Origin of the sequence: Bradyrhizobium sp., assembly GCF_004799405.1 — a bacterium.
Lineage (GTDB): Bacteria > Pseudomonadota > Alphaproteobacteria > Rhizobiales > Xanthobacteraceae > Bradyrhizobium.
This window is the reverse complement of the sequence record NZ_SSMW01000143.1, coordinates 1-57,671: the sequence shown is the minus strand read 5'-3', so window position 1 is coordinate 57,671 and position 57,671 is coordinate 1. Positions and strand designations below refer to the sequence as shown.

At 63.5% G+C, this 57,671-nt stretch carries 50 protein-coding genes and 1 pseudogene (1 of these 51 running past the window's edge); 22 read left to right on the top strand and 29 right to left on the bottom strand.

From position 1 onward, the window contains the following. Window positions 1-734, bottom strand: partial view of an amidohydrolase family protein gene (locus E7813_RS22710; RefSeq protein WP_291577515.1) — the 5' portion only. The gene continues 151 nt to the left of window position 1, outside the view; 734 of the gene's 885 nt are visible here — the first part of the coding sequence; its start codon is at window positions 732-734; its stop codon lies off the left edge, out of view. Window positions 735-750: 16 nt separating this feature from the next. Then, window positions 751-1,719, bottom strand: coding sequence for a tripartite tricarboxylate transporter substrate binding protein (locus tag E7813_RS22705; RefSeq protein WP_291577514.1), 969 nt, complete (start codon window positions 1,717-1,719; stop codon window positions 751-753). A gap of 192 nt (window positions 1,720-1,911) precedes the next feature. Here E7813_RS22705 and E7813_RS22700 point away from each other — a divergent pair, with 192 nt between their 5' ends. Then, window positions 1,912-2,454, top strand: coding sequence for a thiamine pyrophosphate-binding protein (locus tag E7813_RS22700; protein WP_291577513.1), 543 nt, complete (start codon window positions 1,912-1,914; stop codon window positions 2,452-2,454). Window positions 2,455-2,462: 8 nt separating this feature from the next. Next, the gene (locus E7813_RS22695) at window positions 2,463-3,071 is read left to right on the top strand and encodes a thiamine pyrophosphate-dependent enzyme (RefSeq protein ID WP_291577512.1); all 609 of its coding nucleotides are present in this window, start codon (window positions 2,463-2,465) and stop codon (window positions 3,069-3,071) included. Window positions 3,072-3,122: 51 nt separating this feature from the next. Here the strand turns inward: E7813_RS22695 and E7813_RS22690 are convergent, their stop codons facing one another. Continuing rightward, window positions 3,123-3,473 carry a cupin domain-containing protein gene (locus tag E7813_RS22690; RefSeq protein WP_291577511.1) on the bottom strand — a complete coding sequence of 117 codons (351 nt, stop codon included), beginning with the start codon at window positions 3,471-3,473 and terminating at the stop codon, window positions 3,123-3,125. Between the two features lie 175 nt (window positions 3,474-3,648). Further along, the gene (locus tag E7813_RS22685; RefSeq protein WP_291577510.1) at window positions 3,649-5,778 is read right to left on the bottom strand and encodes an acetate--CoA ligase family protein; all 2,130 of its coding nucleotides are present in this window, start codon (window positions 5,776-5,778) and stop codon (window positions 3,649-3,651) included. A gap of 285 nt (window positions 5,779-6,063) precedes the next feature. Between E7813_RS22685 and E7813_RS22680 the strand changes: the two genes are divergently transcribed. From E7813_RS22680 to E7813_RS22640, 9 genes are all read left to right on the top strand, one after another. Next, window positions 6,064-6,756, top strand: a complete 693-nt coding sequence (locus tag E7813_RS22680; RefSeq protein WP_291577509.1) for a GntR family transcriptional regulator — start codon at window positions 6,064-6,066, stop codon at window positions 6,754-6,756. A gap of 95 nt (window positions 6,757-6,851) precedes the next feature. Then, window positions 6,852-8,588 carry an oxalyl-CoA decarboxylase gene (gene oxc / locus E7813_RS22675; RefSeq protein ID WP_291577508.1) on the top strand — a complete coding sequence of 579 codons (1,737 nt, stop codon included), beginning with the start codon at window positions 6,852-6,854 and terminating at the stop codon, window positions 8,586-8,588. 157 nt (window positions 8,589-8,745) lie between these two features. Beyond that, window positions 8,746-10,023 carry a formyl-CoA transferase gene (frc, locus tag E7813_RS22670; protein WP_291577507.1) on the top strand — a complete coding sequence of 426 codons (1,278 nt, stop codon included), beginning with the start codon at window positions 8,746-8,748 and terminating at the stop codon, window positions 10,021-10,023. 219 nt (window positions 10,024-10,242) lie between these two features. Continuing rightward, window positions 10,243-10,380 carry a hypothetical protein gene (locus tag E7813_RS22665; protein ID WP_291577506.1) on the top strand — a complete coding sequence of 46 codons (138 nt, stop codon included), beginning with the start codon at window positions 10,243-10,245 and terminating at the stop codon, window positions 10,378-10,380. Between the two features lie 263 nt (window positions 10,381-10,643). After that, complete coding sequence (gene oxlT, locus E7813_RS22660) at window positions 10,644-11,957, top strand: oxalate/formate MFS antiporter (protein WP_291577505.1); 1,314 nt, start codon at window positions 10,644-10,646, stop codon at window positions 11,955-11,957. Window positions 11,958-12,141: 184 nt separating this feature from the next. After that, on the top strand, window positions 12,142-12,567 hold the full coding sequence (locus tag E7813_RS22655; protein ID WP_291577504.1) for a CBS domain-containing protein: 426 nt from the start codon (window positions 12,142-12,144) through the stop codon (window positions 12,565-12,567). A gap of 164 nt (window positions 12,568-12,731) precedes the next feature. Further along, window positions 12,732-13,727: a nitronate monooxygenase family protein gene (locus E7813_RS22650; protein WP_291577503.1), complete on the top strand. Its 996-nt coding sequence runs from the start codon at window positions 12,732-12,734 to the stop codon at window positions 13,725-13,727. Between the two features lie 38 nt (window positions 13,728-13,765). Beyond that, entirely contained in the window at window positions 13,766-14,734 is a 969-nt protein-coding gene (locus tag E7813_RS22645) for a zinc-binding dehydrogenase (protein ID WP_291577502.1), read from the top strand. A 3-nt stretch (window positions 14,735-14,737) separates the two neighbouring features. Beyond that, complete coding sequence (locus E7813_RS22640; protein WP_291577501.1) at window positions 14,738-15,466, top strand: transporter substrate-binding domain-containing protein; 729 nt, start codon at window positions 14,738-14,740, stop codon at window positions 15,464-15,466. 74 nt (window positions 15,467-15,540) lie between these two features. On the opposite strand, the gene E7813_RS22635 is transcribed toward E7813_RS22640, so the two are convergent. Continuing rightward, on the bottom strand, window positions 15,541-17,322 hold the full coding sequence (locus E7813_RS22635; RefSeq protein ID WP_291577500.1) for an adenylate/guanylate cyclase domain-containing protein: 1,782 nt from the start codon (window positions 17,320-17,322) through the stop codon (window positions 15,541-15,543). Between the two features lie 159 nt (window positions 17,323-17,481). Here E7813_RS22635 and E7813_RS22630 point away from each other — a divergent pair, with 159 nt between their 5' ends. The 3 genes from E7813_RS22630 to E7813_RS22620 all read left to right on the top strand — a co-directional run bounded on the left by E7813_RS22630 (window position 17,482) and on the right by E7813_RS22620 (window position 22,294). Continuing rightward, window positions 17,482-18,861 carry a cation-efflux pump gene (locus tag E7813_RS22630; RefSeq protein WP_291577499.1) on the top strand — a complete coding sequence of 460 codons (1,380 nt, stop codon included), beginning with the start codon at window positions 17,482-17,484 and terminating at the stop codon, window positions 18,859-18,861. A 328-nt stretch (window positions 18,862-19,189) separates the two neighbouring features. Next, window positions 19,190-21,502, top strand: a complete 2,313-nt coding sequence (locus E7813_RS22625) for an ATP-binding protein (protein WP_291577498.1) — start codon at window positions 19,190-19,192, stop codon at window positions 21,500-21,502. 165 nt (window positions 21,503-21,667) lie between these two features. Then, window positions 21,668-22,294, top strand: a complete 627-nt coding sequence (locus tag E7813_RS22620) for an MSMEG_1061 family FMN-dependent PPOX-type flavoprotein (RefSeq protein WP_291577497.1) — start codon at window positions 21,668-21,670, stop codon at window positions 22,292-22,294. 71 nt (window positions 22,295-22,365) lie between these two features. On the opposite strand, the gene E7813_RS22615 is transcribed toward E7813_RS22620, so the two are convergent. The 14 genes and pseudogenes from E7813_RS22615 to E7813_RS22550 all read right to left on the bottom strand — a co-directional run bounded on the left by E7813_RS22615 (window position 22,366) and on the right by E7813_RS22550 (window position 39,634). Next, entirely contained in the window at window positions 22,366-23,289 is a 924-nt protein-coding gene (locus E7813_RS22615) for a 2-dehydropantoate 2-reductase (RefSeq protein ID WP_291577496.1), read from the bottom strand. Between the two features lie 84 nt (window positions 23,290-23,373). Next, window positions 23,374-26,337, bottom strand: a complete 2,964-nt coding sequence (locus E7813_RS22610) for a bifunctional [glutamine synthetase] adenylyltransferase/[glutamine synthetase]-adenylyl-L-tyrosine phosphorylase (RefSeq protein ID WP_291577495.1) — start codon at window positions 26,335-26,337, stop codon at window positions 23,374-23,376. Further along, entirely contained in the window at window positions 26,334-27,806 is a 1,473-nt protein-coding gene (locus E7813_RS22605; protein ID WP_291577494.1) for an ATP-binding protein, read from the bottom strand. Before E7813_RS22605 ends, E7813_RS22610 begins: the two co-directional genes overlap by 4 nt. Beyond that, window positions 27,790-28,470 carry a response regulator transcription factor gene (locus E7813_RS22600; RefSeq protein ID WP_291577533.1) on the bottom strand — a complete coding sequence of 227 codons (681 nt, stop codon included), beginning with the start codon at window positions 28,468-28,470 and terminating at the stop codon, window positions 27,790-27,792. Before E7813_RS22600 ends, E7813_RS22605 begins: the two co-directional genes overlap by 17 nt. A gap of 278 nt (window positions 28,471-28,748) precedes the next feature. Continuing rightward, a complete protein-coding gene (locus E7813_RS22595) occupies window positions 28,749-30,341 on the bottom strand; it encodes a Do family serine endopeptidase (protein ID WP_291577493.1) in 1,593 nt (530 codons plus the stop codon). A 163-nt stretch (window positions 30,342-30,504) separates the two neighbouring features. Then, complete coding sequence (locus tag E7813_RS22590; protein WP_291577491.1) at window positions 30,505-31,005, bottom strand: cytochrome c-type biogenesis protein; 501 nt, start codon at window positions 31,003-31,005, stop codon at window positions 30,505-30,507. Window positions 31,006-31,009: 4 nt separating this feature from the next. Then, a complete protein-coding gene (locus E7813_RS22585; RefSeq protein ID WP_291577490.1) occupies window positions 31,010-32,989 on the bottom strand; it encodes a heme lyase CcmF/NrfE family subunit in 1,980 nt (659 codons plus the stop codon). Window positions 32,990-33,030: 41 nt separating this feature from the next. Further along, window positions 33,031-33,474, bottom strand: a pseudogene (gene ccmE, locus E7813_RS22580) (cytochrome c maturation protein CcmE); the annotation flags it as partial. Window positions 33,475-33,532: 58 nt separating this feature from the next. Beyond that, window positions 33,533-34,636, bottom strand: coding sequence for a c-type cytochrome biogenesis protein CcmI (gene ccmI / locus E7813_RS22575; protein ID WP_291577488.1), 1,104 nt, complete (start codon window positions 34,634-34,636; stop codon window positions 33,533-33,535). Between the two features lie 123 nt (window positions 34,637-34,759). Beyond that, the gene (locus tag E7813_RS22570; protein ID WP_291577487.1) at window positions 34,760-36,163 is read right to left on the bottom strand and encodes a hypothetical protein; all 1,404 of its coding nucleotides are present in this window, start codon (window positions 36,161-36,163) and stop codon (window positions 34,760-34,762) included. 117 nt (window positions 36,164-36,280) lie between these two features. Further along, entirely contained in the window at window positions 36,281-37,657 is a 1,377-nt protein-coding gene (locus tag E7813_RS22565) for a sensor histidine kinase (protein ID WP_291577486.1), read from the bottom strand. Window positions 37,658-37,775: 118 nt separating this feature from the next. Continuing rightward, window positions 37,776-38,447, bottom strand: a complete 672-nt coding sequence (locus E7813_RS22560; RefSeq protein WP_291577485.1) for a response regulator transcription factor — start codon at window positions 38,445-38,447, stop codon at window positions 37,776-37,778. Between the two features lie 251 nt (window positions 38,448-38,698). Next, a complete protein-coding gene (locus E7813_RS22555; RefSeq protein ID WP_291577484.1) occupies window positions 38,699-39,370 on the bottom strand; it encodes a metallophosphoesterase in 672 nt (223 codons plus the stop codon). A 111-nt stretch (window positions 39,371-39,481) separates the two neighbouring features. Then, window positions 39,482-39,634, bottom strand: coding sequence for a hypothetical protein (locus tag E7813_RS22550; RefSeq protein ID WP_291577483.1), 153 nt, complete (start codon window positions 39,632-39,634; stop codon window positions 39,482-39,484). Between the two features lie 293 nt (window positions 39,635-39,927). Between E7813_RS22550 and E7813_RS22545 the strand changes: the two genes are divergently transcribed. Then, the gene (locus tag E7813_RS22545; RefSeq protein WP_291577482.1) at window positions 39,928-40,893 is read left to right on the top strand and encodes a Ku protein; all 966 of its coding nucleotides are present in this window, start codon (window positions 39,928-39,930) and stop codon (window positions 40,891-40,893) included. Between the two features lie 66 nt (window positions 40,894-40,959). Next, complete coding sequence (locus E7813_RS22540) at window positions 40,960-41,196, top strand: hypothetical protein (RefSeq protein WP_291577481.1); 237 nt, start codon at window positions 40,960-40,962, stop codon at window positions 41,194-41,196. 49 nt (window positions 41,197-41,245) lie between these two features. Here E7813_RS22540 and E7813_RS22535 read toward each other — a convergent pair whose 3' ends face one another. Then, a complete protein-coding gene (locus tag E7813_RS22535; RefSeq protein ID WP_291577480.1) occupies window positions 41,246-41,410 on the bottom strand; it encodes a Flp family type IVb pilin in 165 nt (54 codons plus the stop codon). A gap of 353 nt (window positions 41,411-41,763) precedes the next feature. Here E7813_RS22535 and E7813_RS22530 point away from each other — a divergent pair, with 353 nt between their 5' ends. Beyond that, entirely contained in the window at window positions 41,764-43,398 is a 1,635-nt protein-coding gene (locus E7813_RS22530; protein ID WP_291577479.1) for a thiamine pyrophosphate-requiring protein, read from the top strand. A 33-nt stretch (window positions 43,399-43,431) separates the two neighbouring features. Here the strand turns inward: E7813_RS22530 and E7813_RS22525 are convergent, their stop codons facing one another. The 3 genes from E7813_RS22525 to E7813_RS22515 all read right to left on the bottom strand — a co-directional run bounded on the left by E7813_RS22525 (window position 43,432) and on the right by E7813_RS22515 (window position 45,994). Beyond that, entirely contained in the window at window positions 43,432-43,653 is a 222-nt protein-coding gene (locus E7813_RS22525; RefSeq protein WP_291577478.1) for a hypothetical protein, read from the bottom strand. Between the two features lie 97 nt (window positions 43,654-43,750). After that, window positions 43,751-45,328 (bottom strand): MDR family MFS transporter, encoded by a 1,578-nt coding sequence (locus E7813_RS22520; RefSeq protein WP_291577477.1) that lies wholly within the window; start codon window positions 45,326-45,328, stop codon window positions 43,751-43,753. Window positions 45,329-45,484: 156 nt separating this feature from the next. Next, a complete protein-coding gene (locus tag E7813_RS22515) occupies window positions 45,485-45,994 on the bottom strand; it encodes a YcgN family cysteine cluster protein (protein ID WP_291577476.1) in 510 nt (169 codons plus the stop codon). A gap of 289 nt (window positions 45,995-46,283) precedes the next feature. On the opposite strand from E7813_RS22515, the gene E7813_RS22510 reads away from it, so the two are divergent. From E7813_RS22510 to E7813_RS22500, 3 genes are read left to right on the top strand one after another with little or no spacing between them, the layout of a single operon-like run. Beyond that, a complete protein-coding gene (locus E7813_RS22510) occupies window positions 46,284-48,566 on the top strand; it encodes a PBP1A family penicillin-binding protein (protein ID WP_291577475.1) in 2,283 nt (760 codons plus the stop codon). 2 nt (window positions 48,567-48,568) lie between these two features. Then, window positions 48,569-49,147: a DUF1214 domain-containing protein gene (locus E7813_RS22505; RefSeq protein ID WP_291577474.1), complete on the top strand. Its 579-nt coding sequence runs from the start codon at window positions 48,569-48,571 to the stop codon at window positions 49,145-49,147. Then, window positions 49,144-49,740, top strand: a complete 597-nt coding sequence (locus E7813_RS22500; RefSeq protein WP_291577473.1) for a DUF1254 domain-containing protein — start codon at window positions 49,144-49,146, stop codon at window positions 49,738-49,740. Before E7813_RS22505 ends, E7813_RS22500 begins: the two co-directional genes overlap by 4 nt. A gap of 47 nt (window positions 49,741-49,787) precedes the next feature. Here the strand turns inward: E7813_RS22500 and E7813_RS22495 are convergent, their stop codons facing one another. The 3 genes from E7813_RS22495 to E7813_RS22485 all read right to left on the bottom strand — a co-directional run bounded on the left by E7813_RS22495 (window position 49,788) and on the right by E7813_RS22485 (window position 51,719). Continuing rightward, window positions 49,788-50,654 (bottom strand): hypothetical protein, encoded by an 867-nt coding sequence (locus E7813_RS22495; RefSeq protein WP_363331210.1) that lies wholly within the window; start codon window positions 50,652-50,654, stop codon window positions 49,788-49,790. A gap of 73 nt (window positions 50,655-50,727) precedes the next feature. Beyond that, a complete protein-coding gene (locus E7813_RS22490; protein ID WP_291577472.1) occupies window positions 50,728-51,504 on the bottom strand; it encodes a hypothetical protein in 777 nt (258 codons plus the stop codon). A 14-nt stretch (window positions 51,505-51,518) separates the two neighbouring features. Continuing rightward, window positions 51,519-51,719 carry a hypothetical protein gene (locus E7813_RS22485; protein ID WP_291577471.1) on the bottom strand — a complete coding sequence of 67 codons (201 nt, stop codon included), beginning with the start codon at window positions 51,717-51,719 and terminating at the stop codon, window positions 51,519-51,521. A gap of 220 nt (window positions 51,720-51,939) precedes the next feature. Here E7813_RS22485 and E7813_RS22480 point away from each other — a divergent pair, with 220 nt between their 5' ends. Then, window positions 51,940-52,914 carry a DUF2336 domain-containing protein gene (locus E7813_RS22480; protein WP_291577530.1) on the top strand — a complete coding sequence of 325 codons (975 nt, stop codon included), beginning with the start codon at window positions 51,940-51,942 and terminating at the stop codon, window positions 52,912-52,914. On the opposite strand, the gene E7813_RS22475 is transcribed toward E7813_RS22480, so the two are convergent. Further along, entirely contained in the window at window positions 52,911-53,255 is a 345-nt protein-coding gene (locus tag E7813_RS22475) for a DUF1491 family protein (RefSeq protein WP_291577470.1), read from the bottom strand. The genes E7813_RS22480 and E7813_RS22475 overlap by 4 nt on opposite strands. 154 nt (window positions 53,256-53,409) lie before the next feature. On the opposite strand from E7813_RS22475, the gene E7813_RS22470 reads away from it, so the two are divergent. Beyond that, window positions 53,410-54,867, top strand: a complete 1,458-nt coding sequence (locus E7813_RS22470) for an MmgE/PrpD family protein (protein ID WP_291577469.1) — start codon at window positions 53,410-53,412, stop codon at window positions 54,865-54,867. A 42-nt stretch (window positions 54,868-54,909) separates the two neighbouring features. Here E7813_RS22470 and E7813_RS22465 read toward each other — a convergent pair whose 3' ends face one another. Together E7813_RS22465 and E7813_RS22460 are read right to left on the bottom strand one after the other, a co-directional pair. Then, the gene (locus E7813_RS22465) at window positions 54,910-55,566 is read right to left on the bottom strand and encodes a peptidoglycan-binding protein (protein WP_291577468.1); all 657 of its coding nucleotides are present in this window, start codon (window positions 55,564-55,566) and stop codon (window positions 54,910-54,912) included. Further along, entirely contained in the window at window positions 55,559-57,406 is a 1,848-nt protein-coding gene (locus tag E7813_RS22460) for an ATP-binding protein (protein WP_291577467.1), read from the bottom strand. Before E7813_RS22460 ends, E7813_RS22465 begins: the two co-directional genes overlap by 8 nt. Window positions 57,407-57,671 lie beyond the last annotated feature (265 nt).

Genomic DNA, 57,671 nt, shown 5'->3' with positions numbered 1-57,671 from the left:
CATACCAGGCGTTCCGGATTGGCCTTCACCAGTGCCGCATGAAACGGCTGCGCATCGGGATAATCCGGCGCATTGCGGCTGATGCGGTGGGCGCCTGACAGCTTGGCCCAGCACCAGCCGTCGGCGACCGCGCGCAGCAGGCTATGGAAACCTTCCGTGCCGGTGCCGGCGCGCGCATCGGTCCGGCCCATGTGATCGATCACCACCGGCAGGCCCAGCGATTTCAAGGCCGAAACAGTCTCAGGCAAATCCTTGACGTCGATCCAGAGTTGAAGATGCCAGCCGAGTTCGGCCATCACCGGCGCCAGCGCCTGGGCCGCCGACAGCGGCACACCGCCGCGATAGTGCAATTGCCCGTCGCGGAAGAAATGATTGAACCGCAGTCCACGGACGCCGAGGCTGTTCCATTCGCGCAGTTCAGCCGGCGCGATGTCGGCTTCCGCGACCGCGACACCACGCAGCCGGTCGGGCCTGCGCGCAAGCGCATCCAGCATCGCCGAATTATCGCGGCCTTGGGCGCTGCCCTGCACCAGCACGCCGCGCGCAAAGCCGATGGCATCTAACATCGCGAGATAAGTGTCGAGCGGCGCGTCCGGCGGCGTATAGCTGCGGTCGTCGGCGTACGGAAACCGGTTCGCCGGTCCGAACACATGGGCATGGGTGTCGCAGGCATCAGGCGGCGGCGGCACTTTGGGCCGGCTGACGGCGCGCGGCGGCAGACAGGCGGGGATCATCGGCGCATCCACCGCATCACTCGGCCTTGATGCCGGCGGCCTTGATGATCGGGCCCCACTTCTCGTAATCGGCGTGGATCTTGGCTTCGAATTGCTGCGCCGTGCTGCCGATCGGCGTGGCACCGAGCTTGGTCAGGCGCGCCTTGACGTCGTCGGTGTTCAAGGCCGCGACAAAATCGTGCGAGAGTTTGGCAACCACGTCTGATGGCAGCCCGGCCGGCCCGAGCAGGCCCCACCAAACTTCAGTGTCGTAGCCGGGGACGGTTTCGGACATGCTGGGCACGTTGGGCAGGAACGACGCCCGCGACGCCGTGGTGACGGCAAGCGCCCGCAGCGCGCCGGCCTCCAATTGTCCGACCGATTCCGGCCCGTTGTTGAACGACATCGGAATCTGCCCGCCCAGGAGATCGTTGATCGCGGGCGCGCCGCCCTTGTAGGGAATGGCGTTGATATCGATCCCGGCGAGGCTCTTCAAAAGTTCGCCGGCCAGATGCGTCGATGTCCCGGTACCGGCATGGGCGAAGGAAAGACTGCCCGGCTTGGCCTTTGCCGCCGCGATCAGGTCGGCCAGCGTCCGGTACGGAGAATCGGCGCGCACCAGCAAGATATTTGGCGACGAGGCCAACAGCGAAATCGGCGTGAAATCCTTGAAGGTGTCGTAGGGCAGCTTGGGGTACAGAAACGAATTGGTCGGATGACCGCTGGCGACGACGATCAGCGTGTATCCGTCCGGCGGCGAGGTGACGAGCGCCTGCGAGGCGATGACGCCGCCCGCACCGGGCCGGTTCTCGACCACGACGGCCTGGCCCCACTGCCGCGAGACCACATCGCCCAGCGTACGCGTCAGGATATCCACCGCGCCACCGGCGGCATACGGCACGAAAATGTGCACGGGCCTCGACGGAAACGGCGACTGCGCGGACGCCATGCCGCCGGCGATGGACATCGCCGCTGCCGCGGCAAAAATCCGGAACCATTGGCCCATGGCGTCTCTCCCGATATTTTTTCGACTTATCGCACGTCCGCATACCGCCTGCACCACCGTCGGGCGCAAGTCACGGCTACGTCCCGGGCATGTTGACAATCCCGCCGATCACGTCAAGTTTCGGCGCGTCGACAAGACCGCCGGCGGTCACGCGGCGAATGAAATCGCCGCGAAGTTAACGGGAGGAATTCGATGGCGGCTGCCGCGGCACAAACCTCAGCTCAAGCCTGGCATGACGTGGCGCTGCAAGGGCTCAAGCGCAACGACATCCGGCTGGTGCCCTATGTTCCCGACCGCGTGTTGACGACCCTGATCAAGAACCTTCACGCCGATCCGTTCTTCACCACCTTCCCCACCGCGCGCGAGGAAGAAGCCGTCGGCATCGTCTCCGGCGCGTGGATGGCCGGCCTGCGCGGCGCGGTGCTGATGCAGACTTCAGGCTTTGCCACCCTGGCGAACGTGCTGGCCTCGCTGGCGATCCCCTACCAGATTCCGCTGATCATGCTGGTGTCGGAACGCGGCACGCTCGGCGAATTCAATTATGGGCAATCGCTGGTGTGCCGCACCATGCGGCCGGTGCTGAACTCGCTGGCGATGGAACATCACACCTGCACCCGGCTCGATGAGTTCGAGTTCATCGTCGACCGCTCGATCAAGCAGGCGATCACGACGCAGGCGCCGGTGGCGCTGATCCTGTCGCCGCTGTTGACCGCCAACAGAACTATCGAGAAGTGAGCCAGCCCATGAGCACCAACACCCCCGCCCGCAACACCAAGGTGATGAACCGGTTCGATCTCACTTCGAGGCTGGTTGCGAAGCTCAAGCATGAAGAAGCCGTGGTCGGGGGCATCGGCAATACCAATTTCGACCTGTGGGCGGCCGGCCATCGGCCGCAGAATTTCTACATGCTGGGCAGCATGGGCCTCGCCTTCCCGATTGCGCTCGGCGTCGCACTGGCGCAGCCGAAGCGCCGGGTTTTCGCGCTCGAAGGCGACGGCTCGCTGCTGATGCAAATGGGTTGTCTTTCGACCATCGCGACGCAGGCGCCGAAAAACCTCACCATGATCGTGATGGACAACGGCGTCTACCAGATCACCGGCGCGCAACCGACGCCGGCCGCAGCTGTGGCCGACATCGTCGCCATCGCGCAAGGCTCAGGTCTCGCCAACAGCGCCTGGGCGGCGGACGAAGAGGACTTCGAGCGTCTGGTCGATCAATCCCTGACATCCACGGTGCCGACGCTGATCGCCGTGCGCATCGACGACAAGCCGGGAACCGGACAAACCCGCCGGGATCCCGTGCAAATCAGGGAACGCTTTATGCTCGGCCTTGGCGTGCGCCAGGCGTTATGAACTCTCGCCGTCCCTTGACCCGCGACCGTACGTCGTTCGGACGGCGCGCCGCTAACGCGGCAGCAGCGGAACATAGTCGTACTCACCCACGCCCTGCAGAACGAGGAATGTGAGTGACGTCGCACCGCTGTTGGTCACGAGATGCGGTCTTTTGGGCCTGACGGCGTAAACCTCTCCGGGCTTGAGATGCACGTCTTCCTTGGGGTCCATGAGGAACAGCCTCATCTCCCCTTCCAAAATATAAAACGTGTCGGAGACGTTGGTATGGGTGTGCCACGGCACCTTCTGGGTCGGCGACAGCTGCAACTCCGAAATACGAAAGCCAGGCCGCGCGGCGTGCTGGGCACGACGCTCGACTTCGTAGAGGTGGCTGGCGTCCTTAAGCGGCAGCGGCTCTTTCATGTCGGTCTCCCTCAAGCGGCGAACCCAGGCTCGAAGTAAATCCCACATCGTCACACATCGCAATGGGCGCGCGTCTGCCTGCTACGGTGCATGAGCCCGCATGTAGCGCGATCGCGTCGCACAGAAGAACGCGCCGCAACGATGCGCACCTGACGCGTCGGCTATTCCAGTCCTCTTACAACAGCCCCGCCCCGCGCGCCCACTTGTACTTCGCCCCCAGCACCGCGACCGGAATTTCGGTCGAATAGGCGTAGGCGACGATGCCGTTCTGGTAGAGATAGTCGGCGGCTTCCTCGACCTCGATGTCGCCGGCCAATGAGGCCACGATCGGCTTTTCGATGCCCTTGGCCTTCATCGCGTTCTTCACTTCGACCATGTTCTTCGCAAACACCATCGGCGGCGTCACGATGGTGTGCCAGTAGCCGAGGATCAGCGAATGGATGCGCGGGTCTTCGAGGCCGAGCTTGACGGTGTTGACGTAGGTGATCGGCGGCTCGCCGCCGGTGATATCGACCGGATTGCCGGCCGCACCGAACGGCGGGATGAATTTGCGGAAGGCCGCATCGAGGTCGGGCGGGATCGTCATCAAGGACAGTTTGTTGTCGATGCAGGCATCCGACAGCAGCACGCCGGAGCCGCCGGCGCCGGTGATGATGACGACGTTCTCGCCCTTCGGCGTCGGCAACACCGGAATGCCGCGGGCAAACTCCAGCATGTCACGCAACGAACGCGCCCGGATCACGCCGGACTGGTTGAATACGTCCTCGTAAATCTTGTCGTTGCCGGCAAGCGCGCCGGTGTGGGAGCTGGCGGCCTTGGCGCCGGCGGAGGTGCGCCCTGCCTTGAGCACCACGATCGGCTTTTTCTTCGAGACCCGCTTGGCGACTTCGGCGAAGGCACGGCCGTCTTTCAGGTCCTCGCAATGTTGCGCGATGATCTGGGTGTTGTCGTCCTGCTCGAAGAAGGTCAACAGATCGTCCTCGTCGATGTCGGACTTGTTGCCGAGCCCGACGATGGCGGAGACGCCCATCTTGGCGGAGCGCGAAAAGCCGATGATCGCCATGCCGATGCCGCCGGATTGCGACGACAGCGCCGCCGAGCCCTTGACGTCATAGGCGGTGCAGAACGTCGCGCACAGATTGGCATGGGTATAATAGAAGCCGTAGATGTTCGGCCCCATCAGGCGGATGCCGTATTTCTGGCCGATCGCCTGGATTTCCTCCTGGCCCTTGATGTTGCCGGTTTCGGCATAGCCCGACGGAATCAGGATCGCGCCGACGACTTTCTTCTCGCCGCATTCGATCAGCGCCGCGGCCACGAAGTTGGCGGGAATGGCGAACACGGCGATGTCGACCTCGCCGGGCACGTCCTTGACCGACTTGTAGACCTTCTTGCCCATGATCTCGTCGGCCTTGGGATGGATCGGGTAGATCTCGCCCTTGTAGCCGCCGTTGATGAGATTCTTCATCACCGAGTTGCCGATCTTGCCGGTCTCGGCGGACGCGCCGATCACCGCCACCGACTTCGGCTTCATGATGCGGTTCATTTGGCGCACGATGTCATCGTGGTTGGGACGCGGGCGCGGCGGCTTTGGATCGAAGTCGACGACGATGCGCACGTCGGCGGCGATCGCGCTGTCCTTGGTCGCAAACACCGGATTGAGATCCATCTCGGCGATCTCGGGGAAATCGGTGATCAGCTTCGAGACGTTGACGATGATGCCGGCGATGGCGTCGCGATTGGCCGGATCGCTGCCGCGCACGCCTTTGAGCATCTCATGGGCCTGGATGCCGTCCAGCATCGAGAGCGCATCCTGCTTGGTGGCAGGCGCCAGCCGGAACGTGATGTCTTTCAAAACCTCGACCAGCACGCCGCCGAGGCCGAAGGCCACCAGCTTGCCGAACGAGCCGTCGGTGACGGCGCCGACGATGACCTCCTGCCCGCCCAGCAGCATCTGCTGGACCTGGATGCCCTCGATCTTGGCATCGGATTTGTATTTCCTGGCATTGGCCAGGATGGTCGCGTAATTCTTCTCGACATCGGCCGCGGTCTTGACGCCAACCATCACGCCGCCGGCTTCGGTCTTGTGAAGAATATCCGGCGAGACGATCTTCATCACCACCGGAAAGCCCATATCGGTGGCGATCTTCGCCGCTTCACCGGCGGACTTGGCCACGCCCTCCTTCGGAACCGGGATGCCGTAGGCGTCGCACACCAGCTTGCCTTCCGGCGCGGTCAGGCTTGTGCGTCTATCCGCCTTGACGGCATCGAGTATTTTGCGGACCGCATCTTTGGGATTCGACATTGGCTTCCTCCTTGACGTCCATTTTTCTTGAAAATTGCCGGCCGCATGCGCGCCCGCACAGGGCATTGTTCTTCCGATCGGGATCGCTTCCGTGATGGCATTTGGTATGCCAGAAATCACGTTGTCAAGGCAAGCCATGCATTGGAAGTGCCGAAAAACAGGCCAACTTGACATTCTGGCATTTGGTATGCCAAAAATTGTGCAGAAATTCTTCTGGTAGAAAGACGTCTCCCACCGAGGAGATCTGTCGTGCCTATTCGGAAACAAACCAAGGCGCCGCCGACTATGGCTGAGGCAGAAATTGCGATCGTCCGGATTGCGCCCGAGACCAGCTTCAAGAACAAGGCCTACGAGGCCTTGAAGGAAGCCATCCTCAAGATGGACATCTATGCGACGCCCGAGCAGGTCATGCTCGACGAGCGCGCTTTGTCCGAGCGCCTCGGCGTCAGCCGCACCCCGATCCGCGAAGCCATCGCGATGCTGGAGCAGGACGGTTTCGTCAAGACCGTGCCACGCCGCGGCATTGTCGTGGTCCGGCGCACCAAGAACGAGATCGTCGACATGATCCGCGCCTGGGCAGCACTCGAAAGCATGGCCGCGCGTCTGATCACCACCACCGCGCGCAAAAAGGACATCTCGGCGCTGCGTGATTTTTTCAGGAATTTCGGCAAGGACCGTCTGCCGCAGGATCACATCGAGGAATATTCCAAGGCCAATATCGCTTTCCATCAGGCGCTGATTTCGCTCTCGGAGTCGCCGGTGCTGGTCGATATGACCAACGATATCCTGCTGCACGTTCGCGGCTACCGGCAGTTGACGATCGGCCGCGTCGACCGCACCGCAACCTCACTGCCCGAGCATATGGCGATCATCGACGCGCTCGAAGAGCGTGACACTGAACTCGCCGAAAAGCGCGCCCGCGACCACACCCTCGGCCTTGCCGCTTATGTCGAGGCGCACGGCCAGGAACTGTTTTAGCGGACTGTTTTAGAACCACGGCCTTGCAATCCGGACGACGACTTAAAGCGACGGCGGACTCGTCCGCATCAAGAAACGATCAGGGAGAAATCGGAATGTCCGCAATAGTACAGAGCATCGACGCCAACAAAGCCGAAGCCGAGCGCGAGCAGACCGATGGCTTCAATCTCATCATCGATGCGCTCAAACTCAACGGCCTCACCACCATCTATGGCGTGCCCGGCATTCCGATCACGGACTTCGGCCGCATGGCGCAGGCCGCGGGCATTCGCGTGCTCTCGTTCCGCCATGAGCAGAACGCCGGCTACGCGGCCTCGATCGCGGGCTTCCTGACCAAGAAGCCCGGCATCTGCCTCACGGTGTCGGCTCCCGGATTCCTCAACGGCCTCACGGCGCTGGCGCACGCGACGACCAACTGCTTTCCGATGATCCTGATCTCCGGCTCCTCCGAGCGCGAGATCGTCGACCTGCAGCAGGGCGACTACGAGGAGATGGACCAACTCGCGATTGCCAAGCCGCTCTGCAAGGCGGCATTCCGCGTGCTGCACGCCGCCGACATCGGCATCGGCTTGGCGCGGGCGATCCGCGCCGCGGTCTCGGGCCGTCCGGGCGGCGTCTATCTCGACCTGCCCGCAAAACTGTTCGGCCAGGTCATGGATGCCGAAGCCGGCAGAAAGTCGCTGGTGAAGGTCATTGATGCTGCGCCCGCACAGATCCCGGCGCCCGACTCCGTCAAGCGCGCGCTCGACGTGCTCAAGAGCGCCAAAAAGCCGCTGATCATTCTCGGCAAGGGCGCGGCTTACGCGCAGGCCGACGACGCCATCCGCCGGTTGGTCGAGAAAAGCGGCGTGCCATTTTTGCCGATGAGCATGGGCAAGGGTCTTTTGCCCGACACACATCCGCAGTGCGCGGGCGCGGCGCGCTCGACCGTGCTGAAAGATTCCGACGTCGTGATGCTGATCGGCGCGCGGCTGAACTGGCTGCTCTCGCACGGCAAGGGCAAGACCTGGGGCGACGCCCCGAAGAAGTTCATCCAGATCGACATCGAGCCAAAGGAAATGGATTCGAACGTCGAGATCGTCGCACCCGTCGTCGGCGACATCGGCAGTTGCGTCTCCGCGATGCTCGCCGCAATGGGCGACAAGTGGACGCCTGCACCGGCCGACTGGATGGGCGCGGTCGCCAGCAAGCGCGAAGAGAACGTCGCCAAGATGGCGCCGCGCCTGATGAACAACAACTCGCCGATGGACTATCACGGAGCCCTCGGCGTTCTCCGCACCATCGTGAAGGAGCGCCCTGACGCGATGCTGGTGAACGAAGGCGCCAACACGCTCGACCTCGCGCGCGGCATCATCGACATCTATCAGCCGCGCAAGCGCATCGATGTCGGCACCTGGGGCATCATGGGCATCGGCATGGGCTACGCCATTGCCGCCGCGGTCGAGACCGGCAAGCCGGTGCTGTGCGTCGAGGGTGACTCGGCGTTCGGCTTCTCCGGCATGGAGGTGGAGACCATCTGCCGGTACAAGCTGCCGGTCTGCATCGTCATCTTCAACAATGACGGCATTTACCGCGGCACCGACGTCAACGGCGTCGGCGACGATCCGGCGCCGACCGTATTCGTGAAGGGCGCGCGTTACGACAGGATGATGGAGGCGTTCGGCGGCATCGGCGTCAATGCGACCAGCCCCGACGAACTCAAGCGCGCCGTCAACCAGGCGATGGATTCCGGCAAGCCCACCCTGATCAACGCGGTGCTCGATCCGGGCGCCGGCAGCGAGTCGGGCCGCATCGGCAACCTCAATCCGCAAAGCAAGCTGAAGAAGAAATAAGTACCCATCAATGTCATTCCCCGCGCAGGCGGGGAATCCAGTATTCACCGGACGATCGCGAGATGAAGAGTGCCTGACCGAACCGACGGAGATTGCTGGATGCCCCGCATTCGCGGGGCATGACGATTACTACTTTTGTATTTGAGGAGAGAACAAAATGACAAAGGCCCTGAAGGGGGTTCGCATTCTCGATTTCACGCACGTCCAGTCGGGACCGACCTGCACGCAATTGCTGGCCTGGTTCGGCGCCGACGTGATCAAGGTCGAGCGTCCCGGCGTTGGCGACATCACGCGCGGTCAATTGCAGGACGTGCCGAACGTCGACAGCCTGTATTTCACCATGCTCAACCACAACAAGCGTTCGATCACGCTCGACACCAAGAATCCCAAGGGCAAGGAAGTCCTGACCGCGCTGATCAAGAGCTGCGACGTGCTGGTGGAGAATTTCGGTCCCGGCGTGCTCGATCGCATGGGATTTCCGTGGGAGAAAATTCAAGCCATCAATCCCAAGATGATCGTGGCGTCGATCAAGGGTTTCGGGCCCGGCCCGTACGAGGACTGCAAGGTCTACGAGAACGTCGCGCAATGCACCGGCGGCGCGGCATCGACCACGGGTTTTCGCGATGGACTGCCGCTGGTCACCGGCGCGCAGATCGGCGACAGCGGCACCGGCCTGCATCTGGCGCTCGGCATCGTCACCGCGCTCTATCAGCGCACCGTGACCGGCAAGGGCCAGAAGGTTACCGCGGCGATGCAGGACGGCGTCCTCAACCTGGCCCGCGTCAAGCTGCGCGACCAGCAGCGCCTCGCCCATGGCCCGCTCAAGGAGTACAGCCAGTTCGGCGAGGGCATTCCGTTTGGCGAGGCGGTGCCGCGCGCCGGCAACGATTCCGGCGGCGGACAACCCGGCCGCATTTTGAAGTGCAAGGGCTGGGAGACCGATCCCAACGCCTACATCTACTTCATCACCCAGGCGCCGGTATGGGAGAAGATCTGCGACGTGATCGGCGAGCCCGGCTGGAAGACCCATCCCGATTACGCCAAGCCGCCGGCACGCCTGACGCGCCTCAACGAGATTTTCGCCCGCATCGAACAATGGACCATGACCAAGACCAAGTTCGAGGCGATGGACATCCTCAACAAGGATGACATCCCCTGCGGCCCGATCCTGTCGATGAAGGAACTGGCGGAAGACCAGTCGCTGCGCGCCACCGGCACCGTGGTCGAAGTGGATCACCCCGAGCGCGGCAAGTACCTGTCGGTCGGCAATCCCATCAAGTTGTCGGACAGCCCGACCGAGGTGACCCGCTCGCCTTTGCTTGGCGAACACACCGACGAAATCCTGCGCCAGGTGCTCGGCTTCACCGACCATCAGGTGGCGGAAATCCACGATTCCGGCGCGCTCGATCCACCGCGCAAGGTTGCCGCCGAATAGCGATCTCGCCGCGATTACTCCCAAACACTGAATCCAAAGCCGCCGGTTGTCCCGGCGGCCTTTTTCATGATTTGGAAACCAGATTGTCTCATTTATGTTGCGTTGCAAAAGATAATATGCTGCCATGCAACCAAGAGCATTGTTGCTGGCATCTGGTATGCCTACACTAGCGCCGGATCACATCGCAGCCCGCCCCAGCTCTCTATAAAGGCGACCACAATGTCCAACGCCATCTACACCCAGATCGTCCCCTCCCGTGGCCTGTTCGCCCGGCTCATGGCGACCATCGACCGCCTGTTGATGGCCAGCGCCCGGATCGCGATCCGCAATGGCGACCTGCCCTATCCCGGGCTTTAAGACCAGAGAATCCCGCGTTTGCGCGGTTGCTGGTTCGTTTCGGACTTGGCGCCCGAACCCCTACTTTCGACTGACGGCTCCGGTTTTCGGAGCCGTTTTTCGTGCCGGTCGCGCCTGAAATATCGACAACGGTGCAACACTCTGCGACATTTTAAGCAACGCATCGTTTTGTCAGACTAATCGCTTGCGCTCTGGCATATCACATACCAAAATGCCGATTGGCAACGCTCCCTTTTGAACAGAAGCGTGCCTCGGGAGGAGCTATGTCCGCTACCGCGCAACCCGCCACGCCGCCTGTGGCAGAAGCCCCATACTTCCGCTGGCTGCAACTTGCGATGGGCGTCGTCTGCATGGCGATGATCGCAAACCTGCAATACGGGTGGACGCTGTTCGTCGATCCCATCGACGCGAAATTTCACTGGGGCCGCGCCGCGATCCAGTTGGCCTTCACGCTTTTCGTGGTGACGGAGACCTGGCTCGTTCCGATCGAAGCCTGGTTCGTCGACAAATACGGCCCCAGCATCGTCATCACGTTTGGCGGCGTGATGATCACCATCGCGTGGGTGATGAATTCATACGCCGACTCGCTGGTGCTGCTTTACATCGCCGCGATCATCGGCGGAATCGGCGCAGGCTCGGTTTACGGAACCTGCGTCGGCAACGCATTGAAGTGGTTCCCGGACCGCCGTGGCCTCGCCGCCGGCGCCACCGCCGCCGGCTTCGGCGCGGGTGCGGCGATCACCGTGGTGCCGATCGCCAACATGATCGCCGCCAGCGGCTATCAGAGCGCATTTTTCTCGTTCGGCATCGGACAGGGCGTGATCGTCTTTATCCTGGCATTTTTCCTGCGCAAACCGTCGCGGGCGATGCCGGCGAAAAAGAAACAGCTCAATCTGCCGCAAACCAAGATCGACTTCACCCCGCCGCAGGTGCTGCGCAGCCCGATCTTCTGGGTGATGTATCTGGTGTTCGTGATGGTCGCCGCGGGCGGACTGATGGCGGCAGCGCAGATTGCGCCGATCGCTCATGACTTCAAGATCGCCAATGAGCCGGTAGGGCTGCTCGGCTTCCAGATGGCGGCGCTGACCTTTGCGATTTCGCTCGACCGGATCTTCGACGGTTTCGGGCGTCCGTTCTTCGGCTGGGTTTCCGATAACATCGGCCGCGAGCACACCATGTTCATCGCCTTCGCCACCGCCGCGCTGATGCTGCTGACGCTGTCGACCTACGGTCACGTTCCCATTGTTTTCGTGCTGTCGACCGCGGTTTATTTCGGCGTGTTCGGTGAAATCTACAGCCTGTTCCCGGCGACCTCCGGCGACACCTTCGGCGTCAAATACGCCACCACCAACAACGGCATGTTGTACACGGCGAAGGGGACCGCCTCGCTGCTGGTGCCGATCGCCAGCATCGTCGCCGCCAAATACGGCTGGCAGGCGGTGTTCGTGATCGCGGTTGCGCTCAACGCCACCGCGGCCCTTCTGGCCCTGTTCGTGATCAAGCCGATGCGGCGCGCCTTCATCCTGGGCCATGAAGCGACGACCGACGCGACCGCGCGCGACGTCAGAGCCGCCTGATCAGGCTTCATACTCATGTGATAAGAGGCGCACTCCGGTGCGCCTCTCTTTTTTTGCGCGCCGCAGCAACGTCAATATCCCTGCCTTTTCTGTCGGGGAGAAACCGGCTTCTCTTGGTATTTGAATTGACAATTGGCATAATGTATACCAACCTGACTAAAGACACCCTGACAAGGAGGTTGCGATGAAAGTCGGAGACATCCTGCGCAAGAAATCCGGACGTGTTGCCACCGTGCGGATGAATGAAACCGTTGCCATTGCCGCCCAATTGATGCGCGCCGGCAATATCAGCGCGCTGGTGGTCAAGGACGTCGTCCGCACCGAGGGCAATACCGCAGCCGGCATGTTTACCGAGCGCGACGTCGTTCGCGCCATCGCCGAACATGGCGCTGCCGGCGCCAACCTGAAGGTGTCGCAATTGATCTCGGTGCAGCAACTGGTGTCGTGCACGTCGAACGATACGCTCGAGCACGCCCGTCATTTGATGAACGAGAAGCACATCCGCCATCTGCCGGTCATCGATGACTACAGCCTGATTGGCGTGATCAGCATCCGCGACATCAGCGCCGCCTTCGATGAAGAAGTGAGCGCACGCGCCGTTCATGCCTGAAGCGGCCGGCGCAATCTCGCGCTGAGCTGATCCCGCTCCGGGAAGAGTTTGACCGTCCCTCCCCGGTGGACATTTGCCCGACCTGACGGCATCCTGCCTTTCTGAAACAAAAGCAGCAAAGGCGCGCGACTGTCGCGCCCAGAGGAAACGTTCAGGGGCGCAGCATGATCAAGACTCGATTTACCGAACTGGTCGGGGTCGAACACCCGATCGTCCAGGGCGGAATGCAATGGGTCGGCCGCGCCGAACTGGTCGCGGCCGTCGCCAACGCCGGCGCGCTCGGCTTCATCACCGCGCTGACGCAGCCGACGCCGGACGACCTCACCAAAGAAATCGCGCGCTGCCGCGGCCTCACCGACAAGCCGTTCGGCGTCAACCTCACCATCCTGCCGTCGATCAAGCCGCCGCCTTACGCGGAATACCGCCAGGCCATCATCGAGAGCGGCATCAAGATCGTCGAGACCGCCGGCAACAAGCCGCAGGAACACGTCACCGAATTCAAGAAGCATGGCATCGTGGTGGTGCACAAATGTACCAGCGTGCGTCACGCGCTGTCGGCCGAACGCATGGGGGTCGACGCGATCTCGATCGACGGCTTTGAGTGCGCCGGCCATCCCGGCGAGGACGACACGCCCGGCCTCATTCTCATTCCGGTCGCCGCCGACAGGGTGAAGATACCGCTGATCGCCTCGGGCGGCTTCGGCGACGGCCGCGGCCTGGTCGCAGCTCTTGCGCTCGGCGCCGAAGGCATCAACATGGGCACGCGTTTCATGTGCACCAGGGAGAGCCCGATCCATCAACTGATCAAGGAAAAGATCGTCGCCAACGACGAGCGCGAGACCGAATTGATCTTCCGCACCATGCGCAACACCTCGCGCGTCGCCAAAAACGCCGTCAGCACCAAGGTCGTCGCCATGGAAAAGGAGGGTGCCACCTTCGAACAGGTGCGCGATCTCGTGGCTGGCGCCCGCGGCAAGATGGTCTATGCGACGGGCGATGCCGACGAGGGCATCTGGTCGGCCGGCCAGGTGCAGGGATTGATCCACGACATCCCGACCTGCGCCGAACTGGTGTCGCGCATCATGCGCGATGCCGAAGCCATCATTCAGAACCGGCTCGGAGGCATGATGACCGGCAACCGCCGCGAAGCCGCGGAGTAGCCGGCTTCGCTTCACTCACCAAAAAAGAGAGCCATCCCATGAAGGCCTATGTCTACGGCGCCAACGGCGCTGAAATCACCGACGTGGCAAAACCCTCACCGAAGGGCACGCAGGTGCTGGTGAAGGTGCACGCCTGCGGACTCAACCGCGCCGACCTCGGCATGACCAAGGGCCACGCCCATGGCAGCGCCGGCGGCGTCGGCACCGTGCTGGGGATCGAATGGACCGGCGAGATCGCCGCGTTGGGTCCGAACGCCAAAGGCGTCAAGGTCGGCGACCGGGTGATGGGCTCCGGCGGCGGCGCTTTTGCGGAATATACCCTGGCGGATCACGGACGGCTGTTTCGCAATCCCTCCAATATGAACTTCGAGGAAGCAGCCACCCTGCCCGTCGCGCTCTCGACCATGCACAATGCGGTGGTGACCAACGGCGCGTTGCAACCAGGCCAAACCGTTCTGATCCAGGGCGCCAGCTCCGGCGTCGGCCTGATGGCCATGCAGATTGCCAGGCTCAAGGGCGCGAAAATCGTGATCGGTTCTTCGACCGACGCCACCCGCCGCGGGCGCTTGAAGGAATTCGGCGCCGACTTGGCGATCGATTCCAGCGATCCCGGCTGGGTCAAGCAGGTGCTGGAGGCGACCGGCGGCGAAGGCGTCGACCTGATCGTCGACCAGGTCTCGGGCAAGGTCGCCAGCCAAAATCTCGCCGCCACCAAAATCAAGGGCCGCATCGTCAATGTCGGCCGGCTCGGCGGCACCCACGCCGATTTCAACTTCGACCTGCACGCCGCGCGCCGGATACAATATATCGGCGTCACCTTCCGCACCCGCTCGATCGAAGAGGTCCGCGAGATCTTCGACGAGGTCCGCAAGGACATCTGGGGTGCGGTGGAATCGCGCAAGCTGCAATTGCCGATCGACAAGGTTTACAAGTTCGAAGACATCGGCAAGGCGTTCGAGCACATGGAAGCCAACAGGCACCTCGGCAAGATCGTGGTGACGCTGTAGCGGATGGGCAAAGGCGCGCCCGCACGCGAAATCCTGGCCCCCAAGGGCAGACTGCGCGTCGGCGCCTTTCCCGGCAGCCCGCTGTCGATGGCGAAAGACCGCAAGACGGGAGAAATCCACGGCCTCGGCATCGATCTCGGCAAGGAGCTGGCGAAACGGCTCGAGGTCCCATTCGAGCAGGCGAACTATCAGCGAATTGCCGAAGTCATCGAAGCCATGAAGGCGGGCGATGTCGATTTCACGCTCAGCAACGCAACCTCGGCGCGGGCGGTCGATGTCGCCTTCAGCCAGACCGTGATTTCGGTGGAGCTGGGTTACCTCATTCCGGCGAACTCTCCGATCATGACAATGGCAGACCTCGACCAGCCCGGCATCCTGGTCGGCGTCACCCAGGGGAGCACGTCGCAACGCACGCTGCCGAAGATGCTGCCGAACGCGACCGTGGTGCCGGCGCAGAATTCCAGCCGCGCGATCGAAATGTTCCAACGCCGGGAGCTCGATGTGTTCGCGACCAACAAACCGACCTTGTTCGAAATGTCCGACCGCATGCCCGGCGCGCGCGTGCTGGAGGGACGATGGGGCGTGGAACACATTGCCGTCGCCATTCCGAAGGGCCGCGAGACCGGACTCGACTATCTCCGTCGTTTCGTCGAGGACGTGCAGACAAGCGGCCTGCTGGCGCAAGCCGTGGCGCGTGCTGGCCTCCGAGGCGTCGTGACGGTGACGTCGTAACCAGGGCGCGAATCCGTAAACCAGAGGCGTTGGCGAACATCCGCTTTGGTGCACGTAACGGCTGTTCACATCGATCAGTCAGGCAACCCGAGCTTTCGGAGATTGTCTGCCACGCGGTCCATCGTGGCCTGTGAAAAAACCATTGCTTGTTTGAATTTTGAAACCGTCAGATCGGGATAGTAACGCATCATCTCCGCAAGGGCCTGTTTGGCTTCTTCGATTCGGCCGCCTCCAGATAGAGACGATGCTAAATGGCGGTGTATCCAACTAGCGTTTGGCCGTTCCTCGAGAGCTCGTCGATAGAACAACGCGGCTTTGTCGTATTCTTGCGCCACCTCGTGCGACGAGCCTATACCTACATAGTTGTTGAAATTCATTGGATCGATTGGACTCAGGCGCAGGGCGCGTTCAAAATTTCCAATCGCCTTTTGTGGCTGATCAGTATAGTTCTCGAGCCATCCGAGCCGACTCCAGGCCCATGCTGCATTGGGATCAAGTGTGACTGCACGCTCAAGCAGCACTCGCGCTGTTCCATGATTGCGTACGAAGGTATGCACCGCGCCTAGCACTGCCAGGATAATGGGATCGTCGCCACTAATCTCTGCTGCCCGCTCGGCCAGCGATCGCGCCATTGCCTGGCTACCCGCGATATCCTCCGCCCAATTGTAGACAGAGCGCTGGGCGTGACACCAACCAGCAAGCGACAAGGCTAGCGGGTATGCAGGATCAATCGCGAGCGCCTTTTCGAGAAGTTCTATCGCTCTTGCGCTTTCGGCCTTTTCGAACGCCCAAACGTGAGGCATTGCCCTCATGGTAAAGTCGTAGCTGCCGAGATCTTGCGGTCGTTTACGTCGCGATCGCTCAATCTCGGCGATACGGATAGAGGGCTGCAGAGCGCCTGCCACTTGTTCCGTTATTCGATCTTCGAGATCAAAGAAGTCATCGATTGCGCCGTCGAAGCGGGAACTCCAGACGTGTGCGCCTCCCGCGGTCTCGATTAGCTGAACGATAATACGGAGGCGGTTTCCAGCTTTCTGTACGCTACCTTCCAGCAAATAGGCGACGCCCAATTCTTTGCCAATGTCGCGCGCATTTGTCGTGCGGCCCTTATAGGTGAATGCCGAACTGCGCGCGATGACAAAAAAAGAGCGGATGCACGAAAGCGCCGCGGTAATTGCCTCGACGATTCCATCAGCGAGGTAGTCTTGACCTGGTTCGGCGGACATGTTGTCAAACGGCAGAACCACGATGGACGGTTTGTCGGGTAGCGCCAGAGCCTGAACTTGCGTCGGAGACGGGTCGGACCGGATTGCCGGAGCGGTCTCGCCTGCAAGCCGGATGTGCCATGCGCGCATTGGCTCGGCAATATTCTTTAAAATCTGCTCCCCAATGTCATCGAAGACGACGTCGATCTTGCCGCGAATTTGCCTGTGGGCATCGTCGGAAATGCATACGCCACCCGGTTCGGCGATTCCCTCAAGACGCGCCGCGATGTTGACCCCATCGCCGAAAATATCGTTATCATCGATGATGATGTCGCCGACGTGAATGCCAATGCGAAATTCGATCCTGAGCTCCGAAGGCACTTCGGCATTTTGTTCCGCCATCTCTCGCTGGATTTCCATCCCGCAACGCGCTGCATCGACTGCGCTGGCGAACTCGACCAGCATGCCATCGCCGGTGGTCTTGACGATGCGACCACGGTGAGTAGCAATCCGAGGATCGACAACGGTCTTTCGAAACGCCTTTAGCTGCGCCAGCGTGTGCTCCTCGTCACGGCCCATCAGCCTGCTGTAGCCGGCGACGTCCCCCGCCATCACAGCCGCCAGTCGCCGTTCCACGCGTTCGCCGGTCAAAAAAGCCTCCAGATTGTTCCAGCCTATAGGCTGGGTTCAATTCAGCATACATGCAATGTTAGTCGGAACAATTCGCAACAAAGCGCTGGCGCAAGCGAGTGGCGATTGCGCGCCCAATCGCTGCTTTAACGCCGGATGACAGGCTGCTAAACCGCACCCATGGGCGAACCGATTCACAGCGTCAAATCCCGCGTCGCGGCGATCTCGATTGTCGCCAGTGCCGCCATGGCCACGGCCAAATTCGTGGTCGGCATCGCCATCGGCAGTCTCGCATTGATCTCCGAAGCGCTGCACTCTTCGGTCGACGTGGCGGCGACCGTGGTGACGTGGCTGGTGGTGCGATTTTCTGATCGGCCCGCCGACAAGGAACACAATTACGGCCACGGCAAGATCGAGAGCATCTCGGCGCTCGGCGTGATCGCGATGCTCTATGTGCTCGCGGGCGGTATTCTGGTGGCGTCCTATGGCCGCCTGCGCGCGGGCACGCCGCCGCCGGTCGTGTCGGCTGTTCCGTTTGTCGTGCTGCTGGTCGATATCGCGGTCAATCTGTGGCGCGCACGAGCGCTCCACCGCACCGCGTACGACACCAAAAGCCAGGCGCTCGAGGCCGATGCGCTGCATTTTGCCTCCGACGTGCTGGGCTCGCTTGCCGTCATCGTGGGGCTGGCGCTGTCAGGCCTGGGCTATGCCTGGGGCGACGCCGCCGCCGCCATTGCCGTTGCCGTGATGATCGCGCTGCTCGGCCTGCGACTGGCGCGCTCCACGGTGGAGACCCTGCTCGACCGCGCACCCGAAGGCGTCTCGGACAAAGCCGAGGCCGCGATCCGGACGGTGCCCGGCGTGGTCGATATCGAACGCCTGAGGGTCCGCATGGTCGGCCCGACCCACTTCATCGACGCCGTCGTGCAGGTGCCGCGCACCTATCCGATCGACCGCGTCGACGAGATCAAGCAAGCGGCGCAAGCTGCGGTCGCAAACGCGCTCGGCGATGCCGACCTGACCTTCACGGCGGTGCCGGTCGCGCGCAGCAATGAGAGCGTGCGGGAACGCGTCATGGTGATCGCCCGCAATTCCGGCCTCGCCGTACATCATGTCACCGTGCACGATCTCGGCGGCAAGCTCACCGTCAGCATCGACCTCGAAGTCGACGGCGAGCTGGCGCTCGCCGCAGCCCACGACATCGCCCACGACCTGGAGCGCAACATCCGCGAGGAATTCGGCGAGGACGTCGAAGTCGACACCCACATCGAGCCGCTGGAACCGGAATTGCCGCTGGGATCGGATGCCGCGCCCGACCGCGTCGAGACCATCAAGGCCGCGCTGTCGCGCTTCGCCGCCGACGGCGCGATCCACGACATCCATAATGTGCGGGTACGCAACACCAACGCCGGCGAAATCGTCAACTTCCATTGCCGCGCCGCGCCCTCGATGAGCGTGATCAAGGTGCACGAGAACGTCGATGAGATCGAGCGCGCGTTGCGCCGGGCATTCCCGACCGTCAAGCGCGTCATCAGCCACGCCGAGCCCCCTTACGCGTAACCGCGAAAGCTGTGGTCGAACGGCATGCCCGGCCTTGTGCCGGGCATACACGTCTTACTTTCTTTCGGGCAAAGATGTGGATGGCTGGGTCAAGCTCGGCCATGACAGGAAAAAAGCACCGCGACCTCGCTCTTCTCCGGCGTTCCCGTTTCGGACTCACTTTGCGCGCGTTTCGGAGTCCCGATTCTCCTTTGGACAAGATTTTTTTGCATTAACGAATCGTTGACTCTCGACAGTTCGGAAAAACTGGATTCAAATCGATTGTGATTCGGAAGCGACTGGGGTTCTTCCGGACAGGGTGCGAAAATCCTCCGAGGGGACCAAAGGCATGGCGCGCGCGCATGCGGCGAACGCGTGCGTCCAATCCGATTCGATCAAGGGATTGGCGCAATCGATCGCAAAACCGGCCTACCACAGGCTGTTGATAGCGGAGCCGGCGCTTCGCCGCGCCGTGCCCACCCTGATCATTGCCTTCCTGATCACCATCTGCCTCGGCGCCTTCGTCCAGGTGGTCGACCAGAACCGGCAGAAGCGCGCATCGGTCAAACGCGATCTGGCGGCCGTCGCCGATTACCTTGCCGAACGTCTCGATCGCATCGCCTCGGTCCGGCAGGATCGTCTGGCGACGATCGCACGCCTGCAAGCCCTGCTGCCCAGCGTCATTCCGGCATGGGGTATCGCCCCCGGCAGGCATTTCATCATCACCGGCGCAGACCAGCGCGTGCTCGCCCGCGTACCCGTCGAAGAAGGACTGGAGGCCGACCGGATCCTCGACGTGATCAGCACGGCGCAACTGTTGACGGTGCCGGGCCAGCAAAGCGGCGTCATCGACATGACCCTCCCCAATGGCGGCGGCGCGCTGGCGATCCAGCACATCGTCAAATCGCTGCCGGGCCAGGTCATTATCGTCCAGGAAAAAGGTGACTCGCTGTGGCGCTCGGACGCCGCCTTGTCGGTGACGCTGTCGGCCACCACCGGCTTTGTCGTACTGATCCTGGGATTTGCCTTCCACTGGCAATCGACCCGCGCCCGCGAAGGCGATCTCATCAACGACGCCGTGCGCGGCCGCATCGACACCGCGCTCAATCGCGGCCGCTGCGGACTATGGGACTGGGACCTGTCGCGCGGCCGGATCTTCTGGTCGCAATCGATGTTCACGATGCTGGGCCTCGACACCCGCAGCGACCTCTTGACCTTCGGTGAGGTCAACGCGCTGGTGAAATCCGACGACATCGACCTGTTCGCGATCGCCGATCAGTTGATCTCCTCGAAGATCAATCACATCGACCAGACCTTCCGCATGCAGCACACCGGCGGCCACTGGATCTGGCTGCGGGTCCGCTGCGAGCTCAGCCACGGCGCGGCCGATACCGGCCTGCATCTGATCGGCATCGCCGTCGATATCACCGAGCAAAAGAGCCTCGCGGAAAAAACCGTGGAGGCCGATCTTCGGCTGCGCGATGCGATCGAGACCATCCCGGAAGCTTTCGTGCTGTGGGACGCCGGAGATCGGCTGGTGCTCTGCAATTCGCATTTCCAGCGGCTGCACAAGCTGCCGGATTCGGCCGTGACGCCGGGCACCTCGTATGAAACGGTGATCGAAGTAGGCTCGATGCCGGAGGTCCGCACCCGCCTGCACGACGCCGGGACGCAGGCGCCGGGCGCCCGCACCTTCGAGGCGCAGCTCGACGACGGCAGCTGGCTGCATATCAGCGAGCGCCGCACCAAGGACGGCGGCTACGTCTCGGTCGGCACCGACATCACCCGCATCAAGGAGCACGAGCAGAAACTGGTCGACAACGACCTTCGCCTGCGCGCCAGCGTGATCGACCTGAAACGCTCGCAGACCGCGCTCGAACAGCAGGCGCTCGAACTCGCCGACCTCGCCGAAAAATACTCCGAAGAGAAAAATCGCGCAGAGGAAGCCAACCAGACCAAGTCGAAGTTCCTCGCCAATATGAGCCACGAGCTGCGCACGCCGCTCAACGCCATCATCGGATTTTCCGAGATCATGGAAAACGGCATGTTCGGCACGCTGGGCTCGGAAAAATACCAGGAATACTGCCACGACATATTGACCAGCGGTCACTACCTGCTCGAGGTGATCAACGACATCCTCGATATGTCGAAGATCGAAGCCGGCCGCATGAAGCTCGACATGGAACCGCTCGACCTGTCGACGACGCTGGCGGAATCGCTGCGCGTGGTATCGGGGCGCGCCGACAACAAGAAACTGACGCTGGAGGCCGACATCGAAAGCACGGTCCCGGTGATCGCCGACCGGCGCGCGATCAAGCAGATCATCATCAACCTGTTGTCCAACGCGGTGAAGTTCACGCCCGACGGCGGCAGGATCACGGTCCGTTGCCGCCGGCGGCAAAACGCCGTCGTGCTGATGATCGTCGACAGCGGCATCGGTATCGCGCCGCAATCGCTGCGGCGGCTGGGCAAACCGTTCGAGCAGGTCGAAAGCCAGCTCACCAAGACCTATCACGGTTCGGGGCTCGGCCTTGCCATCGCCAAATCGCTGACCAATCTGCATGGCGGATCGATGCGGCTGCGCTCGCAGCTTGGCGCCGGCACCGTGGTCTGCGTATCGCTGCCGCGCGATGTGGAAAACGCCAGGAAGGTCGCCGCCTGATCAGCATTCCAGCGTCGGCGCGACCTCGCGGACGGTGTGAACGCGTGCCGCGCAGCGCTGACGGCTGACGCCGCCACAGCCGGCAGTTTCCGGTGACAAGATTGCGCCGTGCCGGCTTCCTGATAATCTGGCGGCCCACTTCTCTTGTTTTTTTGGGTGGCCGCGATGTATCGACCCAAGGTGCCGGTGACTAGTGCCGCCGAGGTCAAAGCGATTCTCGGGCCGGATTTTCCAAACCAGATTGCCAAGGTGATCGACCACATCGATCCTCACTGCAAAGCCTGGATCGAACGATGTCCCTTTATCGTGATCGCAAGCGTTAATGCGGCCGGCGCCATGGACACCTCGCCCAAGGGAGATCCTGCCGGCTTCGTCAAGGTTCTCGACAAACACACGCTGGCGATACCCGACCGCAGCGGCAATCATCGCGGCGACACCTTCCTGAACGTCCTCGAAAATCCGGGCGTCGGTATCATCTTTATCGTGCCGAAGCGGCGCGAAGTCGTTCGCGTCAGCGGGACCGCCTCGCTGGCAAGAGACCCGGACCTGCTGGCGGAAATGGCCGTCAATGACAAGCCGCCCAAACTCGCCATGATCGTGCACGTCAAGGAAGCCTTCTTTCATTGCGGGAAATCCATGATCCGATCCGGCATGTGGCAACCGGAAAGCTGGGGCCCGATCGATGGATTGCCGAGCTATGCGCAAGCCTTGAAAGATCACGGCGCTCTGACGGAATCCCTGGAACAACTGCAGGCGATCGTTGAGTACAACGAAGAGAAACGCCTTTATTGAGATCGATTGATTGGCGGAAATTTCCAGCGTGGATGCGCGCTCGCTTCAAAACGCGATTGACGGCTGCACCCTCAAGCCAGCTTGCCCATGATGTAGGGTTTCAGCATCGCATAGATCATGCTGTGCGTCGGAGTGGGAATGCCGAACTGGCGGCCGAGCTCCGCGACCTTGCCGCTGAGCCAGGGTACTTCGAGCCGGTTGCCGCGATCGAGGTCGAGCGCCATCGAGGCCTTCATGGCGGGCGGGAAGTGCCCGGTGAGCCCGACAATTCTGTCGACCGCATCGGCCGGCAACGCGACGCCTTTGGCGCGGCCGACATCGAAGGCTTCCTGGTAGGCCGCAACGAAGATGGGACGCATATCGGGGTCGTCCCGCAATTTGCCGATCGGCTGCCGCGACAACGACATCATGCCGGCGTTGCTGGCGAGCAGGATGAACTTCATCCAGAGATCGGTCAGAATCTGCTCGCTCAAGGTCGCGTCGAAGCCGGCCTTCAGGCAGAGCGCGAGAAACTCCTCGCCGCGCTTGCTGCGCTTGCCGTCGAGTTCGCCGAATATCATGCGCATGAAGGTGCCGACCTGCAAAATCTTTCCCGGCCCGACGATCGACGCACTGATTTGCGCCACGCCGCCCATCACGGCATGCGGGCCAAGGATCGGCACCAGCCGCTCGTGCGCGTCGACGCCGTTCTGCAGCGGGATCACGGCGGTATCGGGCCCGATCAACGGCTTGATGTGCTGTCCGGCGCTTGCGACATCCCACAGCTTGACGCAAAACAGCACGATATCAACCTTGCCGACGCCGGCGGGATCGTCGGTGGCCTGGGTCGGCACCAGATGGATCGCACCGCGTTCGCTCTCAACTCTCAATCCCTGGCTCTGCATCGCGGCAAGATGGGCGCCCCGCGCGATGAACGTCACGTCGGCACCCGCCTTGGCCAATGCCGCGCCGAACCCGCCTCCAACGCCGCCGGCGCCGACCACCGCAATACGCATCGCACCTCTCCCCATAAATTTTTCGACCGCAAACGTATTCGAAACCGGTCGACATGTCTCTAGGATGACGCTTGTCGAACAACGCTATCCGCCCTCGAGCAACTCGCGAAACACCCGGCGCACCTCGGTCTGGGTCTCCCGCACCCTGGCCTCGAGCGATGAAAAATCCGGTGCATCGCCGGCGCGCGCCATCACCCGCAACAGATCCTCGCCTGCGGTTTCCGGCCTGAACCTTTCGGTGACACATAGCCGCAGGATTTGCGTGAGGTCATGATAGAGCCGCGCCGCCGGACGCAGCACTTCCACCGCGGACGGCGGCAGCACGCCGAGCCGTGCGGCATTGTCCAGCACCTGCAGCGTCGAAACGTCGAGGATATCGGGTCTGTCGGCGGCGTGAACGAGCTGGAGATATTGCGCGATGAAATCGACATCGACGATGCCGCCGGCGGCATATTTCAGATCCCACACGTCGTCCTCGCCCTTCTCCAGCGCAATGGCACGCCGCATGTCCGCAACATCGGCGGCGACAGACGCAGCGTCGCGCGGCCGCGTCAGCACTTCGCGGATGATGCTTTCGATCTTGCCGCGGAATGCCGGCGACGACGAAATCACCCGCGCCCGGGTCAGCGCCATGTGCTCCCAGGTCCAGGCTTCGCGATCCTGGTATTCGGCGAATGAATCCAGCCGCGATGCCACAGGGCCGGCCCGGCCGGAAGGGCGCAGCCGCATGTCGACCTCGTAGAGCACGCCGTAATTGGTTCGTGTCGTAAAGGCGCTGATCAGCCGCTGGGTAAAACGCGCAAAATACTGCGCGCCGTGCAACGGGCGCGCGCCGTCGGAGTCCGGATGGTGGTGATCGAAATCATAAAGCAGGATCAAATCGAGGTCGGACGACGCCGTCATCTCCCGGCTGCCAAGCCTGCCCATGGCGAGGATCGCGGTCTGCTGTCCCCCGATGCGGCCGTGCCGGGTCGCGAACTGGCCGGTCACCAGACCATGCACGGTATCGACGATGCCCTCGGCGACATCGGCAAAGGCAATGGCGGCCTGCCGGGCGGTGACGGTGCCGGACAGGATGCGCGCACCGATCAGGAACAGGCTCTCCTGGCCGAACAATCGCAACCGGTCGAGAAACTCCTCGTAGGAATCCGCATCCGCCAAGGTTGCCGCAAGACGCGCGGACAATTCGCGCCGGTCCGGCATCGCGCCGAAGAAGCGGGGATCGATCAACCCGTCCATGATCTGCGGCTGCCGCGCCAGCATGTCTCCGAGACGCGGCGCGGCGCCAAGGATCAGCGCCACCAAGGCGACGAGATCACGGTTCTGGCTGAGCAGCGAGATCAACCGCCCTCCCCGCTGCAACGCCTGCAGGAAGCGGTCGAACGCCGTCACCGCATGGTCGGGTTCCTCGGCCAGCGCCAGGCCGGCAATCAGCGCGGGAACAAATTCAAGGAACGCGCTCCGCGTCGACGCCGTCCGGAACGCGCGGTAGTCGCCGGCGATCCATTGCTGCAGGACCCTGGCCACCATCACCGGATTCTTGAAGCCGAGCGTGGCCAGATGTTCGAGCAGGCGCGGATCGTCGGGGCCGGCGGCGTAATTTATCTCCGGCAATTTCGCGGTGCCGGTCGGGTCACCCTCGAACAGCTTGCCGTAATGCCCCTGCACAATGTTAAGGTGAAGCAGCAAATCTTTTGCAAATGCGGCACGGCTGTCATAGCCGAGGAAATGCACGAAGCGCTCCATCGCCTCGACATCGCCGGGCAGCGTATGGGTCTGCTCGTCCGCCACCATCTGCAGCCGGTGCTCGACCCGGCGCAGAAACAGATAGGCCGCGGTGAGTTCGTCGCGCGCCTCAAAAGTGATCCAGTTGCTCGACGCCAGTACATTCAACGCATCCAGCGTCGGCCGCACCCGCAACTCCGGATGCCGGCCGCCGGCGATCAATTGCTGGGTCTGGGCAAAAAACTCGATCTCGCGGATCCCGCCGCGCCCGACCTTGACGTTGTGGCCTTCGACCGCGATTTCGTTCTGACCGCGAAACGCCTGCATCTGTCGCTTCATGTCGTGCACGTCGGCGAGCGCGGCGAAATCCAGGTGCTTGCGCCAGACGAACGGCACGATATCGGCGACCAGCGCCTCGCCGGCCTTGGCATCGCCGGCGCAGGGCCGCGCCTTGATCATGGCGGCGCGCTCCCAGGTCCGCCCTTCCCGCTCATAATAATGCAGCGCCGCCTCGATCGAGATCGCCACCGGCGTCGAAGCCGGGTCCGGCCGCAGCCGCAGGTCGACACGGAACACATAGCCGTCGCCGTCACGCTGTTGCAGCAGCCGCGACAGCGCTTGCGTGACGCGCACGAAAAACGGTTGCGGCTCGATATCCGGCGCCAGCGTGGGAGCCGCCAGGTCGTAGAATACGATCAGGTCGATGTCGCTGGAATAATTCAATTCGCCGGCGCCCATCTTGCCCATGGCGAGCACGACGAGGCCGCTGTTATCCTCAGGGCAATCGAGGCTGGGCGGTGACAGCTTGCCGCGCGCGGTTTCCTTCCGCAGCAGAAAGCGCAGCGCCGATCGCACCGCGGCGGTCGCCAGATCGGTCAGCGCCGCCGTCACCTGCATCACCGGCCAGACGCCGCCGATGTCGCACAGCGCTATCAAGAGCGCCGCTTCCGATTTCATGCGGCGAAGCCAACGCATCGCGTCGGCTTCGCTGGATCCCGCCGCCACGTCGGGGCAGGTGGTTTCGATCAATCGGGCGAGATGCGGTTCCGGATCGCAATTGAGCAAGCGGATGGTTCGCGCCGCGTCGGCACGCATGAGGTCGAACAGATAGGGAGAGGCTTCCGCGGTGCCCAGCAGAACGGTGTTGGCGAAAGGAAAGCGTCCGGCCAGATCGCGGATCGCAGCCGCCTGCACCGGTTCGAGATCGCCGAGCCAGCCGGCCAGACGCTGCGCGGCTTGGTCGGGATCGGACAGATGCGGTCCGTCGGCGAAACGCGCGGCCAGAACATGCCGATCCGCGTCGCCGTCAGCGGGTGGGGTCATGCCACCTTCTGTGGCACATTCGGCATTTGAGCCGCAAGCCTGTCACTGGCGCCCATCCGCGCCGGGATCGCCAATGTCGCCGATAGTCCGGGGTGGGCGTCCGCGAGCCGGAGATCGCCGCCATGCAGCGTCGCCACCGCCGACGCGAGACTCAGTCCGAGACCGGAACCGGGCTGGGTGCGGCTCGCTTCAAGCCGCACAAAGCGTTCGACCGCGTGCTTGCGGTCGGCTTCGGGAATACCGGGTCCATGATCGGTGACGCTGAGCAGCACCTGGTCGCCGTCGCGCCGAGCCTCGATCAGGATCTCCCTGCTGGCGGGACTTGCAACCGCGTCGGCGCCGAGCGGCTGCGGCGCCGGGACTGGCTTGCCGTATTTGATGGCATTCTCGACCAGGTTGGCCAGCGCCTGGCTGATCAATTCGCGGTTGCCGTGCAGCGGGGTGGGCGTGGTCTTGACGTGCAGGACCATGCCGTCGTCTTCCGCCAGCGGCTCATAGAGTTCATGAATGCCGTTGGCGACGTCGGCGGCGTCAAAGTCATCCATGTTGCCGCGGGCCTGCCCGGACTCGGCGCGTGCGATCATCAACAGCGCGTTGAAGGTCCGGATCAAGCCATCGGATTCCTCGATGGTCCGTTCCAGCGCCGAGCGGTATTCGGCCTCGCTTCCGGATTTCGCCAACGCCTCCTCCGCGCGGTTGCGCAACCGCGTCAGCGGCGTCTTCAGGTCGTGGGCGATGTTGTCGGAGACTTCCTTCAGGCCCATCATCAGGGCTTCGATGCGCTCCAGCATGGCGTTGAGATTTTCCGCCAGCCGGTCGAGTTCGTCGCCACTGCGCCCGACCGGCAGCCGGCCGCTGAGATCGCCGGCCATGATGCGCTGGGTGGTGCCGGTCATGGCGTCGATACGCCGCAACACCCGCCGCGCCACGAAGGTGCCACCGCCGAGACCGAGCACGATGACGATCAACAGCGACCACTGCGCCGCCTTGGCGATGATGCCGAACAGACGCCTGCGCTCTTCCAGATCGCTGCCGATCAAAAGGCGAAAGCCGCTGGAGAGTTCGGTGACGCGCACCAGCGCGCGATGATCCGCGGTGTCCTGCTCGTCAAGCCGCCGATAGGCGGTCTCGGACCAGCCCGAGGTTCCCATCACGCCCGGCGCGAGCGAGCCGACATTGCCGGCGACGGCCTGCCCGCTCGGCGTGGTCACGAGGTAAAGATTGGCGCCAGGCCGCAGCGCCCGGTTCTCGATCGTGAACACCAGCCCGCGCAAGCCGCGGCGTGCGAAGATGTCGCTGATCTCCCCGGTCTCCGCGTTCACCGTTGAGGTGATCTGCTCGGTGATCAGCCGGCGCGTGTTCCAGGCGAAATAGCCCAGCAAGGATGCCGCGAACAGCGCAAACAAGAACAGATAGACCAGGGTCAACCGGAACGCGGTGGTCCGGATCAGTTTACCGAATGCCGTCACGGATCATGTATCCCGCGCCGCGAATGGTATGAAGCAGCGGCCGCTCGAAGCCCTTGTCGATCTTGGAGCGCAGCCGCGAAATATGCACGTCGATGACATTGGTCTGCGGATCGAAATGATAATCCCAGACGTTTTCGAGCAGCATGGTGCGCGTCACCACCTGCCCGGCATGCTTCATCAGATATTCCAGCAGCCGGAACTCGCGCGGCTGCAGCGTCAATTCGTCCTTGCCGCGCGCCACCCGGTGCGAAAGCCGGTCGAGTTCGAGATCGCCGACGCGATAGGTGGTCTCTTCGGCGGGACCGCCATGACGGCGCGACAATACTTCGACCCGCGCCAGCAATTCGGCGAACGAATAGGGTTTCGGCAGATAGTCGTCGCCGCCGGCGCGCAGGCCCTTGATGCGGTCATCGACCTGACCGAGCGCGGAGAGAATCAGCGCCGGCGTGCGGTTGCCCTTCTCGCGCAAGCTGCCGATCAACGACAGGCCGTCGCGCTTCGGCAGCATGCGGTCGATCACCAGCACGTCGTAGTCGCCGGAGTCGGCCAGCGCCAACCCCTCCTCGCCATCGCTGGCGAGATCGGCGACGTAACCGACCTCGCGAAACGCCTTCACGAGATAGTCGGCGGACTCGCGGTCGTCTTCGATGATCAGCAGGCGCATCTGGGTGTCGGTTGCGGTCAAGTCAAGTCGGCTTTCTGTCACCATGGCGCGGTCGGCATCTTCATGCAAGGCGACCCGCATTTTCCGAACCTTTTCAAAAAAAGCGGGCGGTGAAGCTGGGGAACCTCACCGCCCTTAGAGCCTTCCGACGGAGGGGGGCGAATTCCACCGGAAGGAAGGAAACCATGGGGAGCGAGCTGTTGACCCGCTCCCCGGAAAGAGCCGTCGGCGGGGGCGACTATGCCGGCGACACTCCCCATTTCGCAAACGTCCTGGCGTCAGCCCTTCGCCAGCGGCACCGCGACGAAGTGTGCCGCACCGCCATTCGATTTGACCCGCATCAGAACGCTGTTCTTGTTGTCGCTGCGCGCAGCCGCGATGGCTTCGCGGACATCGCCGACATTGGCGACGCTCTTGCCGGCGACTTCGAGAATGACATCGCCTTCCTTGAAGCCACGCTCGGCCGCCGCACTCTTCGGATCGACTTCTGTCACGACGACGCCATCCTTGCCGGCGCCGGCGACGCTGTTGGCGGGCGCAAGCGTCAACCCCAGCTTAGGCACGTCGGTTCCACGGCTCGGACTGGTCTTGTCGCCATTATCGGTATCGGCGTTGGCCTCCACCGAGTTGGGCAACTGGCCCAGCGTCAGGCTGACGACCTTGTCCTGGCCCTTGTGCAGCACGTTGAGCTTCACCGAATTGCCGGGCGCAAGACCGCCGATGGTGCGGGCGAGCTCGCGGGCATCCTTGACCTGCTCGCCATTGACGGCGGTGATCACGTCACCGGATTCGATGCCGGCCTTGGCGGCGGGGCCATTGGCCTGGGGTTCTGCAACCAGCGCGCCTTCCGCCTTCTTGAGGCCGAGGCTGTCGGCAATATCGGCCGTGACGGGTTGAATCTGGACGCCGATCCAGCCGCGGCTGACCGAGCCCTTGTCCTTGAGCTGAGCGATCACCGTCTTCACGGTCGAGGCCGGGATTGAGAACGCGATGCCGACGCTGCCGCCCGATGGCGAGTAGATCGCGGTGTTGACGCCCATCACTTCGCCTTCGGTATTGAAGGCCGGGCCGCCGGAGTTACCCTTGTTGACGGGCGCGTCGATCTGGATGAAATCATCGTACGGGCCGTTGCCGATGTCGCGGCCGCTGGCCGAGACAATGCCGGCCGTTACGGTGCCGCCGAGACCGAAGGGATTGCCGACCGCAAGCACCCAGTCGCCGATCCGAGGCTTGCCGTCGGACAGCTTGGCGAAGGGGAAGTTCGAGCCGCCCTCGACCTTGATCAGGGCAACGTCGGTGCGGGCGTCGGTGCCGATCACCTTCGCGGTATAGGTCTTGCCGTCGTCGGTGGTGACTTCGACCTTGTCGGCGCCGTCAACGACGTGATTGTTGGTGACGGCGTAGCCGTCGGCGGAAATAAAGAAGCCGGACCCCTGTCCGGTTATGATGCCACGGCCACGCGGGCCGCGCATGCCCGGCGGCAGGCCATCGGGTCCGCCAAATCGGCGGAAGAAACGCTCCATCGGCGATCCCGGCTGGAACGGCGACTCGTCATTGCCATTGCCGCTGTCGTCCCTGGCAATCTTCTGGTTGATGTTGACCTTGACCGAAATCACCGACGGCTTCACGCGCTCGACGATATCGGCAAAGCCGATCGGCTTTTCGACCTTGCGGACTTCGTTATTGACCTGCGCATGCGCGCTGGTGGTGAAAATATCGACCGGGCGGTGCGAAGGCGCAAAACCGTAGACGGCAACGCCGAGGCCGGCAACGACCGAAGCCATCAAAGCGAATTTACGCGCCGAGAACAGCTGATGGCGCGGCGCCCGGTAAGACGGTAGCGACGAAAGATCGGTGGGACGGTCGGTCATACAGAAATCTCCAAGGGGTCGGTGCGGGGGCGGGCACCTGATGGGCCTCAACATGGGGTTCGTTGCCTTACAGCGCGCTGGCGGGGGAATTAAACTTTGGTAATAAACGGGGGAACCAATGCGGCAGTTTATCGCAGGGCGAAATCCCGGTTAAATCCAGGGGTTAAACCGGCCCGTCGGGCGACGGTTCCGCCGCCATCAGCCGTTCCAGCCGTGCCTGTTCGTCCGCGCTCAGTTTTGCCGGGGATTGATCCTCCGCCGAGGCCGATCTCGACCGGCGCCGGCCGTAGATCCACAGCGCGAAGCCGCCCCCGGCCAGCGCCAGCGGCGGCAGCAGCCACAACATCAGCGTATGGGGGTTGAACCGCGGTTTCAGCAGCACGAATTCGCCATAGCGCGCCACCAGGAAATCGATCACCTGCGCATCGCTGTCGCCGGCCGCGATTCGCTCGCGCACCAGCAGCCGCAAATCGCGCGCCAGTGGCGCTTCGGAATCGTCGATCGACTGGTTCTGGCACACCATGCAGCGCAACTCGCGCGACAAATCCCGCGCCCGCGCTTCCTTTACCGGATCCGCCATGATCTCGTCGGGCTGCACGGCGCAAACGGCCGATGACCCCACCATCACGGCCACCGCAAATATGCCGGCAAGGACTCGTTTCAAATGGTCACTCCGCCGGCTGCAACCCGCGCGGCGCCCGGGCCGGCTTCGGCGCGCCGACGCGCAGCCGCCGGTCCGATAGCGACAGCATGCCGCCGAACGCCATCAGCACGGGACCGAACCAGATCAGCAGCACCAACGGCTTGTGATAGATGCGCACCGCGATGGTGCCGTCGGCGGTATCGCCGAGCGAAATATAGAGCTGGCTCACGCCGCGCGTCAGCAACGCCGCCTCGGTGGTCGACGATCCCCGTGCAGGGTAGTTGCGCTTCGACGGCGTCATCTCGCTGAGCCGTCGACCATCGAGACTCACGGTGAACTGCGCCACCATTTCGCGAAAATTCGGCCCCTGGCGCTGCGCAAGGCTATCGAGCTCGACTTCGTAGCCGGCGATCTTCGCCACGTCGCCTGCCTTCATCGATCCGATGTATTCGCTGTTCCACGTCGTCTCGCAGACGATCCCGATCAGGGCGACGCCGACGCCGGCATGGGCGAACGCCGTGCCCCAGGTCGAGCGCGGCAATCCGCGCGCCCGCCGCACCGCCGTTGCAACCGGCGCGCGGAACAGGCCGGTGCGCTCGGCAAGATCGCACAACGCCCCCGCGATGACGAACACGGCCAATCCGATTGCGAGCGGCGCAAGCGCGCTTCCGCCGCGGGTCCAGGCCCACAGCACCGCGAACGCGATCAGGGCGGCGATGCCGGCCGCCATCAGGCGCTGCGCCGCGCCCAAGAGATCGCCGCGCTTCCACGCCAGCAATGGCCCGAACGGCACCGCGATCATCAATGGAACGAACAAGGGTGCGAAGGTCAGGTTGAAGAACGGCGCGCCGACCGAAATCTTGTCGCCGGTCAGAACTTCCAGCGCCAGCGGATACAGCGTTCCGATGAACACGGTCGCGCAGGCGGTGGTGAGGAACAGATTGTTGAGCACCAGCGCGCCCTCGCGCGAGATCGGCGCGAACAGGCCGCCCTGCTTCAGCGCGGAGGCGCGCCAGGCATACAGCGTCAGGCTGCCGCCGATGAAGGTGCACAGGATCAGCAGGATAAAGACGCCGCGCGTTGGGTCGGTCGCGAAGGCATGAACCGACGTCAACACGCCGGAGCGCACCAGGAAGGTGCCGAGCAATGACAGCGAGAAGGTCAGGATCGCCAGCAGGATGGTCCAAACCTTGAGCGCGTTGCGCTTTTCCATCACCACCGCCGAATGCAGCAACGCGGTGCCGGCGAGCCACGGCATCAACGAAGCATTCTCGACCGGATCCCAGAACCACCAGCCGCCCCAGCCGAGTTCGTAATAGGCCCAGTACGAGCCCATGGCGATGCCGAGCGTCAGGAAGATCCACGCCACCAGCGTCCAGGGCCGCACCCAACGCGCCCATGCCGCGTCGATCCGGCCTTCGATCAGGGCGGCAACCGCGAACGAAAACGAGATCGAGAAGCCGACATAGCCGAGATAGAGCATCGGCGGATGCACGGCCAGACCGATGTCCTGCAGCACCGGATTGAGGTCGCGGCCCTCGATCGGCGGATTGGCGATGCGCAGGAACGGGTTCGAGGTGATCAGGATGAACAGATAGAACGCACTGGCGATCCAGGCTTGCACCGCTAGCACATGGGCGCGCAGCGACAGCGGCAGGTTGTTGCCGAATGCCGCAACGAGGCCCCCGAACAGCGCCAGGATCGACACCCACAGCAGCATCGAGCCTTCGTGATTGCCCCACACGCCAGTGATCTTGTAGATCAGGGGTTTTAGCGAATGCGAATTCTCGAACACGTTGACGACGGAAAAATCCGAGGTGACGTGCAGCGTCACCAGCGCGGCGAACGACGCCAGCGCGAACAATAATTGCGCCAGCGCGGTCGAGCGCGCCACGTTCATCAAGGCAGCATCATGCCAGCGTGCGCCCAGCATCGGCACGGTCGACTGGATCAGCGCGAGGCCGAGCGCCAGCACCAGGGCGTAATGTCCGGCTTCCGCGATCACTGCGATACACCTTGCTTGGCTTGCTTCGCATTATCATCGGTCTTCGCGCCGTAGTCGTCCTTCCAGTGCCCCTGCTTCTTCAGCGCGTCCGCGAGATCCCTCGGCATGTAGTTCTCGTCGTGTTTGGCAAGCACGGTGTCGGCCCTGAACACGCCGGACGGGTCGAGCGCGCCTTCGGCGACCACGCCCTGCCCCTCGCGAAACAGATCGGGAAGAATTCCCTTGTAGGCGACGGGCAGCGTCGCGTTGCCGTCGGATACCTTGAAACTTACGGCGAGGTTGTCGCCGCGCACCAGCGAGCCGTTTTCAACCAGGCCGCCAAGCCGAAACCGCTTGCCCGGCAGAATATGTTTCTCGGCCACCATGCCCGGCGTCGAGAAAAACACGATCGAATCGCGCATCGCGTTCAGCACCAGCGCCACCGCCAGTGCGAGCACCGTGAGCGAACCGCCGATCATGGTCAAACGCCGCTGCTTGCGCGTCATGTGCGTCCTTTACGCATGATGTTGTCCGAAAGCCGTTTCACACTTTTCGCCATCATGCCTATCCGTCCAGCCCGAGATTTTTCAGGCCCTCGTTCAATTGCCGCAGCCGCTCGGCATCGTTGGCGACCGCCTGTCGGGCGTCCGTCAACGCGCTTTTCGCCTTGTCGCGGTCACCCATCACCATATAGGCCCGTACCAGCCGCAGCCATCCTTCGACATCGTCGCCGTTTTGCTTCAACCGGCTGGCGAGCCGATCGACCATGCCATGAATCATGGCGTTGCGGTCGGTTTCATTCATGTCTTTTGCCGCAGCCACGGTGGCGTCCGGCAGCGCCGGCGCGCCGGGACCCTCGATCCGCGCCAGCGCAGCCTGGACCAGCGGACGCCACGGCGCATCCGGCGGCGCCGTTGCCAGCATCGCCCGCCACATCGACGCGGCTTGCGTGGTGTCGCCGTCCTGTTCGGCGGCCAATCCGAGGAAGTAGCGCGCCTTGACCTCGTCGGCGTTCAATGCAACCGCGCGTTCAAACTCAGCCTTGGCCTCCGCGGTAACGACACCACCTGCGGCACCCGTCAGGGCTTCGCCGAGATCAGCCCGGCGCGCCGCACTGTCGCCGTTATAGGTGATCGAATTATGGTAGGCGCGAACCGCATCGTCGTAACGGCCAAGCCTCGCCAGTACCGGCGCCAGCACGTTCCAGCCCCGGCCGTCGGTCGGATTTTTCTCCAGATGCGCCTCGACCTGCGCCACCAGATTGTCGAGCGGCTGCGTGGCATCGGGCACGCGGGTCCGTTCCGCCAGCGGAAAATCGCCGAGCCGCGGCGAGCCGAGCGGAAGATAAAGGGCGATCGCCGCGATCGGCAGTCCCACCAAAGCGACGATGGCAACCGAACGGCGCAAAAAGATGTTCGATGCCATCGGCGGATCGCGCTGATGATCCGCCGCGGCCAGCAGGCGGCGGCCGATCTCGACGCGAGCGGCTTCGGCTTCGGAAGGGCCAATCAGGCTAGCTGCAACGTCGCGGTCGATCTCGGCGAGTTGGTCCTTGTAAACCGCGGCCTCGCTGCCGTCGCTTTGCGGCCGCGGACCCCGGCCCAACGGCAGCAACACGGCGAAAACAGCCGCCGCCGTCATTAGCGCGAACACAAACCACAGCGTCATTCAAACCGGTTCCGATGCCACGGCGCCAGGGCGCCGATGCGCCGCTTTACACCACCGGCGGCAAGCCCGGCAATCGGCAATTGCAACGGAGAAACCCTTGCAAACAATGCGGAAATTGCCGGATCAGCCGGCGCGCGAAGCCTTGCGTTCGCCGGTCAACGCATTTTCAGCCGCCCGGCCCATCAGCGACGCGTAGTCGTGGCCGAACAGCACGTCGCAGAAGCGGATGGCCGCCTGGACCTGCATCTGCCGGTAGGCGCGCGTTTTGATGTCGACGCTGCGCAGCGATTGCACCAGCGACTCGGTGGAATGCTCGACATAATGCTGCAGGTCGGAATAGGTCCGCAGCGTGACCTCGTTGATCGCAAGTTCGCTGGCATAGGTACGGCAAACCGCGACGAAATCGATCAATGCGGCGGTCTCGTCGACCTCGCTGGCATCGACCCTGGCGCCGGCGGAGATATCCTTGTCGGCGCGCTGGCGCAGCAGACGCCGGACGCGGCCGGGTACGCTGTCGATTTCCGACTGCAGCGCGTTGGAGGTATCGGCCCGGATCGACATCAACTGCTTGCCCCACGCGGAATCGTTGCGAAGGTCGAGTTCGGTGCGCAAGCCGCGCACGCCGTCGTGGAGCGTCTTGAGATGCTCGGCCACGTAATCGAACTGGCCGCGCCTGATGTCCGAACGCAGGCTGGCAGCCAAACAGGACAGGTCGTGCAGCGCCATGGTGACGGCGATGCCGTAAGGCGTAGCTGCGACGCGGAATTCATCGTCGGACGCAGCCATCTTGATGGCCAGGCGAATGATTTGCCATGGCGCGGTCAGCCGCTGCATGACCAGCGACAGCACGAACGGCAGCATCTGCAAGGTTTGCAAAGCGGGAACGTCGATAGCAGCGCTTACCGAGGTGGTCTGCGAATCCGAGAAAGTCCGCAAGGAACCGGGAAGCCGGGCGTTGAGAGCGTCGAGCGCTTCGTGCGCCTCGAGCACCGAGCCGATTGGCACTAGGTCCTCGATCACATCCGCTGGACCGACGCGGGCCAGTGCGCGCTGGTGGTCGCCTCCGGGCACCGGGGTGGCGATCTTGAAGATCGCGGCGGCCGCGGCCAGCTGGAATTTGGCGGTCGCTGCTTCCAACCCGGTGGACGTCCCGGTTTCGCGCGCCCGCGCCAGCGCCGCTTCGAATTCACGCACCTGATCGGGCGCGCCGTCGCGGTTCAGCCATCGCCACACCGGCAGCAGCGATGCACGATGGATTTGACCCGGCCGCGGTGGGAAATTGCCCTCGATCAGAAACGGCTCGAGCGGGCGGAACAACAGCCGCGCCGGATCGTCGGTGCGCGGCTGCGCCTCCTCGTCTTCGGTTCCACGTACGACCTTGCGCAACTGCTCGAGCACGAAGGTCGCGACCACGGTATCCTGGCCGCGTTCGATGGCGCGTTCGAACTCCCGCATCAGCAGCGCCTGCGACTGCGGCGGAAGCTGCGCGAGATAGTCCCTCAGCCGCTCGGTCGATGTCTGGCTCATGCGCCCGGTATGGATGCTGTGTCGCGCGGACGGCCCAACGCGTGCGCCGGCATGATAAAAGCCCCGGCGTTAAGAAGTCGTTAGGAATGATGCAGTTGGCGGCTACACCGGCTGGGTTCACACCCCCGGCAGCACCAGTTCCGCCCGCAGTCCTCCGGTCGGCGCCCCGCCGAGTGAAAGGCTGCCGCCATAGAGCGCGGCGAGATCGATCACGATCGACAGCCCGAGCCCCGATCCCGGCTTGGATTCGTCGAGCCGCTGACCACGCTGCGAGACCTGCGCCTGCTCGGCCGCCGACAGCCCGCGCCCGTCATCATCGACGATGATCCGCAGCATCGGGCTGGCGCCGGCCTCGACCGGCGGTTCCACCAGCACCTCGATGAACACCTCGGAGGCCGCCCATTTGCAGGCATTGTCGACCAGGTTGCCGGCCATCTCCTCGAGGTCCTGCCGCTCGCCGCGAAATTTCGCTGACGGATCGGCCTTGATTGCGATGGCGATGCCGCGATGGCGATGAATCTTCTCCATGGTCCGGCGCAACGCCTCGATCGCGGGCGCAACTTCGGTGACGGTACCGATAATGGTGGGACGCGCGGCGATGCGGGCGCGTTCCAGATGGTGCGCCACCTGATCGCGCATCACATCGGCCTGCTCGAGAACCTTGGTCGCAAAGGGATCGGCAGCATGCGCGGCGGCCTCGTTGACGATCACCGACAGCGGCGTCTTGATGGCGTGCGCGAGATTGCCGACATGGGTCCGGGCGCGCTCGACGATTTCACGGTTGGCCTCGATCAGCGCGTTGGTCTCGCGCGCCAGCGGCGCGATCTCGACCGGAAACTCGCCCTCGAGCCGCTCGGCGCGCCCGGAACGGATATCGGCGATCGAATCTGAAATGCGTTTGAGCGGTGCCAGGCCGAAGCGAACCTGGAAGATCGTGGTCAGCACCAGCACGATCGACAACGCCACGAAGGTGCCGCCGAGGTAATAATCGAAAGTGCGCGTCTCGTCGAAAATCTCGGTGGCGTCGCCGGCAACGCTGACCAGGAATTTGCCGTCGGCGCCGAGATCGACCGGCCGCTCCACCATCCGCAGGTTCTGGCCCTCGGGCCCCTCGACATAGCCGAGCCGGATGCCGGCCGCGGTCAACTCCGCGCCCTGCTCTTCGAGCTTGGGCAGCTTCTTGTCCCACAGCGAACGCGACGCGCGCGGCTCGGGTTTCTCTCCGTCGGTGCGGGTGATCTGCCAGTACCAGCCGGACAGCGGCAGCTCGAACAGCGGCTCGCCCAGCGACTGGAATTGATGGTCGGGCGGTTCATCCGGGGTCGCGACTTCGGCGATCAGGGTGCGCAGATAGAGATTGAGCCGGCGATCGAAGGCCCGCTCGGTGGCGTCTCGGTAGACCGACGACAGCACGATGCCGGTGATGAGCAGGATCACCACCACCCACGCGGTCGCAGACAGGAACAGCCTTGTGGCGAGCGAGCTAGCGCGCATCGGTGCAGGATCCCAAAAGCCGGTCCTCGGGCCACGACCCGATAGATGGATCCCGGGGTTCGGACAAGATCATGCTCGAACCAAAAAGATAAGCCCGCAGCCGGCCGGCACCGCTAAATCAGGTGCCGGGCGTCGGCGGCGTCAGCAGATAGCCGAGCCCCCGCACGGTCTGGATGATATCGACATCCAGCTTCTTGCGGATGCGGCCGACGAACACTTCGATGGTATTGGAGTCGCGGTCGAAATCCTGGTCGTAGAGGTGCTCGACGAGCTCGGTGCGCGACACCACGCGCCCGGTGTGATGCATGAGGTAGGCCAGCAGCCGATATTCGTGTGAGGTCATCTTGATCGGATTGCCGGATACGCTGACCCGCCCCGTCCTGGTATCGAGCGAAACCGGCCCGCAAGTCAGCTCCGACTGGGCGTGGCCGGCGGAGCGGCGCAGCAGCGCGCGCATCCGGGCCAGGATTTCCTCGAGATGAAACGGTTTGGCGACGTAGTCGTCGGCGCCGGCGTCGAAGCCCTGCACCTTGTCGCTCCAGCGATCGCGCGCGGTGAGGATCAGTACCGGCATCACCCGTCCGTTGCGGCGCCAAGCCTCCAGCACCGAGATACCGTCCATCTTCGGCAGCCCGATGTCGAGCACCACGGCGTCGTAGGGTTCGCTGTCGCCGAGAAAATGGCCCTCCTCGCCGTCGAATGCGCGATCCACCACATAACCGGCGTCGGTCAGCGCTGTCGTAAGCTGACGATTGAGATCCGGATCATCTTCAACGACGAGCAGGCGCAAGCTAATCTCCGCGTGTGGGCCGCATAATATCCGCCATCAAGATGAACCCGGCCGGCGTGAACGGGCTATGAACGGGCAGCCGCAGCAATATTACTTTTTCTTCATAACTGTCTGTACACAACTAAACCCCGGCAATTCCGCCTGCTTCCGGGATCGGGCCGCAAATTCGAAAAAAACTAACATGTCGAATCGGAAGCCCCAATAGGTCCGCGCGGCGCCGTCGCGCGGACCAGCGTCGATGATACCGGCGGCTATTGTTCCGCCGGCGATCGCCTGACCACGATCAAGTCGATGGGACCGCCCGGCCTGTCATCGTCGAACACCCCGATCACCAGCCGTCCTGTCCGCCACGCCTGCGTATCCAGATTGGTGCGGCCTTCGTACAGCAGCGGTCCGTCGGGGAAATTGTCGTGGCCATGAACGACGTGAAATTGGCCGAACCCGCCGGAGAATCCTTTTGGATAGCGTTTCCACAACAGCGTGGCTTCGCTCTGCCGATCCAGCGGAACCTCGGGATCGACACCGGCGTGAACGTAGACCCGGTGGCTGTCGACATGCATCAGCCGCAGACCATCGAGCCAGGCGAGATGAGCTTGCGGCACGGCGTCGGGATCGCCGCCATAGGAACGAAGCGCGGTATCGCCGCCCTTCTGGATCCACCAGGCCATCTTCGAGCGATCGCGCAGCGCTTGCGCCATCATCGCATCGTGGTTGCCTTTCAATGTAACCAAACGCCAGCCTTCGGGGGCGCCCGGCAGCAGCCGGTCGATGACCTGTTTGCTCTGCGGTCCCTTGTCGACGTAGTCGCCTATCGTGACGATGACGCCGGCTTTGCCCGCTGAGTACGCGGCGATATCAGCCAGACCCTGGTCGAGCAGATCGTATCGGCCGTGAATGTCGGGGATGACGTAGGTCAGGCTCATACGGCGGCTGCATTCCCGGCAAAATCCGGGAGGGTGCTATTCCAATCGATCCAGACTATCAACCCGCCGGCCGGCCTGGGTAAACCGGTTTGCCGGAATAGTCGCGGCACCTCAGGTGCGGAAGAACACGAACCAGAGCACGCCGAGGATCAGTACCGTCAGCCCGGTCGAGACGGTCAGGAGAGCAAGCACCGAGGGGCCCGGCTCGGCCTGGCGTGCTTCGGTCGGGGTTTCGACGATCCGGCCCTGTTGATGTGTTGCCATGGGTACCTCGATCCAAAAGTCGCGGCGATGCCTTGCGGCACAACCTGTCGAAAGCAACGCATGATCGGGAGCGATGTTCCGGTTCTCGCGGCCTGCGGGGTCGCGTCCGGACCCCCGAAAAGCCCGCGATGGCGGCGTTCCAATCCCTCAAATCCGGCAGGCAACCAACCGGCCTCGTCTCGGTTAACGCCGTTGGGAGATTCCCGGCCCGCGCGCCTTGAATCCGGGTTTCCCGGTGGTATCGTTCCGGGTCGTCTGCTGCATCGCCGTCTGTTGCGTTTCGGAGTATCGCCATGGCCCCCCGCGCCAACTGGAAAGGCTTTTTACGCCTTTCGCTCGTGACCTGCCCGGTCGCCCTGTATCCGGCGACGTCGGATACCGAGAAGGTCTCCTTCAACCAGATCAACCGCAAGACCGGCCATCGCATCAAATATGCCAAGGTCGATGCCGACACCGGCGAGGAAGTCGCGGCCGACGACATCATGAAGGGCTACAAGGTCGATACCGACACTTATGTCGAGGTATCGAAGGAAGAGCTTGAGGACATCGCGCTGGAGTCGACACGCACCATCGAGATCGACGAATTTGTCCCCAAGACCGATATCGACAACCGCTATCTGATCCGGCCCTATTACCTGGTGCCCGACGGCAAGGTCGGCCATGACGCCTTCGCGGTGATCCGCGAAACCGTCCGCAGCATGAACAAGGTCGCGATCGGCCGCGTGGTTTTGACCAATCGCGAGCACATCATCGCGCTGGAACCGCTCGGCAAGGGCCTGATGGGAACGCTGCTGCGCTACCCTTACGAGGTGCGCAGCGAAAAGGAATATTTCGACGACATCCAGGACGTGAAGGTCACCAAGGACATGCTGGATCTGGCGAAACACATCGTCGAACAGAAATCCGGCTCGTTCGACCCCGAGCAGTTCGAGGACCGCTACGAATCCGCGCTGATCGATCTCATCAACCAGAAGCGCAGCGGCCTGCCCACCGCGGCAAAGCCCGCGCCGAAAACCGGCGGCAACGTCATCAACCTGATGGATGCGTTAAAGCGCAGCCTCGCCAGCGAGAAGCGGTCCTCCCCTGCCCCGGCCAAGGCAGCCAAGGGCAAGAAGCCGCGCAAGGCCGCCGCCGGCCAGCGCGAGATGCTGCTGCCGATCAGCGGCAAGGGCGCGGCCAGGGAAGAAACCAGGGTGCCGGCGCCAAAGAAGGCGCCAAAGCCGTTGCGCGCTGCGGCGCGGTCGAAAAAGGCCGGCTGATGCGCCGGCGCGGGAAGCGACGCGCGAACATTCCTGGCTTGGGCCGCCTGCAACGTCAGGCTTGAGATGCCGTGGTCGACGCAATTCGACGAACCGATCAAGCTTGGCGGCGACCGCGCCCTCGTCACGCTGCAGCACGCCGCCGACTACATCATGAACTTGCCGCACGACCTCCAGCAGCAGCCGCACTGGCAGGTCGCGGTGGAAAACCTGATCAACGCCGCCGAGACCGGCGGCGGCTGGCTGATGTTCGCGCGCATCGGCATGATGCGGGCGCTGAACGGAGATCAACCAAAACGCTGACCCGGCGGCAATTGCTGCCGCCGTCCCGACCGTGACCGCCGGCCAAGGCTTATTTCAGCGAATTGTTGACCGCGGTGAATTTGGTGCTGAGCTGCGGGCCGATGCCCTGGACGGTGGCGATGATCGCAAAGGCGATGCCGGTGGCGATCAGGCAATATTCGATCGCGGTGGCGCCGGATTGATCGCGCAAGAATCTGAAAACCAGCGGCCGCATCCGAAACTCCTGTTGCCGGACATGCGGATTCTTCCGCGCCCATCCCGTGGGCGAAATTAAGCCTGATTGGTTGCGAGGGTGTTGACGAACACGCTGAACAATCAATTAAGGCGACCGTGGGTTTTCTCCGGGCGCAAAGGTTGCACTGCGAAAACGAGCAAGCCCGCCGGACATGGGTTTTGCGGACGACTCCGCCCGTGCCCCGGCATCGTCCCTTGGCATCGGAATGCAAAACGAGATACCAGAACCTCGCCAATACAGGCGGTACACGCGCTTTACCGGGCGATGGATTCCTGTTCCAACTGTCCGCCACGGGCCGAGCCCAACATCGGCCGAAACGGGGAGAGATCGGCATGAAACTCGGCACCGCCATTGCGGAAATCATGAAGCGCGAAGGTATCGAGATCCTTTGCGGCTACCCGGTCAATCATCTGATTGAACACGCCGCCGCCGCCGACATCCGTCCCGTGATGGTGCGGCAGGAACGCATCGGCATCCACATGGCGGATGCGATCTCCCGGCTCAGTTCCGGACACACCATCGGCGCCTTCTGCATGCAGCACGGTCCGGGCTCGGAGAATGCGATGGGCGGCGTCGCGCAGTGTTACGGCGAATCCGTGCCGGTGCTGGTGCTGCCGATGGGCTATGCGCGGCGGCTTGCGAATATCGAGCCGAACTTCAATTCCAGCCAGGCCATGAAGGCGTTTGCGAAGTCGACCGAGCCGATCAACGTCGCCGCTGAAGTCGGCAACATCTTCCGGCGCGCCTTCACCAAGCTGAAAAACGGCCGCGGCGGGCCGGTGATCGTGGAAATCCCGGCCGACATGTGGAATGAGGAGGTGCCGGAGCCCCTGAACTATACGCCGGTGTTGCGCACCCGCTACGGCGCGGACCCCGTACATATCAAGGAAGCCGCGGCGCTGCTGGTCAACGCCAGGCGTCCGGTGATCTATGCCGGCCAGGGCGTGCACTACGCCAAGGCGTGGCCGCAATTAAAACGGCTGGCCGAAAAGCTCGCCATTCCCGTCTGCACCAGCCTCGGCGGCAAGTCGTCCTTCCCCGAGACACACCCGCTGTCGCTCGGCTCCGGCGGCGTGGCGATGCCGCGCGCGGTGCCGAAGTTTCTGGCCGAAGCCGACGTCATCTTCGGCATCGGCTGCTCCTTCACCGAAACGTCGTTCGCGGTCGGCATGCCCAAGGGCAAGACCATCATCCATTCGACGATCGATCCGGCGCATCTCAACAAGGACGTCGAAGCCAGGATCGGATTGGTCGGCGATGCCGGGCTGGTGCTCGACGCGCTGCTGGCAGAGATCGGCAACAGCGTCACATCCGACCGCGACGCCAAAGCCGTCGCCGCCGAGATCGCGGCCTCGCACAAGGAATGGCTGGCAAAATGGATGCCGAAGCTGACCCACAACGACGCGCCGCTCAACCCCTATCGGGTGCTCTGGGACCTGCAGCAGACCGTCGACATCCACAACACCATCATCACCCATGACGCCGGCAGCCCGCGCGACCAGCTCTCGCCGTTCTGGAAAGCGGTCGAGCCGCTGTCCTATATCGGCTGGGGCAAGACCACGCAGCTCGGTTACGGGCTGGGGCTGGCGCTGGGCGCCAAGCTCGCCAAGCCCGACAAGCTCTGCATCAATGTCTGGGGCGATGCGGCGATCGGCTTTACCGGAATGGATTTCGAGACCGCGGTACGCGAGCGGATTCCGATCATGTCGATCTTGCTGAACAATTTCAGCATGGCGATCGAATTGAAGGTGATGCCGATCTCGACCGAGAAATACCGCGCGACCGATATTTCCGGCGACTATGCCGCGATGGCGCGCGCCTTCGGCGGCTATGGCGAGCGGGTGACCAAACCGGAAGACATCATCCCGGCGATCAAGCGCGGCATCGCCAAAACCAAGGAAGGCATTCCGGTGCTGCTGGAGTTCATCACCTCCAAGGAGACCGAGGTTTCGCGGCCGGGAACCTGAGAAATTCCGGGTCGATACGACCCACGCCCGGACTCAAGGCTTGAAAAATGCGGGATCGTTAAGCGCCTTGATCATGACGTCGACCATGTCGGCGGCACCGTGGTCTTCGCGCTCCTCCAGCAGTTCCCACATCTTGCGCAAATTGGCGCGCATCGGCGCCTTCAGCGACGGGTCGCGCTCGATCAGGGTCCGCGCGATGCAAAAGGCGATGCCCTCGGTGCCCATTCGTGCCTGTTCGATGCTGGGTTTGCTCATGACCGGCTCCTTCGAATATCGATGTCTGCTGCGGCCGCTGTTAAATGAATTCCGGGCCGATTGATAGCCACCGAGAGGCCCTGAGCAGGGCTGCGCCCTACTCCGCCAGCTCTACCGGCCTTGCCGGGCCGGCCAGCGGCTTTTCTTCCATCAGGATAAAGCTCAGCGAGGCGCCGGCGAGCAGGGCCGCTGCGGCGGCGAACACGTAGCGGAACGCCATGATCATGTCGGCGGCCGGAATCGAGCTCACGGGGCCGCGATGCTCTCCGCTCAGCGAAATATCTGCGCCCAGCGCCATCAGCAGGATGGCGGAGAACGCCGCCACCATGAACGACGCCATCAGCGCGCGGAAGAAATTCATTGCACCGGTGGCGGTGCCGACTTGCGCGCGCACCACCGAATTCTGGATCGAGACCACGCTGATCGGAAACGCGGTACCAAGGCCCAGCGAGAACACCGACAGCAACGCCAGCAGCACCCATAGCGGCATCGCCATCAGCGCCATTGCGGCCCCCGCCACCGCCGCGCACGACGTCCCGATGATCGCGACGCGCTTGTAGTGTCTGGCGTGCGCCATGGTCTGGCCGGCGATCGCGGCACCGCCGGTCGAAATGGCCGCCAGCGGAATCAGCGCAAGGCCGGCCTCGCTGGCACTGAGGTGATAGACCATCTCGTAATACAGCGGCAGATGCACGGTCAGCCCCACCATCGCCCCCATCGCGCAACCGCCGGCGGCCATCGCATACGGCACGACGGTGCCGCCCATCAGCGGCAGCGGCAGGAACGGCTCTTCGGCGTTTCCGGCATGCCACACGAAGGCAAGCGTAAGGGCAACCGACGAACCCAGCATCGCCAGGATGACCGGCGACAGCCAGAGATAACGGTTGCCGCCCCATGTCAGCACCAGCATGAAAACCACGGCGCCAGCCATCAGCAGCAGGCCGCCGAGCCAGTCGACCTTGCGCCTGCGGTGAAACACCGGGATCTTGGCCATCCTCGGCAGCAGCAGCGCCAGCGAGGCAAGCCCGAGCGGCAGGTTGATCCAGAAGATCATCGACCAGTGCAGATGCTCGGCGAACACGCCGCCGAGGATCGGACCGCCGATGCCGGCCGCGACCCATACCCCGCTGAAATAGGCCTGGTATTGACCGCGCTCGCGCGGGGTCACCAGGTCCGAAATTATGGTCTGCACGATCGGCAGGATGCCGCCGCCGCCGAGACCTTGCAGGCCACGCGCCAGAATCAGGACCGGCAGGTTCGGCGCCAATGCGCATAACAAGGAGCCGGCGATGAACAGGGTGAGGGCTGTGACAATCATGGCGCGGCGGCCGTAGATGTCGCTGAGCGTGCCGAACACCGGCGCCACCGCGGTCGACGCCAACAGATAGGCCGTAATCACCCATGACAGGCTGGAGACGTCCTGGAATTGCCGACCGATGGTCGGCAGCGCCGTGGCGACGATGGTCTGGTCGAGTGCGGCCAGAAACATCGTCAGCATCAGGCTCATCAGGATGGTGCGGATTTCGCCTTGCGTCATCGGCGCCCGCGGCGCGATCGGCGGCGCATCGCTGATGGCGATGACCTCCGTCGGCATCTCCGACAGGTCGCGCTCGATCGCATCGGACAATGTCTGTCGGGCAGCCGGATGGGGGCTTTGGCGCTGGTGCTTGTTCATGCAGACTTGTTTGGCGATGCGCGGGTGGCGCGGAATCAATGTCTCAACGGTAATGTAGGGGGCAAATCCAAGCCGCGGCAGCGGGTTGCGTGCATGGGTGCATCCCGCGAGGGTACCATCGCAACCGCGTGATGCTTCAATTCGGCGCGGTCGGGATTACGGCCGCCTTTTGAGGCGGGCGCGCTTGGGCAATTGCGCCGGCCATTGCACGATGTGATCTTCGAGATCAGCGTCGGCGACCTCATTCTCGGTTCCCTGCACCCGCCCGCGCACCGACACGCCGGCTTCATGCACCGTATTGGGATCGCCCGATACCAGCGGGTGCCACCAATACAGATCGCGGCCTTCGGCCACGAGCTTGTAGCCGCAACTCGGCGGCAGCCAGTTCAGGGTGCGGACATTGGCCGGCGTCAGCCGGACGCAGTCGGGAACCTGATCGGACCGGTTCGCATAATCCTTGCAGGCACATAGACCGGCATCCAGAAGCTTGCAGGAAACATGGGTGAAATAGATCTTGCCGGTATCTTCGTCTTCCAGCTTCTCAAGGCAGCAGCGCGCGCAGCCGTCGCACAGGCTCTCCCACTCGGCGTTAGACATTTCCTCCAACGTCTTGGTTTTCCAAAAGAATCCCTCTTGATTGGAGGGCGGCTGGGAACGGATGGTCATGAACCCCTGGGGTTTGCATACGACGGCAAGCTCAAGCCCTTCTAGGGGCAGCGGCGGCCAAGGTGCAAGTGGGGTGATTCACGGCCGGGTAAAAGTCCCGGCGGCATTATCCCTGCCCATCAAAATCACAAGCCCAGCCATTGGTTTATGGCCCCCGCTCGGCTAAATACTCACGGAGTCGCCCGGACGCGCAAAAGCGCCTTGGGTTTGCCGCAACATTCCCGCAAGACGTCTCAACGGTGCCCGGCCGGGCGCTTGAGCGCTTACGAACTTCGGAAAACGGGCACCAGTGCGCCAGATCGTACCGCCGCAATGGAAGAAAAAGTTCCGGCACATCCTGCTGGATCTCGATGCGCGCATCGACTCCACGCTGTTCTCTTCCGCCGTCGGCGCGCGCGAGCTCTATGAACGGTTCTCGACTTTTATGGACCGCTTCTATGTCGGCCGCTGGAAGCGCTGGGTGTTCATCGAGCCGTTGTCGGAGGCCGCCACCATCGGGCTCGGCGGCCTGATCCTGATGCTGGCGCTGGCGGTGCCGGCCTTTCGCGAAACCGCCGACGACGACTGGCTGAAAAAATCCGACCTCGCGGTCACGTTCCTCGATCGCTACGGCAATCCGATCGGCAACCGCGGCATCAAGCACAACGATTCGATTCCGCTGGAGGATTTTCCGGACAATCTGATCAAGGCGACGCTCGCCACCGAGGACCGCCGCTTCTACGACCATTTCGGCATCGACGTCGCCGGCACGTTCCGCGCGCTGCTGACCAACGCGCAGGCCGGTGGCGTCCGCCAGGGCGGCTCGTCGATCACGCAGCAGTTGGCGAAGAACCTGTTCCTCAACAACGAGCGCACCATCGAGCGCAAGGTGAAGGAAGCGTTTCTCGCGGTGTGGCTGGAAACGCGCCTGACCAAGAACGAGATCCTGAAACTCTATCTCGATCGCGCCTATATGGGCGGCGGCACCTTCGGCGTCGACGGTGCGGCGCATTTCTATTTCAACAAGTCGGCGCGCGACGTCAATCTCGCCGAAGCCGCCATGCTCGCCGGGCTGTTCAAGGCCCCCACCAAATACGCGCCGCATATCAACCTGCCCGCCGCGCGCGCCCGCGCCAACGTGGTGCTAGACAACCTGGTCGACGCCGGCTTCATGACCGAGGGCCAGGTGTTCGGCGCCCGGCGCAATCCGGCCACCGCGGTCGACCGCCGCGACGAGAATTCGCCGAACTACTATCTCGACTGGGCGTTCGACGAGATGCGCAAGCTGGTCGACACGTTCCCGAAGTCCTATACCGAGCGGGTGTTCGTGGTCCGCACCGCGATCGACATGAACGTGCAGCGCGCCGCGGAAGAAGCCATCGAAAACCAGTTGCGCCAGTTCGGCCGCGACTATCACGCGACCCAGGCCGCGACCGTGGTCGCCGACCTCGACGGCGGCGTGCGGGCGATGGTCGGCGGCCGCGACTACGGCGCCAGCCAGTTCAACCGCGCGGTGGACGCCTACCGGCAGCCCGGTTCGTCGTTCAAGCCCTATGTCTACACCACGGCCCTGCTCAACGGCTTCAAGCCGACCTCGATCATCGTCGACGGTCCGGTCTGCATCGGCAACTGGTGTCCGCAGAACTACGGCCACTCCTACTCCGGCGCGGTGACGCTGACGCAGGCGATCACCCGCTCGATCAACGTCGTTCCGGTGAAACTGTCGATCGCCATCGGCGGCAAGGGCGGACCGAAAGCCGGTCGCGCCAAGATCGTGGAAGTGGCGCGCCGCTTCGGCATCAAGGCCCCGCTGCCCGATACGCCGTCGCTGCCGATCGGCGCCGACGAAGTCACCGTGCTCGAGCATGCGGTGGCCTATGCGACGTTCCCGAACAAGGGCAAGTCGGTCACGCCGCATGCGGTACTGGAAGTTCGCACCGGCGCCGGCGACCTGGTCTGGCGTTTCGACCGCGACGGCAAGAAACCGCTGCAGGCCATTCCGGCATCGGTTGCCGCCGACATGGCGGGCATGATGAGCCACGTCGTCAGCGAAGGCACCGCGCGCCGCGCCGCCCTCGACGGCATTCCGACCGCCGGCAAGACCGGCACCACCAACGCCTACCGCGACGCCTGGTTCGTCGGATATACCGGTAACTTCACCTGCGCGGTCTGGTACGGCAATGACGATTATTCGGCAACCAACCGCATGACCGGCGGCTCGCTGCCGGCCCAGACCTGGCACGACATCATGGTCGCGGCCCATCAAGGCGTCGAGATCAAGGAGATCGCGGGCATTGGCGCCGGAACCAAACTTCCGGCTCCCGCCGTCCCGGCGACGATCGCGGCCAACGGCGCGCCGAAACCTCCCGAGATCAAGCCGGGGCCGCCGCCGGTCCTGACCAAGCGCGGCGCGGATATTCTGGTGCACGTGGAAAAGCTGCTCGACGAGGCCGCCAAGACCGTTGGACAGACCTCGTCCGGCGAACCGCCAAAGCCGGTCAAGCCGCTATCGTCCAACACGTCGGCACTGCCGGAAAGCTTTGCCGCGGCAACGCCAGGCAGCCCGGCTGCGCCCGCGCCGCTCAAGAACTAGCCGTGCGGCTGATCTTCATCACCTTGCTGGCGCTGATGCTGGCCATCGTTGTCGGCATCGGCGCGACATGGGTGACGGCAACGCGCGGCACCGACCTCGGCACGCTCACGATCGGGGCCTGGACCGCCCGGCCCAAGACCGGCACCGCCGACGTCGATCCTTATTCACGCGCCTCGATCGCCCGCAGCGGCGAGTTACCGGTCGGCACCGGCGACGGGGTGGCATTCTCGGCGACAACCGACGACCGCAGGCGAGCGCTCGATGGGCGATGCGACGTGGTCATCAGCGGCGTCACGCCGGCGGCGCGGTTCTGGACGTTGACGCTGTACGACCGGAAAGGACATCTGGTTGCGAACTCGCTGCAGCGTTACGGCTTCACCAGCCAGGAAATCATCCGCGGGGCTGACGGCGCCTTCGAGGTGCGGGTGGCGGCGCGCTCGCGTGCCGGCAACTGGCTCCCCACCGGCGGCATCGAGCGCTATGCCCTGATGCTTCGGCTGTACGATACGCCGGTTGGCGTAGCGACGCGGACCAGGCGCGATGCGCCGATGCCGTCGATTGCGACCGTGGGGTGCCCATGACTCGCCTGCTGTTCACGATTATCGCGGGCGTACTGCTGGGTGGCATCGTGCATCTCGTCAGCGTCCTGGCGTTGCCGCGCATCGCGAGTCAGGACGCCTATTCGCGCCTGACGCCGCTGACCAAGCTCAACGCCGTTACCCCGTTGCCGCTGGCGGATCCGACCAATGAACCGATGCCGTTCATGGATCCGGCGTTCGCGATGGCGGTTTGCCGTTACGATCTGTCGGGCGGCTCGATCAAGCTCGCAGTCCCGGTCAGCCAGGCCTACACCTCGGTGTCGTTCTATACCCGCAACGAAGTCGCCTATTACGCCATCAACGACCGGTCCGCCGGACGCAAGGTGATCGAACTCGATCTCATGACCGAGGCCCAGCACGCCGAATTGCCCGAGGATGAGGACGTCACCGCAGCCGACCGGCTGATCATCGATTCACCAACCGCCACCGGGCTGATCGTGCTGAAAGCCCTGGCGGCCGAGCCCGGCCTGATGCCGCAGGCCCAGGCCACGCTCGCGGCCTCCACCTGCAAGGTGCAGACCGATGCGCCGGTCAAGCAGGCGGAAACGCCGCCGCCGGCGCCAGCCAGGCGCTGATCGAAACGCGATCGGGTCCCGGGCGTCGGCTCGGAACCGAAGCCACCTTAGTTTGCAGAGGCTACAGGGATGACGCCCGGGGCATCCGGGTCAAATCCAAACACGCCGACGAGGTATTTGTAGTAGTCGGGCATCAGCTCTTTGAGCTTGGCACGATTGTGCGGTGCATGCTCCGAATCCTTGCCGGCCAGGAAAATGCTCGCGGTTACGGCGAAAAATTCCCGGCTGTTCTTGAGGACGTATTCGTCCTTGCCGAACAAGTTCTTCTTCTGAGCCTCGCTGTAGAAATTGTTGATGCCCATGTTTTCGTATCCGTGAGGCATGAGTTTGGCGTGATAGGCATGAAGAAGCTCGTGAAGGACCACCGGATCCTGCTCATAGCGCATCATGTTCGGACGCAGCATCACCACCCCTATTCCAGTATCGGCGGCAAGTTCGACCATGTCCGAATTGGTCCAGCGGTGTTTCACCTCGTCCCAGGTCGTAACGCCTGAGCTCATCCGTGCCGGCACCGACGAACCATAGCAGGCGGCTGCGGCGCTTTCGTCGAGGCACGCCATTTCGCTCGCTATGATCGGCACGCTGTGAAAGAACTGAAGCACCTTGGGGCTGAAGCCCGCATCTTCCACTATATCCAGCTGCCGGCGAAGCATGGTTGCCATGGCGCCGACATCCTTGCGTTCCGCATTTTCCGAAAGATCGAATCCATAACCGCGATAGGTCTCAAAGCCGGTCGGCGGCGAGGCCGGCAGCGAACGAGGCCCGGCGGTGACCGGGTTGGGTCCGAGCGTGACCAAGAGGACTGCGGAAACCAGTAGTGCCCTGCCCATAATTTTCCCCTCACACCGGCGGACAAAATGCGGCGCTCGTCGCGAGCCGATACGCGCGACCACGGTAAGCAATAGAAATTTCACCGCGGTTAACTTGCGGCGCGCGCGTTCACCGGAGGAATTAAACCGCGATTAACCAAGCGGCCTTGCGAGGTCGCTAGCCGCGCACGCTGACGGCGTGTCCGATCGCGGGTTGCGCTGCGACCGGCGGATGGGCGGTTTGGGCGGCGAGTTCATTGATCAGGCGATCGGCGTCGGCTGCCATGTTGTCCGGCACCTGGATCACCAGCCGCTCCAGCGCCCAGCGGTAGGAGGAAATGCGCTGTTCCAGGCACTGCGTCACCCACTGCACGATCAGGGTGTTCTCTTCCATGCGGGCGACCGCGTCGGCGCGTTCGCGGGGCAACAGTTCGGAAACCAGATTCAGGCTGGCGTTACGCTTGCGGTCGAGATCCAGCACGCGTACGGCGTTGGAGAAGAACGGATCGAACCGCGTGATGTCGTCGCGCACGTCGTCCATGAGTTGCGCATAGCGCGATGAATTCGAACGGTGAGGCTCGTCGATCAGGCTGCGCCCATAGGCGGTGCGATCGAATGCCGGCGTCTGCCGCCATGGCGCGGGAATCGTCTTGTAATCGCCGAACACGCTCTTCCAGGCGGGGCGCGAATGCGGCGGCTCGATCAGCGGATAAGCAAGATCGCGAAGCCGCCGTTCGCTGTCGGTGAGCTGGAATTGCGAGGGCCGCAGGCCGACGCTGCCGGTCGCCTCGCGGCCGATCCAGTTATGCATGCCGTCGTTGAGAAAATCCGGGCGGGTGCGGCCGAAATCGCCGCCGCTGCAGCCTCCGAGCGCCAGGCTCGCCAGCAGCAGCAGGGCCGATGGCGGACATCGGACCTGCACTCTTGTCCGGATCGGAAAATACGTCTCCGGCATCGAAATGTCCGGCGTCAGGTTCGTCGGCGGCGCCGGCCGCCCGGGGCCGCACCCTCTTCCGGACCGCTGCCACCGCTTGTTTCGCCGGTGTCGCGTTCGATCCGGACGACGGGAAGGATCAAGACGGTCCCCATGCCTTCGCGTGGGGCGCCATCCGCAGTTGAGCCGGGCCGTCGCGAGGCCGCATCCGCCGGAAATTCAATGATGGTGCCCATGTCCAACTCTCTGTGGTTGCCGCGGGCGGCGCGATTTGCCGGCGACAGGCCGTCATTAAGATCAGGGCATGGTTAACGGCATCTTAACTGCCGGCGGTTCGAGGCGAGACAATGAAGCTGCAAATGCGGCGGCAGATCTTCACGGATTGTTTTCCTTAACGCACTGTTAAAGCGGCTTGGGTAGGCTCGGGTGAGCATCACTCTGTCGCGTATCCATGGCATGACCACACCACCGCTTTTTCCAGGCTTCGACGGGTTGATGACGCTCTCCCGCCGCGAGGGCGTCGATATCAGGCCCACTTTGTTGCGCGTGCTGACCGATCTCTACGTTCAGGCCCGTGCCCACAGCAGCGACGAAGAGCGGCAGTTTGTCGAACTGACCTCGCGCCTGATCGACCAGGTCGACGACGCGACGCGCGCAGCGGTGCGGGCGCGGCTGGCGATCTATCCGGGCACGCCGGCCGAGATCATGGCAAAACTCGGACTGAAACCCGCCGATCCCGACCAGCACGTGCCGCTCGCTATCGAAATTGCCGCAAGTCCGGTCGTGGCGCCGCCGGTCAGGCCGCGCACCGAAGCGCAATTGCGGATGCAATCGAATCTGTCGATGCAGCCGACGGACGCCGCCGAGATCAACGACATGTTCTTGCGCGCGAACTCCAGCGAACGCGCATTGATCCTGCACAACCTCGAGCAAACGCCGCTCAAGGCTTCCGCGCGAATCCCGTCGTTCTTTGCCGCCCGCGCCGTCGAAACGCTCGAGATGGCCGCGTTCGCCGCCGACATCGAAAACTTCACGCTGGAACTGGGCGAGACGCTGATATTGACGGCGAAGGTTGCGGCCCAGGTGGCCAACGATCCCGGCGGCGAGCCGCTGGCCTGCGCCGCCAAAGCGCTGAACATGCCGAGCGCGGTTTTTCAGCGGATCCTGATCTTCCTCCCCTCGTTCGGTTCATCGGTGACCACCGTCTACCGGCTGTCGCGGCTTTACGACCGCTTAAGCGAACGATCGGCGCTCGTCATGCTGGCGGCATGGCGCGGCTCGACGCTGGCGGTCACGCGCGCCAAATATCGCCCTACCCTCTACGACGACGAGCGCCACCGCGCGCGCTCGACGCCCGCACAGACTCGCACCGCCGCTCAACCCGGCGTCGTCTTCGGCACGCGAAACACGTCGCGAGCCTCGGGAAGCTAACGCTTCGCCAGATCGAGAAAATGTCGCCCTGCCCGGTCCTCGATCTCCACGATCCATGCGTCCGGGTCGAATTTGATTTCCTTCGCCAGACGCTCCTCCACCGACGATTCAGGGACCGGCTGCGGCGATGTCGCCAAAAATATGCGCTCGATCGGCCGGCTGTCATCGTAGACCGTCTGCGGCGCCGGGCCGTACAGCATGGCGTTGCCGTCGAGCGTTGCCACCTTGACGAACACCGCACCGGCCTCATCCGCGCCGCGCCTGCGCACGGCGCCGAATATCCCCTCGGTCTGGCAACGCCGCAGATAGGCGGCCACCCAGATGCTGGATTTCAATCGCATGAAACCGACGATAGGCCAGCGGATGTATCTAGGCTAGAGCATGATCCGGAAAATGCCTGCCCTCCTGAGCGCCGAATTATTTGTTGCTCGCAGCCCGGTCGCAAAGTGATAGTCTCCAGGCATCGCGCAAAGCGAGTTGTCCATTGGAGGTAGCATGAGGAGGCGCGAGTTCATCACGCTTCTGGGCGGCGCGATGTGGCCGATCTCGGCGCATGCACAGCAATCGAAGCGCATTTTCGCACAGCCGGCAGTTCCGGGGCCGGTGATGAGCACGCTGAGCGCCTATATGGGCGCCGCCGCGGCGCGCGCGCTTCCTGATGAAGTCGCGGAGCACGCCAAACAGCATCTGCTCGATACCTTTGCGGCGATGATTTCCGGATCGGAATTGCCGCCGGGCCAGGCGGCCCAGCGTTACATCCGCGAGCACGGCGGGAACGGCACCGCGACCGTAGTGGGCTCGGCGCTGATCGCCGCACCGCTCGACGCCGCGCTCGCCAACGGCGTGATGGCGCATGCCGATGAAACCGACGACTCGCACAATGAATCACGCTCCCATCCGGGCTGCTCGATCGTGCCGGCGGCACTGGCGGTCGGCGAGCAACAGGGGATCGACGGCACCGCCCTGCTCCGGGCGGTGACGCTTGGCTACGACATCGGTCCGCGCGTGGTCATGGCGATGGGAGGTGCTGCTTTCAGCTACGAGAGCAGCCTGGCGACGCATAGTATTGCCGGTACCTTCGGCGCCGCCGCAGCGGCCGCTTGCGCCGCCCACCTCGATGCACGCCAGATGCGCTGGGCGCTGGATTATGCCGCGCAGCAATCCTCCGGAATCATTGCCTGGCGGCGCGACACCGATCACATCGAGAAGGCGTTCGTGTTCGCCGGCATGCCGGCGCGGAACGGCGTCACCTCGGCGCTCGTGGTTAAATCGGGCTGGAACGGCGTTGAGGATATTTTCTCGGGCCCGGATAATTTTTTCGCCGCCTACGCGCCGAAAGCGCAGCCCGACCGGCTGGTCGAGAAGCTCGGCGAGCGTTACGAGATCGCGCAAACCGACATCAAGAAATGGACCGTCGGCTCACCGATCCAGGGACCGCTCGATGCGATCGAGGCGATCCGCGGCAAAAAGCCGTTCGAGGCAGATCAGGTGAAGCGCGTCACCGTACGTCTGGCCCCGACGGTTGCGGCGGTGGTGGACAACCGCGACATCCCCGATATCTGCCTGCAGCAGATGGTTGCCGTCATGCTGCTCGACAAAACCGTCTCATTCCATGCCGCGCATGACAAGCCGCGCTTGCAGGACCCGGCGACGTTGCGCCAGCGCGTCAAGGTCAACCTGGTGCGCGACGACGAACTGGCAAAGCTTCTGCCGGTCCGGGTAACCGTTGTCGAGATCGAACTGACCGACGGCACCCGGCTTTCGGAGCGCGTCTCGGCCGTGCGCGGCACACTCGCCAACCCGATGACGCGGGCCGAGGTGAGCGAAAAAGCCAGCGGCCTGATCACACCGGTGCTGGGACGCGAGACGTCGAAGCGGCTGATCGATACGGTCTTTGCGATCGAAGGCGTCACCGACATCAGAAGTTTGCGGCGCCTGCTTCAGAGCGGCTAACTTCAGCGAATGAATGTCGGACCATGAGAAACGGAAACGGCCCTAGTCGATCGGATGGCCGACCATCGCGGTCAGTTCGCGCACCAGCCGATCGGACATCTGCCCGGTCACGGGAATCTTGCGGTCCCGCTCGAATTTCTGGATCGCGGCCTGGGTGTCGGCGCCGATGGTGCCGGTCGGTTTCAGCTGGCCATAGCCATATTCGGTGAGCGTACGCTGCACCGCCGCCACGCGGCGCGAGCCGGAGAACGCACTTGAAACAACCGGGATCGGAGCCGGTGGCCGCACGATCGTCGGAGGCGCCACGGATGTTGCGCTGGTCGCCTTGACGAGACTGGTCAACGCATCAGAGGCTTTCGATTCGGCTGGCTTCAATTCCAGCGGCAACGCATCCGCGGGCTTCGGTGCGGCTTCAACCGGACGCGGACGCGGCAATGGACTGGCAGGCGTCACCGCAGCCGAGACCGCGACAGCGGCGCCGAACATCGGCGACGGATGAGGTCCCGTCTGCAGCAACAGCGCGTTGGCCACGATCGCGCTGACGGCGGCGAATCCCAGCGCGCCCGCAACCAGGTCCTTCGGGCTATAAAGCAGAACGCGCATCACCAAACCGCGCTCGGCTTCGGTTTCGATCGCAACCGCACTCGCACCACGGCGGCGGCGCGGCATGTCGTCATCTCTTGCAATTTGTCTAGGCACTTTTCTTCACCTGAGCCTGGTCGGAATGAGTTTCCTGGGATGAGGATCGCAACGCCGGAGTGAGCGTGGCGATATTGCTGGCTGGCAGCGCGGCCGGCGGCGTGAACGCCAGCGGCAGCGCGATGGTCACGCTGGTTCCCTCGTCGATCTTGCTTTGCACGGTCATCTCGCCGCCATGCAACCCGACCAGGCTTTTCACGATCGACAGCCCGAGGCCGGTGCCTTCGTGCCGCCGCTGATAGGTCTTGCCGGCCTGGAAGAACGGGTCGCCGATCCGTTTGAGATCGTCGGCCGCGATGCCGACGCCGGTATCATCGACGCGAAGCACCAGCCGCGATCCCTCGACGGCTGCGGAAACCGTCACCATGCCGCCGCGCTCGGTAAACTTGATGGCGTTGGACACCAGATTCAGCACGATCTGCTTGAACGCCCGCGGATCGCCGGTCATCGCGGGCAGATCCTCGGCCGCGCGAGTCACGAGGTCGATACCGTTTTCCCGTGCCTTCAGCGCCAGCAGGTTGCAGCAATTGAGCAGCGCCGCACGTGGCGCGAACAGCTCCGGCGTGATCTCGAAATTGCCGGACTCCATCTTGGACATGTCGAGAATACCATTGACGACCGACAGCAGATGCTGGCCGGAATCGTTGATCAACTGGGCGTATTCCTTGCGCCGCGCCGCATCGACCATCAACACGTCTTCCTGAACGATCATTTCAGAGAATCCGATGATGGCGTTGAGCGGCGTGCGCAACTCGTGGCTCATGGTGGCCAGGAAACGGCTTTTCGACGCGTCGGCCTGCTCGGCAGCGCTGCGCGCCAGATCGAGCGCCTGTTCCTGGACTTTCCGGTCGGTGACGTCGCGGATCACGGCGACAACTTCGGCTTCATGCGGAGCCGCCGTCTCCGAAATCCGTTCCAGCGGCCGGCAACGCATTTCGGCCCAGATGAAATCGACCGGATGGGTCTGCCCGCGCTGGCTGGCTTCGGGATTGTCGCGCCGAAGACGAAATTCGACGCTGCGTACCTCGCCGCCGCGCGCGGCGTCCGACAGCGCGGTGAGATAGGCCGGACGATCGGCGACATGGACGCGATCGAACAGGCCGTGCCCGAGCAGCCGCGATACCGGCGCGCCCAGCATCGCCTCCGCCGCGGGTGAAATGAACTGCACCGCGCCGTTGCGGCGATGGCGCGAGATCACGTCGCTCATGTTCAGCGCCAGCAGACGGTATCGCTCTTCCTCGACGCTGAGCAGCGAGACGCTGATGCGCGCCAGCGACTCGGCGCCGAACGCCAGGCCGGCCGCGTAAAGCGTCGCCGAAGCCACACCGAAGGCCATGAATGCCCCGCGCACCGCCGAGTTCGATTGCGCCGGCAGCACGTCAAAATGTCCGAGCACGATCAGCAGGGCGGCGCACGTCAATGCCAGCGCGCAGGCAAACGCGACCACGCGGCGCGAGGCGGACAGCGAAGCCTCGAGCGGAACGACGACCAGCCAGATCGTGGCAAAGGATTCGATGCCGCCGGTGGTCATCGCCACCGTCATGACGAAGCCGGCCAGCGCCAGCGACGACAACACGTGCGCGCCTTGATAACGGCCGGTACGCGACAGGAACCACGACAGCAGGATCGGCGCGATCAGCCAGGCCAATGCCGCGACTTCAAGGGCGGTCGGCGCACCGCGCATCGCCAGATAGACCGGGAACGCCGCGAACGCCGCCAGGCTGCCGAGCAGCCGCGGCGCCATGAACGCCCGATGGCGCGCGCGCGTCAGCGCGTCGTATCGCGCCGACGGATGCAGGAGCGCATCGAGACAATCGCGGATTATATTCAAAACTGTCACGGCTCTCGCGCTTCGGCTTGCTCGTCAAAACAGACGCGCCGGAACGCCTCCTTTATCGTTGCCACACCGTGTCAGAGCGAAATTAAGCGAACGCTAAGGCGCGACAGCCTGTGCTAAAAGACCCCGCCGGGGCGGGGTTTTCGCATGCCGCGGAGGGCTCATTCGACGCAGATGGTGAACGACCGGTTTCCAGCGCCGGCCCGGTATGGTTTCGAAATGGTGGACGCCCTGCTGCGCCAATAACGCTGGTAAAAGCCGCATCAAT

Bases quoted from the DNA above. Each gene is read 5' to 3' on its own strand.
- E7813_RS22705 (WP_291577514.1), bottom strand. From the start codon at position 1,719: ATGGGCCAATGGTTCCGGATTTTTGCCGCGGCAGCGGCGATGTCCATC.
- E7813_RS22700 (WP_291577513.1), top strand. From the start codon at position 1,912: ATGGCGGCTGCCGCGGCACAAACCTCAGCTCAAGCCTGGCATGACGTG.
- E7813_RS22695 (WP_291577512.1), top strand. From the start codon at position 2,463: ATGAGCACCAACACCCCCGCCCGCAACACCAAGGTGATGAACCGGTTC.
- E7813_RS22690 (WP_291577511.1), bottom strand. From the start codon at position 3,473: ATGAAAGAGCCGCTGCCGCTTAAGGACGCCAGCCACCTCTACGAAGTC.
- E7813_RS22685 (WP_291577510.1), bottom strand. From the start codon at position 5,778: ATGTCGAATCCCAAAGATGCGGTCCGCAAAATACTCGATGCCGTCAAG.
- E7813_RS22680 (WP_291577509.1), top strand. From the start codon at position 6,064: ATGGCTGAGGCAGAAATTGCGATCGTCCGGATTGCGCCCGAGACCAGC.
- oxc (WP_291577508.1), top strand. From the start codon at position 6,852: ATGTCCGCAATAGTACAGAGCATCGACGCCAACAAAGCCGAAGCCGAG.
- frc (WP_291577507.1), top strand. From the start codon at position 8,746: ATGACAAAGGCCCTGAAGGGGGTTCGCATTCTCGATTTCACGCACGTC.
- E7813_RS22665 (WP_291577506.1), top strand. From the start codon at position 10,243: ATGTCCAACGCCATCTACACCCAGATCGTCCCCTCCCGTGGCCTGTTC.
- oxlT (WP_291577505.1), top strand. From the start codon at position 10,644: ATGTCCGCTACCGCGCAACCCGCCACGCCGCCTGTGGCAGAAGCCCCA.
- E7813_RS22655 (WP_291577504.1), top strand. From the start codon at position 12,142: ATGAAAGTCGGAGACATCCTGCGCAAGAAATCCGGACGTGTTGCCACC.
- E7813_RS22650 (WP_291577503.1), top strand. From the start codon at position 12,732: ATGATCAAGACTCGATTTACCGAACTGGTCGGGGTCGAACACCCGATC.
- E7813_RS22645 (WP_291577502.1), top strand. From the start codon at position 13,766: ATGAAGGCCTATGTCTACGGCGCCAACGGCGCTGAAATCACCGACGTG.
- E7813_RS22640 (WP_291577501.1), top strand. From the start codon at position 14,738: ATGGGCAAAGGCGCGCCCGCACGCGAAATCCTGGCCCCCAAGGGCAGA.
- E7813_RS22630 (WP_291577499.1), top strand. From the start codon at position 17,482: ATGGGCGAACCGATTCACAGCGTCAAATCCCGCGTCGCGGCGATCTCG.
- E7813_RS22625 (WP_291577498.1), top strand. From the start codon at position 19,190: ATGGCGCGCGCGCATGCGGCGAACGCGTGCGTCCAATCCGATTCGATC.
- E7813_RS22620 (WP_291577497.1), top strand. From the start codon at position 21,668: ATGTATCGACCCAAGGTGCCGGTGACTAGTGCCGCCGAGGTCAAAGCG.
- E7813_RS22615 (WP_291577496.1), bottom strand. From the start codon at position 23,289: ATGCGTATTGCGGTGGTCGGCGCCGGCGGCGTTGGAGGCGGGTTCGGC.
- E7813_RS22610 (WP_291577495.1), bottom strand. From the start codon at position 26,337: ATGACCCCACCCGCTGACGGCGACGCGGATCGGCATGTTCTGGCCGCG.
- E7813_RS22600 (WP_291577533.1), bottom strand. From the start codon at position 28,470: ATGCGCCTGCTGATCATCGAAGACGACCGCGAGTCCGCCGACTATCTC.
- E7813_RS22595 (WP_291577493.1), bottom strand. From the start codon at position 30,341: ATGACCGACCGTCCCACCGATCTTTCGTCGCTACCGTCTTACCGGGCG.
- ccmI (WP_291577488.1), bottom strand. From the start codon at position 34,636: ATGACGCTGTGGTTTGTGTTCGCGCTAATGACGGCGGCGGCTGTTTTC.
- E7813_RS22570 (WP_291577487.1), bottom strand. From the start codon at position 36,163: ATGAGCCAGACATCGACCGAGCGGCTGAGGGACTATCTCGCGCAGCTT.
- E7813_RS22565 (WP_291577486.1), bottom strand. From the start codon at position 37,657: ATGCGCGCTAGCTCGCTCGCCACAAGGCTGTTCCTGTCTGCGACCGCG.
- E7813_RS22555 (WP_291577484.1), bottom strand. From the start codon at position 39,370: ATGAGCCTGACCTACGTCATCCCCGACATTCACGGCCGATACGATCTG.
- E7813_RS22550 (WP_291577483.1), bottom strand. From the start codon at position 39,634: ATGGCAACACATCAACAGGGCCGGATCGTCGAAACCCCGACCGAAGCA.
- E7813_RS22545 (WP_291577482.1), top strand. From the start codon at position 39,928: ATGGCCCCCCGCGCCAACTGGAAAGGCTTTTTACGCCTTTCGCTCGTG.
- E7813_RS22540 (WP_291577481.1), top strand. From the start codon at position 40,960: ATGCCGTGGTCGACGCAATTCGACGAACCGATCAAGCTTGGCGGCGAC.
- E7813_RS22535 (WP_291577480.1), bottom strand. From the start codon at position 41,410: ATGCGGCCGCTGGTTTTCAGATTCTTGCGCGATCAATCCGGCGCCACC.
- E7813_RS22530 (WP_291577479.1), top strand. From the start codon at position 41,764: ATGAAACTCGGCACCGCCATTGCGGAAATCATGAAGCGCGAAGGTATC.
- E7813_RS22525 (WP_291577478.1), bottom strand. From the start codon at position 43,653: ATGAGCAAACCCAGCATCGAACAGGCACGAATGGGCACCGAGGGCATC.
- E7813_RS22520 (WP_291577477.1), bottom strand. From the start codon at position 45,328: ATGAACAAGCACCAGCGCCAAAGCCCCCATCCGGCTGCCCGACAGACA.
- E7813_RS22515 (WP_291577476.1), bottom strand. From the start codon at position 45,994: ATGACCATCCGTTCCCAGCCGCCCTCCAATCAAGAGGGATTCTTTTGG.
- E7813_RS22500 (WP_291577473.1), top strand. From the start codon at position 49,144: ATGACTCGCCTGCTGTTCACGATTATCGCGGGCGTACTGCTGGGTGGC.
- E7813_RS22490 (WP_291577472.1), bottom strand. From the start codon at position 51,504: ATGCCGGAGACGTATTTTCCGATCCGGACAAGAGTGCAGGTCCGATGT.
- E7813_RS22485 (WP_291577471.1), bottom strand. From the start codon at position 51,719: ATGGGCACCATCATTGAATTTCCGGCGGATGCGGCCTCGCGACGGCCC.
- E7813_RS22480 (WP_291577530.1), top strand. From the start codon at position 51,940: ATGACCACACCACCGCTTTTTCCAGGCTTCGACGGGTTGATGACGCTC.
- E7813_RS22475 (WP_291577470.1), bottom strand. From the start codon at position 53,255: ATGCGATTGAAATCCAGCATCTGGGTGGCCGCCTATCTGCGGCGTTGC.
- E7813_RS22470 (WP_291577469.1), top strand. From the start codon at position 53,410: ATGAGGAGGCGCGAGTTCATCACGCTTCTGGGCGGCGCGATGTGGCCG.